Here is a 46,992-nt window from a genome sequence, read left to right as displayed (position 1 = left end):
GCAGGTATCGGCGCTCCAAGATCTCTTGAGGCATTCTCTAACCAGATTCCGGTAATTTCTTCTCCGCCTCCAGTGACCACCCCTCGTTCATCGCGAGCAGTCTTCCGGAAAACCAAATACAACGGCTCAATCCCGCTGTCCGCCGGAAAGCTCACGATCAGCTCAACCTGATCCTCAAAGGGCTGCTGGTAGCCGGGTGGCGAATGTTCCTGGCCATCCTCCTGGATGGGTGTCACCAGAATGCTGTAGGGATCAATACCGGAATCCGCCGGGTATTCGGTGCTCACTACCGGGCGGTGGCCGCTGTCATCCGGGTACCACACGAGGGTGAAGTCGTCATCAACCACCACTTCAAAATTCTCGCCCTTGAGCTCTGCGTGAGCAACCGGAACCCGGTCTTTGTATCCGGTGCTGTCGTTGACGTGATAGCCGGCCACCCGGAGGTTTCCGGTGGCATCCACGTGCAGATGAAAACGCACCCGAATGGCCGCCTCAGCCATCTCAAGCAGTTCTTCCTCGGTGTACAGGGTGCTGTCGCCCAATTTGGATGGCCAGAGTGCCAACAGCACTGCACTGCCGGCGGTGCTGAGTACTCCGGCACCAATGCGCGCGGCCATGGCCCAGCCTTTTGCCAGTCTCATTGCCGAACCAGAGATCAGGCCCAGCGGCCGCAAGCCGTTTGCCCCAGGGCTGGTGACCGTGGCGGGGGCAAGCATCGCAAGGGTGCCGAAATTGCTGGCCTTTTCCTCGCCCTCATTACTGTCGGTATCCCCGGAGGGCCGGGTGCAAGACTTGGCGAATACCTTGGGCCCCAGGGGCGGAAGCCCAAAGTTTTCCGAGATCACCACCGGCGGGGGTAGAGGCTCAGGTGGTGGCTCAATCACCGGGGGTTCCGGCGTGTAGTCGAGCTTGGGCGGTGGTGGCAGGCTATCGGAATGAGCGTAGGCGGTGCCTCTGGAAGGAAACGCTTGCCGGTCACCGAAGCGTTTTTCGAAGGCCGTGACGGCATTCTCTGCAATGGCTGCAGAGGTGCTTTCAGTGGGAACAATGCGCCCGGATACCAGACTGAAAACGGGAACCGCCGGGATCTCTTTCAGCAACACCAGTTCGCCACTGGCAAGCTGGTCTCGTAATCGGGCAGGGGTAAAACTGGAGCTCGAAAGGTAGCTGGCCAATTCCCTATCGGAGTATTGGTCCCAGCCACCCTCGATCATCAACGCTTCGTGAAGCGCAAGCGAGTGCGGGTCTGCTATTCTGGTCACGTCCGTGTTTCCACAAAGTATTAATCGGCACAATCCATGCCTGTAGTGTGGACAAATGTACCGGAAAGCTGGCGCCTATCCAAGATCAAACCAGAAAAAGCCGCAGAGCCCGGCCCACCCAGGCTCGGACTCTGCCATTTCTCCGACCCTAGCCAACCAACGCCGGCTCGCCACCCTGCTCCATCACCTCCGTAGCTTCACACACATACTGCTCGGCATCAAAACGCTTGGTCTGCTGCCGGAACTGCCAGGTGAAGCCCGGCCACAGGGTGGTGTTCTTGCCGTTCTCGTTCACGTACCAGCTCTTGCAGCCGGTCTGCCACACGGAATCGCCGAGTTTGGCGTGAATCGAGGCGTTGTATTGGCTGAAGGCATCTTCCTTCACTTCCACCGTCTTCCAGCCCCGGTGCTGCATTTTCTTCAGGGCATCCAGCACGTACTGCACCTGGGATTCGATCATGTACACCATGGAGCTGTGCCCAAGGCCGGTGTTCGGGCCCATCAGCATGAAGAAGTTGGGGAAGCCGGCCACGGTGGTGCCCTTGTAGGCTTCCGCGCCTTCGCGCCAGGCATCGAGCAGGTCCTGGCCGCCGCGGCCGTAGATCATGCCCCGGGGAATAGGTTCCTGGGCCTTGAAGCCGGTGCCGTATACGATGCAGTCCACCTGGCGCTCGGTGCCGTTGGTATCCACGATGGTATTGCCCTTCACCTCACGGATGCCATCGGTGAGCACGTCCACATGATCTTGATCCAGCGCCGGATAGTAGTTGTTGGAGATCAGCACCCGCTTGCAGCCGAAGTGGAAATCCGGCGTCACTTTTTTACGCAGTTCCTTGTCCTTGATCTGACTGCGAATATGACGACGCGCCTGCAGCTCACCGATTTTCAGGATGCGCGGGTTGCCAACAAAGCCCAGCACCCGGGCTTCCAGCATCCAGTAGATACTCTGGCGAAACGCATTCAGGGTTTGCGGCACCTTTTTGAACATCATTCGCTCCAGCGGGCGGATTTCACGGTCCGGCTTGGGCATGATCCACGGTGGTGTGCGCTGGTAGAGGTCCAGGTGGGCCGCATCCTTGGCGATCTCCGGCACAAACTGGATGGCCGAGGCACCGGTGCCGATCACCGCCACTCGCTTACCGCGGAAGTCGTAATCGTGGTCCCAGTTCTGGGAGTGGAAGCTGGTACCGGTGAAGGTATCCATGCCCTTGATATCCGGATAGGCGGGCGTGCTCAGGCCGCCCATGCCGGACACCAGAACCTCGGCGTGCAGCTTGCGGAACCTGGGCAGGGTTTTGTCGCTGCGATCCAGGACATCTCCGGGCTTCAGGTTGTTGGCTTCCATGTAGGCCCAAAGTTTGGGACTGTCGCAGGTTTCGATGGTCCAGGCGCCGGTTCTTTCATTCCAACGGGCACCGGCCACGTGGGTGTTGAGCTGGATGTGTTCAATCAGGCCGTACTTCTCCGCGCAGTGTCGCAGGTAGGCTTTGATTTCCGGCTGGGGCGCGAACATGCGTGTCCAGTTGGGGTTCTGTTCGAATGAGAAGGAGTACAGCGCAGATTGCACGTCACATGCGCAACCGGGGTAGTGGTTTTCGTGCCAGGTGCCGCCGATGTCGTCGCTCTGTTCGAGGATGACGAAGTTGTTGAAGCCGGCTTCTTTGAGTTTGATGGCCATGCCGAGGCCGGAGAAGCCGGTGCCGATGATGGCGATCTGTGCGGTTTGTGTCATTGCTGCACTCCTGTGTGGCCTGTTTGGCCTTGCCTGTTGTTGTCTAGATGGTCATCATTGACCGGTAGACACATGTATACCGCCATGGGTAGACACTTGTATACTCTGGTTCGGGTGTTTGGCCCTTGGTGACAGGTTGTTGGCCTGTGTGGCCTTTAGTTGGGTGCTCGGTTCGCCGCTTGCTTAGGTAGGTGGGATCGGCTGGCCTTCGGCTTATGGTGTTTGGTTGATTTGGGGATGGCTTTCCAAAACACGCTCCTTCGGCACATCCATGTGACGCTTGGGCTCCGCCATCCATGGCTCCGCACAGTTTTGGAAGCCCACCCCCAAACCAACCGTTAAACTATTGTGATAGCCGTCTCTCAAATTGAACTTTTGGGAAGGAATCCATATGCCAATGTTCGAGAGTCCGCTCTGGTGGAGCTTTCGAAAATGCTTGGAGCCATGGATGGCGGAAAGCAAGCGTACAGGGACGTATTTACAGCGGTTTTCGAAAGCTCCACCAGAGTGGACTAACTCCAGAAACGGAAGCGGGCACCGAACCAGCCTAACTCCCAAAGAACGAGGAACAAATGCAAACACTGGCCGGCGGAAAACTGAAACTGGTGCAGGCCGCATTGCGGTTGATTACCGAAACACGGAGCCTGACGTCGTTGGGGCTGCGGGAGCTGGCCCGCGAGGCGGGGTTGAATCCGAATACCTTTTACCGGCACTTCAAGAGTCTGGACGAGTTCGGGCTGCAGGTACTGGGGTATATCGCAGAGGACATGAAAACCGGCGTGCGACAACTGCGGCAGATGGCGGATTCATCCGAGCAGGCGTCACACGACACCGTCACCTTTGTGTATCACTACTTCCTCGCTAACCCCGCCGCCACCACCGTCGCCGTCCGCGAGCTGCACGGGCCCTCGCCGGTGTTGCGCAGAGCGCTGGAGGCGCAGTTGGATGCCAGTGCCCGAGAGATGGCGGAGGATATTCTGGAGCGGGGGTTGGTGCCGGGCGTGGGGGCCAATGTGGTGCATGAGATTTCCCACATGACCATCCGCTACATCCTGTTCCGGGCCATGGATTACATCGAGAAGCCCGAGCAGCGGGAAAACATTCAGCAGGAGACCGAACGGTTTATCAACCGGCAGTTCCGGGGGGCACTGATTGAAGAGCTGGACGTTGTGGATGTCCTGACGCTGAAAACGACACCGGGGCGAACCTGAAGCCCACCCCGGCACTGAACAGCCTTACTCGGTGGTGTTAAACACGTAGGATGACACCGTGCCATCGCTATTAAACCGCACCACCAGGTCCGTCGTTTCCGCATCCCCAAAGGCAGACCAGCGATACTTGCCGTAGGTCCAGGTGCGCTTGCCATCTTCCACCCCGGTACGCCAGGGTTCCCCGAACATGTCCTGAATGTCCGCCCGGGTGGTTTCACCAATGCGGATCTGGTCCACGTTATGGGTCGCAAAATCTCGGCCCACCGTCGCGCAGCCCACCAGGGTCGCCAACAGCAAGGCCATGCCAGCCAGTTTCAGATGTCGAGCCACTGCCATATCCAACTCCTTTTTCGATGGTTGAGTCATTACTGAACACAGCATAGCGGTTCTGTAAAACTGTGCGATTAACAACCGGATAACTTTCACCCACAGAAAAGCCGCGAGGCCTGAACAGGCGCCGCGGCAAGCAGGATCGAAGGGATAGATCGATCAGTAAAGCTTGGCCAGGGATTTCTTGGCGAAGGCTTCCACTTCACTCAGCCGGCCTTCTTTCACTTTCACCAGCCACTCCGGGTCTTGCAGCAAAGCACGACCTACCGCAATCAGCTCGAATTCGCCGTTGGTCATGCGCTCAACCAGCTCATCAATACCGGACTGCTCCACGGCTTCTTGCTTGCTGGCGAAGGTGCCGCTGATGAAGTCTTCGGTCAGGCCCACGCTGCCAACAGACATGGTCGGCTTGCCGGAAAGTTTCTGGGTCCAGCCGGCCAGGTTCAGGTTCGAGCCTTCGAATTCCGGCTCCCAGAAGCGGCGGGTGGAGGCGTGGAAAATGTCGACGCCGGCCTCAACCAGCGGCTTCAGGAAGCGTTCGAGCTCTTCCGGGCTGTTCACCAGTTTTGCTTCATACGCCTGCTGCTTCCACTGTGAGAACCGCAGCATGATCGGGTAATCCGGGCCCACGCGGTGGCGCACTTCTTCCACGATTTCCACCACAAAGCGCAGACGGTTTTCCAGGCTGCCGCCGTATTCATCGTCACGCTGGTTGGAGCCTTCCCACAGGAACTGGTCCAGCAGGTAGCCGTGGGCGCCGTGGATTTCCACGCCGTCAAAACCCAGCGCCTTGGCGTCCTGGGCGGCGTCGCCGAAGGCTTTGATCACGTCCTGGATGTCTTCCTTGGTCATGGCCTTGCCGTTGGGCTTGCCCGGGGCGAACAGGCCAGACGGGCTGTAACCGGGAACGGACGGGTCCGGCTCGGTGCCTTCTTTACGCACGGCACCCACGTGCCAAAGCTGCGGGAAAATGGCGCCGCCGGCTTCGTGCACGGCATCAACCACTTTCTTCCAACCGGCCAGGGCTTCGTCACCGTAGAAAGCCGGTACGTTCGGGTAGCCGTTGGCCGCCGCGTGGTTCACGATGGTGCCCTCGGTGATGATCAGGCCAACACCGGCTTCGGCGCGGCGGCGGTAGTAGTCCACCACGTTCTGGCCGGGTACGCCCTTGGGCGAGAAGTTACGGGTCATCGGAGCCATGGCTACGCGGTTACGCAGCTTGAGGTTGTGAAGTTCAAACGGCTCAAACATAGGACCAAGATTCATACTCATGTGATGTGCAACCTCATTAATTTGGTTTCGTTAAGCAACCCTATTAAATTCGGTTTCAAAATGCAACCCTATTCGGTACACTCCCTTACATGGCCAGAAAACGTTTTGATGACTCCAATTGCTCCGTCGCCCGCGCCCTGAATGAAGTCGGGGACTGGTGGTCCCTGCTGATTGTGCTGCACGCCATGTACGGTACCCGTCGGTTTGTGGATTTTCAGCAGCAGTTGGGCATTGCCAAGAACATTCTGTGCGACCGCCTGGCACGCCTGGTTGATAACGAAGTGCTTCGCAAAGTAGACGTGGGCGAGCACGGCTCCCGCTTTGAGTACCGCCTGACCGATAAAGGCCGGGATCTGTTCCCGGTGGTGGTGGCCCTGCGCCAGTGGGGCGACAAATGGAACCCGGCGCCTGACGGGCAGCCGCTGGACCTGCGCGATCGCGATACCGGTAAGCCGGTGCAACCGGTTACCGTGCGAAATGCCGAAGGCCAACCACTGTCAATCCGTGATGTGTTTGTTCCCGACAATGCTGAAAGCGACAGCAAAACGGCCTGACCATAAGGGCAAACCGCATTCTCCGGAAACACCTCGGTTTTTTTGAGCTGAATCAAGAGCCACACCAATCCAAATCCGCTGCCCGCCATTTCTTGCGCTAAATCAAGTTTCCCCGGCCCCGCTCCATTACATTGAGCCCATCGACTTTTAATGGATAAGGAGATGGCTATGTCTCGTGGTTTCAAATTGGGTGTTCTGGCAGCGGCTGTGATGGCAACTGCACCGGCGGTTCAGGCTTTCGAAGCAGGTGATTTCATTCTGCGTGCGGGTGTTGTGCATGTGGCGCCGGATGATTCCAGTGACTCTATCACTGTGGGTGGCGCGCCGCTGCTTTCCGGTGCGGATTCAAAAGTCACCGTCGATTCCAATACACAGCTGGGCCTGCGTGCCACCTATATGTTCACCAACAACCTCGGTGTCGGCCTGCTGGGTGCAACCCCATTCAAGCACAACATCAACGGTGGCGGCGATATTCCGAGTGACATCAAGCTGGGCGAAACCAAGCACCTGCCGCCAACTCTGACACTGCAGTACTTCCCGATGGCAAGCTCTTCAGCCTTCCAGCCGTTCGTGGGCGTGGGCGTCAACTACACCACTTTCTTTGAAGAGAAGACCACCGGAACTCTGGATAGCGTGGTTGCTGCAGAATACGGCATCCCCGGAGCCCGCACGTCACTGGACCTGGACGACAGTGTTGGCGTGGCCGTGGAAGTGGGTATGGACTACATGCTGAGTGAGAATTTTGGTCTTAACGCGGCAATCTGGTGGGCAGACATCAATACCGATGCCCGTGTGAAGGTTTACGATGCGAACGGTGACTTCGCCGCACAGACCGACAAGTTCGAAGTTGAAATCGACCCCATGGTCTACATGGTCGGTTTCACCTACAAGTTCTGATCCCACGTACCCCTGGCAGCCTTCTGGTCTGTGGGCTGCCAGCTGGTGCGTTCTCCTGTGCGGGGCTGTTTTGCAGCCCCGCTTTTTTATGTCTGGAGAACCGGGGTGATCAGGCGCTCTGGCGCTGAGCCGGGCGGCCACTTCTGCCCTGCCCCTGGCCACGGCCTTGGCCGTCGCCCTGACCACCACGGCCACGACCGCCGCTGCGACCGGCCGGTTTCGGGCCAAAGCTCTTGCCTGCGCCACCCTGAGGGCGACGATTACGAGCCTTGCTCGGGTCGGCCTTTGCTTTGGGCTTCAGCGGCAGGTTGTTCTTCGGTTCAAAGCCTTCGATTTCCTTGCGCGGCAGCTGCTTTTTGATCAACCGCTCAATGCCTGCCAGCATCTTGCCTTCATCGGCGCTCACCAGAGACAACGCATGGCCACTTTCGCCGGCGCGGCCAGTACGGCCGATGCGGTGCACGTAGTCTTCCGGCACATTCGGCAGTTCGAAGTTCACCACCTGGGGCAGCTGCTTGATATCCAGGCCACGGGCGGCGATATCGGTAGCAACCAGCACACGCACTTCGCCGGCCTTGAAATCCGCCAGCGCACGGGTGCGGGCACCCTGTGACTTGTTGCCGTGGATGGCAGCGGCGGTAATGCCGTCTTTTTCCAGCTTCTGGGTCAGGCGGTTGGCGCCGTGCTTGGTACGGGTGAATACCAGTACCTGCTCCCAGCCATTGTCACGCACCAGCTTGCTCAGCAGGGCGGTCTTCTGGCTCTGGTCGACCGGATAAACCGACTGAACAATGCTTTCAGCCGAGGTGTTACGGGCAGCCACTTCTACCTGCACCGGGTTATCCAGCAAGCCCTCAGCCAGACCACGAATCTCGTTGGAGAAGGTGGCGGAGAACAACAGGTTCTGGCGCTTGGCCGGCAACAGGGCAAGAATCTTGCGGATGTCGCGGATAAAGCCCATGTCGAGCATGCGGTCGGCTTCGTCCAGCACCAGGATTTCCACTTCGTTGAAGCGCACGGCGTTCTGCTGATAAAGATCCATCAGGCGGCCCGGTGTCGCCACCAGTACATCAACGCCTTTGCGCAGCTTCATCATCTGCGGATTGATTTTCACACCACCAAACACCACAGCGGCCTTGGTTGGAACGTATCTGCTGTAAAGGTTCACACTGTCGTGCACCTGTGCTGCCAGCTCCCGGGTGGGCGTCAGAATCAACGCACGGGGGCCTTTGCCATTGCGCGGGTTATCAGCCAGGCGCTGCAAAAGAGGCAGGGTAAAGCCGGCAGTTTTGCCGGTACCCGTCTGGGCCGCAGCCATCACGTCTCTACCAGACAACACGGCAGGAATCGCCTGAAGCTGAATGGGAGAAGGGGTGTCATAACCCTGATCGGAAGTGGCACGGACCAGCTGCTCGGACAAACCGAGGGAAGAAAAACTCATATAAAATATACTCTTGATTGATTCTGCCTCCACGAACACCGGATGCGGCGAATGCGGGCAGATGCCATGAACATTCATGGAATAAAAGACGACTACGGTCACGCGCCGAATTCGGGGTGACGTCCTCTGACAGGTCGTATGGATGGTTCGCAAAGCGGCTTTGGGCCAGAAACTGCGGAATCCCTAGAGGCAGGATGCAGGCACGGTAACAGAGGGCTGGAGAAATAGCTATAGGTGGTTTTGATTAGCAGGCTTTCATTTCCAGTCGAATAAATGGAACTCTGACCCGCCCTGCCGGTCACTAGACGCCGTACCTGTTCCAAACATCCTTTCATAACCCGGAGATACCATGCTCAGTGTTGGCGTTGGCCCTGTCAGTTTTTCTGTCGGGCATCTGCTTCTGGTCCTGGCTTTCATAGTTGCTCTGATCGTCGGGGGCATCACCGGCCGCAAACATGGAACACCCATCGCCGGCACATTGGCGGATATCTTCGTGGTCGCTATGCTCAGTGCCCGCATCGGGTTCGTGATTCGCTATTACGAGCACTACCAGGGCGACTGGCTGGGCATGATTGATATCCGGGACGGTGGCTTTGATATGGTCACAGGCCTGGTCGCCGCCCTCGTGTTTGCCGGCTTCCTGATGTGGCGCCGGGCCAGCAGCCGCCGGGCGCTGGGCACGGCCATGGCGGCCGGCCTGCTGACCTGGGGCCTGACTGGCGGCGCCATTCAGCTGATCAATCAGCAACTCAAAGGCCTGCCCGAAGTGGCCCTGACCGATCTCAACGAGCAACCGGTCGATTTGAGCGCCATCGCCAATGGCCAGCCCACGGTCGTGAACCTCTGGGCCACCTGGTGCCCGCCCTGTATCCGGGAAATGCCGGTGCTGGAGGAAGCCCAGAAGCGCTACCCCGGCATCAATTTCGTTTTCGCCAACCAGGGCGAGCACCCGGAAACCATCCAGCGATTCCTGTCTGAACAGAACCTGGATTTACACCATGTGCTGAGCGACCGGCAGGGCCAGTTCGGCCGGGTGACCGGCAGCCACGGCCTGCCGACCACCCTGTTCTATAACGCTGAAGGCAACCTGGTGGACAGCCACATGGGTGAACTGTCCCGTGCCAGCCTGGCTCGATCTCTGGAGCGTTTCGATCCGCAATTCCTGGTGGCATATGACGAAGCGGTCGGATACGCAGAATAAAGCCACGGATTGCGAAAACGGATCAGGCCAGCCAGACCGTCAGGCCAGCGGCAATAGCACTGGCGGCGGACAACGCGATTAACGACAACGCCAGGCTCCACCGCAAGGACGCATCCCGGGCGCGATAACCTGTCAGCCGCTCCATGATCAGGGCATTGGCCGCAAACGGGGTGCCGAACGCCGTGATACCCCAGCCGGTGACCATGGCAAAGCCCAACCCCAGCACGGCGCCAGGTGGCCACGCTGGCCCCAGGATACCGCCAATCAAGGTACCTGTGAGGATCGGGTTGGCACCGGCCAGTCCGGCCATAAAGAAACTCCAGGGCACCAGTGCCGCCAGTACCGGCCACGCCCAGCCCGGCAAGCCCATATCGCCGTTCACCTGCCCAAGCACCACCGCACTGATCACCGAACCAATAAAAGCGGAACCACCGACAATGGCCAGTTCATTACTGACATTGGCCATCGTGGGTGGGCGGGGCGTGTGGCCGCCAGCGAAGGATAGCCCCCAGCCGATGATGACCGCCGCCAGGCAGCTCAGGGTAACCGAACGAGCGTAACTGAATTCATAAACATGGCTGAACAGGAATACCCCGATACAGATGCCCAGGATAATCCCGCCAAACCGCAACCAGGCTGCAGCCCCGGCGGTGTCTGCGGCTGCACCCGTTTCAAGCTGCGGCTCCGGCTCGCGCCAGAGAAAACCCGCCAGAAGCACCAGCATGGCGAACGGCAGTGAAAGACCAATGAGCTGAGCACCGCCAAGGGTGGGCAGAAGCGTCAATGTCAGCGCTACGGAGATGGATAACGGAGACCAGATTGGTGATACACCAAAGCCTCGGAGCACCGCCCGGGTGCTGTTGCGGGTGGCCGCCGAATCGCCGGAACGGCGTATTCGCTCGGAGATCAGGCTGCCAACCACCGCCACGGAGCCGAAGTTGAGTGGTACCGACACCAGCGCCGTGCCGAACGCCAGGCTCGCATACCGGGTACCCGGCTTGCCACTGAACAGACTGCTGGAGATTCGCTGAAGATCCCGGGAACCGGCCAATACCGAAGACAGCAACATCACCGACAGAATCAGCCCGGCCAAACGGGTCATGTTCCCGGCCGCCCCTTCCACCAATCCGGGGTCACGGCCAAACGCAAAGGCCATCGCCAGTACCGCCACGGCGAAGACCCCTCGGGGTACCCGGCGCATATCCCGCCAGCCAAGACTGACCGCCATGCTTACGGCCACCGCGCCCAGAAATGCCATGCCCGGCAGGGTCGCCAGTACTGCAGCAATCAGGGCCACATAGGCCAGTACGGATCGGAGTGTGGACACAGCAAGGTTCCCGGCAGGTCAGTCGAGTAGCATGGTGACCCGCCATGTTAAGGAACCTATCTACACAGCGCTATCCGCAATTATGGGGATACCCTGCGCCAATGGCTGTCCGCTCAGGCCCCGAACAACGCCGAGCGCAGCGGCTTCAGGAAGCCCGACTTCTCCGGGCTGGCCTGCTGGCTGCGCCGGCCATCAAACTCCAGATACCCGTCTTCAATGGGCTCAAAGCGCAGAATTTTCACATCCTTCAGATAATTCTGGGACGCCTTCCAGGGCCCGTGAGTGCCCTGGCGCGGCAGGCGATCTTCGGCACGCTTGATGTAACCGGCGTCCAGCGAACCCAGAATGGTGTCGTTACCCAGGCTGTTTTCCGTGTCTCGCGGCACCACCACCTGATAACCCTTGCGATCCATATGGTTGATCAGCCGGCACAGGTATTCGCTGGCAATATCGGCCTTGAGGGTCCAGGAGATGTTGGTGTACCCGAAGATCATGGCGGCGTTGGGCATGCCTTCCACCATCACGTTCTTGTAGATCACCTTTTCCTTCAAGACTACGCCCTGGCCATCCACCGTGGGCTGGATACCACCCAGCATCTGAATATCCAGGCCGGTGGCCGGAATGATGATATCTGCTTCGAGCTCTTCACCGGATTTGAGGCGAATGCCGGTGTCGGTGAAACGTTCAATATGGTCGGTTTTGATCGAGGCGGTACCCGCCTTGATGGCATCAAACAGGTCGCCGTCTTTAACCACACACAGGCGCTGATCCCAAGGGTTGTAGTCGGGGGTAAAGTGGCGCATATCCGCCTTGCCCTTCAACTGGCGTTTGATCACCGACAGGAACAGCCGGCGCATGGCCTTCGGGCTCTTGCGGGAACGCTCGTAGAGCAGGCGCGAAATCGAGATATTCCGGGCACGGGTCAGCCGATAGGCGGCTTTCTCCGGCAGTACCTTCTGCAGCGCCAGGGTAACCTTATCGGTCGACGGCAAAGGCATCAGATAGGTGGGCGAGCGCTGCAACATGGTCACATGGGCGGCTTTTTCCGCCATGGTGGGGACCAGGGTAATCGCCGTCGCCCCACTGCCAATCACCACCACTTTCTTTCCGGAGTAATCCAGGTTCTCCGGCCAGTGCTGTGGGTGCACCACCTGGCCCTTGAAGTCCTGCTCGCCGGGGAAATCAGGCTTGTAGCCCTGATCGTAGTTGTAGTAACCGGTGCAGCCCACCAGGAAGCTGGCGGTGTAGGTCTCCGCTTCGCCGGTTTTTTCGTTCACCGCCGTCAGATTCCAGCACTTTTCTTCACTGGACCAATCGGCGGTTTTCACCGCCACGCCGTAACGGATGTTTCTTTCCACATCGTTTTCCCGGGCGGTGTCTGCCACATACTGTTTGATAGACGCACCATCCGCCAGCACCTTGCCACCGGTCCAGGGCCGGAAGTTGTAGCCAAAGGTGAACATGTCGGAATCGGAGCGAATGCCGGGGTAACGGAACAGGTCCCAGGTACCACCCAGAGACTGTCTGCGCTCCAGAATGGCGAAGCGTTTGCCGGGACATTCCCGTTTCAGATGGCAGGCCATGCCAATGCCGGAAACCCCAGCGCCAATGATCAGGACGTCGTAGTGCTGCTTACCCATAACCTGCTCCCTCGGATTCGAATCCGTTTGTTGTTGGTCACGTCAGTGCGATCACGATAGCCCAGCGCAGTGCACCCGGAAATTGGCCATCAAGGTCCGGAATCATGGTTGTTTAAGTCAGTCGTTGTTCAGACATCCTCCCCCAGCTTGAACTTCAGGGTTGAGGGGCCGGAATGAGGTAGGCCGGGAAACAGCCGCTTAAACTGGGTCGAAATCATCCACCGGGGCCCCCAAATGCCATCATCCATAATGATCCTTGGCGGAACGTCGCTCGATACCATCATCCACCTGAACCAACTTCCCGCACCAGTACCCCAGACCATCTGGCCTCGACGGGCATATCGAAGTGTGGGCAGCACCGGCGCCGGCAAAAGCCTGAATCTGGCGGCCCTGGGGCATCGGGTAACCCTGCATACGTTGCTGGGCCGGGATGCAGAAGCAGAGACGATCCGCCAGCAGTTGGCAAAGCCCGGAATACGCTTGCTGTTGGAGACCACCGACACCCCAACGGAACAACACGTCAACCTGATGACCGCCGCCGGCGAGCGCATCTCACTTTTCGTGCAGCCACCAGCAAAGCCAGAAACCGTAGACTGGCGGCCGGTGCAGGAGCGGTTGCCCGAAACTGACCTGGTCGTGGCCAACATCCTTGCTTACGTCAAGCCCGCTCTGGACTGGCTGCGCGGGTACGGTCGGCCGGTTTGGACAGATCTTCACGACTACGATGGTTCGGACTCATACCATCAACCGTTCATTGACGCCGCGGACGTCATCTTCCTGGCCAGTGACAACCTCCCGGACTACCGGCGCACCATGGAGCAGCTGATTCAAGGTGGTAAATCGTTTGTGGTTTGCACCCACGGTTCCGCCGGAGCCACTCTTCTGAGCAGCGACGGAAAATGGCTGGAGCAGGCGGCTATCAGGGTGTCTGAAGTGATTGATACCAACGGTGCCGGCGATGCCTTTTTCAGCGGCTTTCTACACCGTTATCTGCATGGCGGAGACCTGAAAACGTGCCTTCGGGCCGGGGCCATGGCCGGAGCCTTGTGCGTAACCAGCCAGGACCTTGTGAGCAACAAACTGACCCCGGAAGCACTGGCCTGAGCCAGGCTGCGCTCAATCTCAGGGCCTGAAATCCGGGTACTTCTTCTGCAACTGGTACAGCCGGATGATAGTGATGATGTTGGTGACCAGCACCATGCCCTCGGCCAAGATGCCTCCAACCGAACCAATCACAATGTTATTCAGCATCCAGCAGAACGCCGCCAGCCCCAGAACAATACGCAGCGGAATGCCCCGAAGCATGAACATACCGACAGTACCCAAAGTGGCCGCCGCCAGCGGAAACACATCGGTGGCCGACTTCCAGGTTGCCCAGGCTACCAGGAGATTAACCCCCAGCATCGCCAGCATGATCGTCCAGCTGCCCTGATACCTCCTGGCCAGGGCGATGCGCACAATCACCAAAACCGTCAATGCGGCTGCCGTCCAGCTCTCGAAAAAGGCAAACATCAGGGCGAAGGCGACGTTGGCAGAGATCAGTAGCACCATCAGCCGGTCGTCGTTCTTGTTGGCGAAGCCGGCAATGCAGAAGGCCAGCGCCACCAGACCAAACAACTGGCCGAGACTATCGGTAAGACTGAGAGAGGTCATAAATTCCGGCATAGGAATTCCGTGTAGCCCAGAAAAAGGAGGCGGGACCTTATTGGCTGACCAGCTGGTTACTGTTTCCCTGCTGGATAAGCCCAGACGAAAACTGATCCATTAATTGTTCAGCGCTGAAGTCCTGTTTTCTGAGTTGAGTATTGAACACACGACTGTATTGCCGGAAATCGAGGGCTTTCCAGTTTTCCGGCGCAAGAATTCGCTCAACCAGATGCACATTGTCGACTGTTGCCGCCTCAAACTGGTAGCGCAAGGCCGCAGATCGCCGGCTTTCGGCAAAGTCGTAACCGTGGTGGTAATCGTGAACCAGCAACAGGGCGAGGCCTCCCCCCATAAAATGGCGACCAAGACTAACCGTCAGATCGCCCCGACGAATGGCCTCTAACGCCCCGGGCTCCCAGTCCACACCGCCAACAATCACATCCTCACCGGGCGTCCGGCCAGCGTTTCTGGCGGCTTCAATGGCGCCAAGCGCCATCCCATCACTGGCATTCCAGATCGCGGTGGTTTGCGGGTAGCGCCGGAACAACACCGACATTTTTTCGCTGGCCTGCTGCTCACTCCACTCAGCGAGCACCAACTGCAAGAGCTGGCCATTACCGATACTGGTGGCGTTCAGCAGCCCCTGATTACGATCCCTGGCGGCCGAAGAATCCTGCGTCCCGGTCAACGCCACCATCGGCACCGGCTCCCCGGCCTCAACCAAACCACGTTTCACCGCTCGACGTTCCAACAGTTTGGCCAAGGTTCGGCCGGCCTCTACATTGTCAGGCACCACATGGCCAATCCAGCTGTCCAGCGTCTCCCTGGGCATACCCACCGCAACCCTTGTTGCCTCGGGCACATCGGTATTGAACGAGAAGACTTTCACACCCTGCCCGTGGGCCTGCTCCAGTATCTGAGTGGTTACCAGCTCTTTGCACATGATGATCAGGTAATCCGGCTTCTCCTCAGCGGTGATGATTTGCTGAGCCATGCGCAAGTAGCTGAACCGGTGCCTGTCAGTATCAAACTGAACCTCAAGGTCAACATCCAGATCAATCGCCACCTGCTCCATAAACCCCGCCACCATTTGCCAGAAACGCGAATCGTCTGGTGACAGGAACGCCACACTTGGCCGTGTGCCGGCATCGGCAACCCGCATAAAAGAGCAAACAATGAGACTGATCAGCAGGACTGCGCGTAGTGCCATGTAATTCCCTAACCATTGGCGTTTCTGGTCGTTCAGTATAACGAACATTCCAACATACGAGCCCCAGAGAACACCAACTCGGTCACAACCGGTACGGAAGGTCAGCCGAATTGGCGGATAAAGTCATTGCCCATAGCTTGCTAACCGAGAGATCATCGGTCAATCATGCGCCAATGCCGGAAGATCACCATGAAAAACTACCTCAAGCCCACCGAGTTCTTCGATTACGACAAGCCGGAAGTCAAAGCCTGGATTGACCAGCAACTTGAGGGCGTGCCCAATGAACCGGTAGAGCAGGTCAAGGCGTTGTACCTGGCGGTGCGCGACAGCGTCCAGTACAACCCTTATGTATTCCAGACCGACCCAAACACCCTGTCTGCCAGCTACGCGCTGGAATCCCGCGAGAGCTACTGCATTCCCAAAGCGGTGCTGCTCGGCGCCGCTGCACGCTATATCGGCATTCCCAGCCGGCTGGGCCTGGCCGATGTGCGCAATCACCTCTCCAGCCCCAAGCTCATCGAGTGGCTGCGCTCCGATATTTTCCGGATGCATGGCTTTATCGAGCTGTACCTGAACGGCCAATGGGTTAAGGCCACACCCGCCTTTAACAAGCAGCTTTGCGCGCTAATGAAGGTGGAGCCGCTGGAGTTTGATGGCGTGAACGATTCGGTGTTCCAGGAGTTCACCGAAGACGGCGAGGCCCATATGGAATACATCAACGACCACGGCGTGTTCGATGACGTGCCCTTTGACTTTATCGTTGACGGGGTGCGTGCCGCCTACGGGCACCTGTTTGAAACCGATGGCCAGCCGGCGGAAGTGACCGGTAGCCTGGAGCAAGACGTCACCAGCAACCCATAAAAAAACCGGCCACCCACTTCCCGTGGGCGCCGGCTACAGGGGTCAGCCTGAATTCAGGCTTGTGTGAACAACTTACTCGGCGGAGTTGCGAATCAGGAAATCGAAGGCACTCAAGGCGGCTTTGGAACCTTCACCCATCGAAATCACGATCTGCTTGTACGGCACCGTGGTGGCATCGCCAGCGGCGAACACACCCGGAATCGAGGTCTCGTTGCGATCATTTACGATGATCTCACCGTGCTGGCTCAGCTCAATATCACCTTTCAGCCACTCGGTGTTCGGCACAAGGCCGATCTGAACAAACACACCTTCCAGCTCAACGTGGTGCGCTTCACCGGTGGTGCGGTCGGTGTAGTTCAGGCCACTGACCTTACCGTCTTTGCCGACCACTTCGGTGGTCTGCCCGGAGGTAATGATCTTCACGTTATTCAGGCTGCGCAGTTTCTTCTGCAGCACTTCGTCGGCACGCATTTGCTCACCGAACTCAATCAGGGTTACGTGGCCAACAATACCGGCCAGGTCGATTGCCGCTTCCACGCCGGAGTTACCACCACCGATCACCGCCACGCGCTTGCCTTTGAACAGCGGGCCATCGCAGTGCGGGCAGTAGGCCACGCCCTTGTTGCGGTACTCTTCCTCACCCGGCACGCCCATCTGGCGCCAGCGGGCACCGGTAGACAGAATTACCGTACGGGCTTTCAGGGAACCGCCGTTCGCCAGCTTCACTTCATGCAGGCCACCGGTCTGCGCCGCCGGAATCAGCTTCTCGGCGCGCTGCATGTTCATGATGTCGACTTCGTATTCGTTAACGTGCTGTTCCATGGCCGCCACCAGCTTCGGGCCTTCGGTGTAAGGCACGGAGATCAGGTTTTCGATACCCATGGTGTCAGCTACCTGGCCACCAAAGCGCTCGGCCGCAATACCGGTTGAAATCCCCTTACGGGCGGCGTAGATGGCCGCTGCAGAACCCGCCGGGCCACCGCCGATCACCAGCACCTCAAAGGCGTCTTTCTGGTTGATCTTCTTGGCTTCTTTCTCCGCCGAGTTGGTGTCCAGCTTGGCCACAACCTCTTCCAGCGTCATCCGGCCCTGGCCCCAGGGCTGGCCATTCAGGTACACGCTCGGCACCGCCATCACTTCACGCTGCTCGACTTCGTCCTGGAACAGGGCGCCGTCGATGGAGGTGTGCTTGATGTTCGGGTTCAGCACACTCATCAGGTTAAAAGCCTGCACCACGTCCGGGCAGTTCTGGCAGGACAGGGAGAAATAGGTTTCAAACTCGAACTCACCGTCCAGTTCCTGGATTTGCTGAATCACTTCCTGGGAAGCTTTGGACGGGTGGCCGCCCACCTGCAACAGCGCCAGTACCAGGGAGGTAAACTCGTGGCCCATGGGAATACCGGCGAAACGAACGCCAATGTCAGTGCCCACACGGTTGATGGCAAACGACGGACGACGCACATCGGCGGAGTCTTCGGTCCGCAGGCTGATCTTTTCGGACATCGGCTCGATTTCTTCCAGCAGCTGCTTCAGCTCCTGGGATTTCTTGCTGTCGTCATAGGCTGCTACCAGCTCGATCGGCTGTTGCAGCTTTTCCATGTAGGCCTTCAACTGTCCTTTGATATTGGCGTCCAACATGTTTGGTATTCCCCTTTATGTCGTGAAACTAACTGTCTGAATTCAAAAATGAATCGTTATCTGAAGTTGCAGGTACGATAAGGGCAAGCCGGGGCCTTCTCAAATTGATTGACCCAACCCATCTGATAGCTCAGACCTATACGATTCCATAAAGTCGATTGATAGATACAAAAAAGGCCCGCTGTGCGGGCCTTCTTGCAAGTTTCACCCGTGCAGGGAAACTTAGATCTTGCCAACCAGGTCCAGAGACGGAGCCAGGGTTTCTTCGCCTTCTTTCCACTTGGCCGGGCAAACTTCGCCAGGATGGTTGCGAACGTACTGAGCAGCCTTCACCTTGCGCAGCAGATCGTCTGCGTCACGGCCGATGCCTTCAGCAGTGATTTCCATCGCCTGGATAACGCCATCCGGATCGATCAGGAAAGTAGCACGGTCTGCCAGGCCCTGGCCTTCACGCATCACACCGAAGTTGTTGGTGATGGTGCCAGTCTGGTCGCCTACCATGTAGTAGTTGATCTTGCCGATGGTGTCGGAAGTATCGTGCCACGCTTTGTGGGTGAAGTGAGTGTCGGTAGACACGGAGAACACTTCAACGCCCAGCTTCTGCAGCTCTTCGTACTTGTCAGCGACATCGCCCAGTTCGGTCGGGCAAACGAAGGTGAAGTCGGCCGGGTAGAAGAAGAAAATGGCCCACTTGCCTTTCACGTCTGCTTCAGAGATTTCAACAAACTCGCCCTGCTTGAATGCGGTGGCGTTGAACGGTTTGATTTCGCTGTTAATGATACCCATCTCAGAATAACTCCTGTTGGTTCATTTGGGTTTAGGCTTGAAAACGGTGCACAAGATACGGCTTTGGCCCACTGGGTGAAAATTGATTATTTCCAAACCCGGGATAGGCTTAACCTATCTATGGGGCCTTATCCCGCAAGTTCAATCTTTCGGAAATCCAGAATATTTTCTTTTGGTGACGATTTGATGGCCGCCACCTCGGCCCGCTTCTTCGCCAGAATGTAGGCAAAACAGGCGAAGTAAAGGCCAATCACCAACGCTCCAACCCATTGAATACGCAGAAAATCCAGCTGGAACAGCATGGTCAGAAGCACCATAACGCCAAAATTCACGATCACGTAGTTCATTCGGCCCATGCGCCGGGCGGTCAGGTTCAGGTTATCGGTGTACAGACGAATCAGCGAATCCAGTGAGTTCACCACCATCAGAACCCCCACCGAAATCATGGCCAGGTTGGTCATCGCCGCAATCTTCAGACCCTCAGCGTGGTAGTGGAACAGCACCGAGAACCACACACCGATGGCGATGGACGGCACCACCAGCATGGCGATCAGCAACTGCCAGGTTTTGATGCCACTGACAAAACGGGCGGTGAACTGGCCGATCATGATGCTCCAGGAGAACCACCAGAACAGGTAGAACTCATGGTAGTCGTTGATCGGCAGGGCAAATCGGTGAATGTTGGTAAAGTATTCCCCAAGCATGCCTGCGGTACCGAAGAAATCCGCCGGTGAGCCCTTGCCCAGGGCAAAGGCCCGCAGCCACATACCGGCAATCAGGGCAATAAACAACACGCTGGAGCCGATGCTCAGGATACGCACGTATTTGATCTTGGAGCTGGAGTACACCGCCAGAGCAATGGCCGCAAATACGATCACATAGAACGCCGGCATCACGGTTTCACCGTCGCCCAACTGGGGCAGATACCAGGGCAGGTTCACCAGCAACAGGTACGCCGTGAAGGCGCAGGTACCGATGATCACCACGTTATTGATGATTTTCACCACCGGGATTTCAAAAAACTTCACCCTCGGCTCGATGATGGCAAAGTAAAAACACGTCAGGAAGTAGAACCCCCAGATCAGAAAGGCCCAGAAGCCAAACTCAATGGCCAGGGGGTTGGCGAACCCGTATTCCGGGCTGGCAGAAAGATCGGCATAGCTGCCGAACTCGGTCAGCGGGAACATGATCAGCCCCACATCCAGGCCCGAGGTGAACAGAATGGCAATGAACGTCAGGGTGCGAACCGGTGTGACACCGATGCACTGTACGTCCCACCATTTGTACAGAATCAGGGCAATGGCAGCGAAGGTGAAGATCAGGCCTGTGGATAACCAGAGTGTCATGCGCAGAGCCTCCGGTTGGTTGTTTTCAGTTTAATGCACAGCATGGGTGTTCCTCCTCTACTTTTTAAGCGCTGCTTAATTCGAATCGGACACAAACCCCCGCGTTTTCTTCTCGTTACGGGCCAGGACTTGCCTATCTGACGCCCAGGAAACGGCCAGCACAGCCGTCGCGTTGATAGGGAAATCCTGATGGTTTGCTAACCCCGGAGGCCTTGCGCCCCCGGGGCCGGGGCTTCGGGCGCTAAATCAGCACCCGTTTTGCTTGCCCCGGTCGTTGGTGTGCCTGCCACTGGTCATCCATTTGGACCGGCACATCCTCAGGTTGCAGGGGCTCCCTGCCCCGGATCAGGTCGGCTGCCCGCTCGGCCACCATGATGGTGGGGGCGTTCAGGTTGCCGTTGGGTATGGTCGGGAAGATGGACGAATCCACCACCCGCAGGTTCTTGATGCCGTGTACCCGGGTGTCTGGCCCGACTACCGCCATTGCGTCGGTACCCATCTTGCAGGAACAGGACGGATGGTAGGCACTCTCCACCGCCTGGCGCACAAAGGCATCGATTTCGTCATCGCTCTGCACAGCCACGCCGGGCTGGATTTCCGCACCGCGGTACTGGTCCATGGCGGGCTGGTTGATGATCTCGCGGGTCAGGCGCACGCAATCCCGGAAACCTTCCCGGTCGGCTTCGTGCTCCAGATAATTAAAGCGAATGGCCGGTGCCTGTCTTGGATCGGCGGATTGAATCCGCACATGGCCCCGGCTTTTCGGCTTGTTGTGGCCGATGTGCAGCTGGAAGCCATCGCCATCAAAGGCTTCTTTGCCGTCATAGCGCATGGCCGCCGGCAGAAAGTGGTATTGCAGGTCTGGCCACTCAACACCCGCCTTGGAGCGGATAAAACCGCAGGACTCGAAGTGGTTGGTGGCGCCCAGCCCGTCTTTGCGCAGAATCCAGCGCACGCCGATCTTGAGCTTGTTCCACCAGTCCAGCTTGCCGTTGAGCGACACCGGCTGTTTGCAGCGGAACTGGAAGTAGAATTCCAGGTGGTCCTGCAGGTTCTCACCCACGCCGGGCAGCTCGTGCTTGACCTCAATACCGGCCTGTTCCAGCACCGCTCGCTTGCCGATGCCGGACAACTGCAGCAAATGGGGTGAGCCAATGGAACCGGCAGACAGAATCACTTCCTCGGCGGCATTGGCCTCGTGCATCTTGCCGCCCTGCTCATAACGCACACCGGTGGCGGTTTTGCCATCCGCGCCACCAAGCAGCACCTTGTGCACTAGGGCGTGGGTCACCACCGTCAGGTTCGGTCGCGCCATGGCCGGGCGCAGGTAGGCGTTGGCCGTGGACCAGCGACGACCGTTCTTCACGGTCATGTGCATGGCACCGAAGCCTTCCTGCTGGGCGCCGTTGTAATCGGCCGTTTCCAGGTAGCCGGCATCCACACCCGCCTTGATGAACGCCTTGTACAGCGGGTTACGCATGTTGTTGCCGTTGTTGACGCCCAGCGGGCCGGTGTCGCCCCGGTAGTCATCACCGCCAAAGGCCCAGGTCTCCGCCTTTTTGAAATACGGCAGTACGTTCTGGTAATGCCAGCCCGTGGCGCCCTCGGAATCCCATTCGTCGAAATCCCGGGCGTGGCCACGAACATAGACCATGCCGTTGATGGACGAGGAGCCGCCCAGCACCTTGCCCCGGGGACAGTGCATGCGGCGGTTGTCCAGGTACGGTTCTGGCTCGGTCTCGAACTGCCAGGCGTACTTCTTGGTGTTCATGGGGATGGACAGGGCGGTGGGCATCTGGATAAAGATGCTCTTGTCGCTGCCGCCGGTCTCCAGCAGCAGCACCTTGTGGCGGGCGTCTTCGGTGAGGCGGTTGGCCAGCACACAGCCGGCCGAGCCCGCGCCCACAATGATGTAGTCGTATCGGTTTTCTGTCATACGCGTTCTCCTCTGTGGCCGGCGGGATTAAAACGGGGCGTCCAGATCCTGCATTCCGATATAAACGGATTTGATCTGGGTATAGTGCGCAATGGTCTCGCGCCCGTTTTCCCGGCCAATACCGGAGAGTTTGTAACCGCCCACCGGCATTTCCGCCGGCGAGGCGCCGTAGCTGTTGATCCAGCAAATACCGGCCTGGATCTGGTGAATCACCCGGTGCGCGCGGCGGATGTCATTGGTGAACACCCCGGCGGCCAGACCGGTATCGGTACTGTTGGCCCGGGCAATCACCTCGTCCTCATCGCGGAAGGTGAGCACGGACATCACCGGCCCGAAGATTTCCTCCTTCACGATGGTCATGTCGTCGGTGCAGTCGGTGAAAATAGTGGGCTCGACAAAATACCCCCCTTTCGAGTCTTCCGGCTCGAACGCCCGGCCGCCGTGGCTCAGGGTGGCACCTTCGGCAATGCCCTTGCTGATGTAGCCCAAGACCAGCTCCTGGTGCTTTTTGGAGATCAATGCGCCGAAGTTGGTGGCCGGGTTCATCGGATCACCGGCTTTGATGTTCTTGCGGGTGCGTTCCAGCAGCCTTTCAATAAAGCGCGGGTAGATGTCTTCGTGTACAAACACCCGGGTGCCGTTGGTGCAGATTTCGCCCTGGGTGTAGAAGTTGCCCACCATGGCCGCAGAGATGGCGTTCTCCAGATCCGCATCGTCAAAGATGATCAGTGGGGATTTGCCACCCAGCTCCATGGTCACGTCTTTCAAAGACGACGCGGCCGCAGCCATCACCTTCTTGCCGGTGGCCACTTCGCCGGTGAACGACACCTTGGCAATCTCCGGGTGATGGGTCAGCCACTGGCCAACCTCGGCGGCGCCCTGCACCACGTTGAACACGCCCGCCGGCACGCCGGCCTCGATGAAGATTTCCGCCAGCTTCACCGCACCCATGGGGGTCTCTTCCGACGGCTTGAAGATCATGGCGTTGCCACAGGCCAGCGCCGGGGCGGACTTCCAGCAGGCGATCTGGATCGGATAATTCCAGGCGCCGATGCCAGCGCAGATACCCAGCGGCTCCCGGCGGGTGTAGTAGAAGTCACCGCCCAAATCCTGCTGGTTGCCCTCGATGGAGGGTGCCAGGCCGGCAAAAAACTCGATGGCATCAGCACCGGTCACCACATCCACGGCTTCGGCTTCCTGCCAGGGTTTGCCGGTGTCACGTACTTCCACCGCCGCCAGTTCGTCATTACGTTCTCTGAGCAGCGCCACCGCTTTGAGCAGAATCCGGCTGCGCTCAATGGCCGGAGTGGCCGCCCACTGGGCAAACCCGGCGCGGGCGCTTTCGATGGCGGCCTGCTGTATGGCTTCATCCGCCACTTCCACCTGGTAAATCACCTGGCCGGTGGCCGGATTCACCACCGGGAAGGTCTCACCGGAACGGTTGGCCAGAAAACGGCCGTGGACAAAGTTCTGAACAACAGGAGCAGATGCAGACATAAGCGGTTGGTAACCTCGATTCAGTGTCTTCAGGCCTTGTGGGCCATGGCATTCGTGTTGGCTCAGGCGCTTGCCCGGGCCAGTGTCGCGTGAACAAACTGCTTGCAAAGCCGCTCACCGGCTTCAAAGCTTTCGGCCGGGTCCAGGCTCAGGGCGCTGCGCAACCAGAAGCCGTCAATCATCGCTGCGGTTTGTCGGGCCGCTTCCGTGGCCTGCTCTGGTGGCAACACCTGGGCAAACGAGTAGCGCAGATTGCTATACAGCCGGGCGTTGTTGATCTGCTGCAGCCGCTTCAGCCCCGGCTCGTGCATGGAACGGGCCCAGAAGCTGAGCCAGGTTTTCGCCGCCAGCGCCGAGCGCTGGAACTCGGAAAAGTTGGACTCAATGATGCAATCCAGCCGCTGGGCCGGGGAGCGATCGGTTTTCGCCATGCGCTCCCGCAGCTCCTTGCCGAGCTGGTCCAGCAAATACCGCAAGGCCGCTTCGATCAGCCCCTGCTTGCCCCCGAAGTAATGGCTGATAATCCCGGACGACATGCCTGCCCGCTTGCTGATACTGACAATGGTGGTGTTCTGCATCCCCAGCTCGGCGATGGACTCCATGGTGGCGTCGATCAACTGTTGGCGACGGGTGTCTTTGATTCCGACTTTTGGCATGGCAGGTGAGCGCTTTCCCGTATTTTTTCGTTAATTGAACGTTCAATTAATAAAAAGGTTACAGAAATGTGAGGAAGGATTCAAATATTCCAATCCCGGCTACTGCTTCAGGCGGTAATCCGGGTCGGTCCAGCACTTGGGCAATGCCTCGCCCGAAGCGAATACCAGGTCACTTTTCTCATAGAATTCCGGATCCTGGGCTTCCTCCCCGTAGTGCATACTGCCCTTGATCCGGCTTTTATGAGGGTTGAACAACGCCTGGGTATCCAGCACTTCAATCAAGTGCCCGGTGGATCTCTCTGCCACAAACATAACGGCCTCCTTTGTCCTACCAAAAGCTTAGACCATTGGCAGAGCTCAGGGGCTGTCCCACCCATCTTGCAGCAGCTGTTGCTCATCTTGCGGGCTCAGTGCGGGGCCAACCATCAGTTGATCCAGGGTATCGTCCATGGCCTGACCACCACTGGCTGTCTGGTAGGTTTGGCCGGGCTGGTGCGGTTCAACCTCGGCGTGGGCCACGGCCTGCCAGGTGCCGCTAGCATCCCGGCAAGCAACGTTTTCAGAAGAGGCCGCCGGTTGATCAACTCGGAACTGACGGCACCAGTCGCCAGCCTGGCTCCGGAAGGTCAGTCTCGGCATGACGGTGGTATCGGAACCAACCTCATAGGCCTGGCCGCTGGGCTTCTGTTCCAGGGCCTGGGCGATGGACGGCCAAGCGGGATCGTCCACCGCCGGTGAACCCAGCCACTGAGTCATGGCGAAGCCGGCCACCACGGCGGCAGCTACCGCTTTACCGGAATGTTCCTTCAGCCGGCGCCACCAGGGAAAGGCCACCACGTTGTCCGGGCGGTTCTCGGGGGCGGCCTGCGCCAGCAATTGCGTTACCCCATCCGGCATGGGCTGTTTATCAATGGCCCCGTAATGCCGCTGCAACTCGGCATCCACCGAGGCCAGTTCCGCCAGCCGGTCCGCCAGGGCCGGGTCCAGGGCGATCTGATCGCGCACCGCGTTCATTTCCGGCTCGCTCAGTTCGTTATCGAGAAACGCGGACAGTACTTCGTCTGTGATGTTCATGATTCAGTCCTCATACCCGCCGCCGGCGCCAATGCCTCACTTAATGCGGCTCTTGCTCGAGCCAGGCGGCTCATTACGGTGCCCTTGGGGACTTCCAGAATATCGGCCACTACTTTGTAGGGCAGGCCCTGAATGGCCACCAGTGAGATAATCTGGCGCTGGTCCTGGGGCAGCTCCGCCATGGCCGCATCCACCCTGCTCCATTCGATCTGCTGGGTGGTGTGGTGCTCGCCGTTGATGACCTGGCCGTCCGACAACTCCGGCTTTTCGGCCGCTTTCCGGCGAACCTTTCTGGCCCGGCATTCGTCTATCCACACATTACGGCACACCCGGAACGCCCATTTGGTCAGGTCTGCATCATCCGGCCGGTCCCGTGCCAGCAACCGCTCCACCGTGCTCTGTAGCAGGTCGTCGGCATCCGGCATCGAGCCGGTCAGCGAATAGGCAAATCGCCGCAGCCCGGGTAACAGTTCTGTCAATTCCTGTTGCATGGCATTGTCTTTTCGTGAGTGTTATCAGTAGAACGGCTCAGGCCGAACGTTATTCCCGGCCCGAGGGAATTTTTTTCGCCCCCGGCCGTTAAATAACAAGAAAGCCCTACACCCTTTGCTCAACCGGAAAGCGTTTATGAAACTCGAGTCCACCCTTGGCCTGATCAGCGTGCTTACCCTGTGCTCGGTGTCTACCATGGCGCTTGCCATTGGCAGCCAGGCACTGGATCGGCAACTGGACTCTGTGTCCCGCCATGTGGAGCAGAAAACCGAGAAGGCCATCGAACGCTCCCTGGACCGAAGGCTGGACGCCGTGGAACAACGCGTTGAAGCCCGAATCGAACAGGCCAGGGGCCAGTTGCCCCGATTACCGCGCTCCCTCCCTATTCACACGCAGCAAGGCGGCAAAGCGTTCAATGATGTGATGCTGGATGACGGCTTCCGGGCCGTGGAGCGCCAGTGGCTGGCCACCGGCACCGCCGCTGAAGTCGCCGAACTGGACCGCCCTGGCATCACCATTCTGGAGCGCCGTGAACTGACCGGCCTGGGCATGATTCTGGTACGGTTTCGGGTAGCCCCGGCGCTGGATTCCCTGGAGGCCCTGCAAGCTGAGCTACCGGGGCTGGCAGATCAACTGGACCGGAACCACATCTATTCGCCGCAAAGTGACAACGCCCCTGAAAGCAGCGACGTGGCCCAACCCCAGTGGCAAAGCCTGTGCTCCGCGCCAGTGCGGGTAGGCATGGTGGACACCGCCATTGCGCTGGACCACCCGGTATTTGAAGGTGCACAGATTGTTCAGGAACGTTTTCTGAAACTGGCAGAGGCAAAGGGCGAACTTGCCGCGCCTACTGCCCACGGTACGGCAGTCGCCAGCCTGATGATCGGCCGCCGGGCACCGCAGTGGCCGGCCCGCTTACCCGGGGCCACGCTGTTTAATGCCTCGGTGTTCTACGGGCGGGATCTGGCGCTGTCCGGGGCGACGCTGGGGCATTTGCTGGATGGCCTGAGCTGGCTGGCGGCTCAGGAGGTTTCAGTGATCAATATCAGCCTGACCGGGCCAGACAACCGGCTGCTGAAAACAGCCATCGAACGCCTGGATGAGCGGGGAATCGGTTTAGTTGCCGCTGTCGGTAACGAAGGGCCGGCTGCGCCTCCGCTGTACCCGGCCGCTTATGGGCCGGTCATCGGTGTCACGGCGGTGAATGCCTCTGGTGAACTATACCGCTGGGCCAATCAGGGCGAGCAGGTGCTCTTTGCCGCCCCCGGTGTTGCTGTGCCGGTCGCCAAACCCGAGGGTGGCATGGCGCTGGACAGCGGCACCTCTCTGGCCGCTCCGGTGGTGACCTCTGCACTGGCCTGCGAGCTCAACCGGGTTGATTTGTCCGGGGCCATACAAGCATTGAAGAGCAATGCCCGGGATCTCGGCGAACCGGGCCGCGATACCCGGTTCGGCCATGGTTTGCTGGATTACTAGAAACCCGCCCGCAGAGACACACCTGCCACAAACCGGTCGTAATCCGCGGAATCGATGGTGGAGGTGTAGTGGCCGTAGGACAGCTTCGGTTCCAGGCTGAACACCTCGTTCAGGCCCAGCCGCCAGCTGGCCTCCACCACCCGCGCCTTGTCCAACCGCTGACTGGTTCGCTCGGCCAGATCCCGGGTCAGAAACTCATTCAACCCCCGGCCGGTCTCCTCCGTGATCACCACCTCATCGTATTCCTGGTCTTCATAACGCCAGCCCAACCGGAAACGGCTGTCCTGGCCACCGACGGTAAACCGGTGCACCAACGCCACCCGCAACCGGAGCAACTGGTTGTCGTAGGCATCCGAGCGGGCATCTTCGTCGTCCAGGTCAACCCCGAACACCAGGTTGCTGCGGGCCTGATTGAAAAAGAAGAACGCATCAAAACTGCCGCCGCGGATATCGGAATCCCGGGCCGTGCCCTCGTTAAAATCCTTCGATTTGTCCTGCACACTGGCCAGCAGATACACGTTCTCGCCAATCAGACTGCCCAGATACAGGCTGGTACGCCGGAAATCCAGGAACCGCTCGGAATCCAGGGTGGCGTAGGAATAGTGATAGCTGGCGCCCACCGTGACCGGATCAAAATCGTAGCTCAGGTCCGCCGAGAGCAGGTGAATGTCCTGATCAAACCGGTCCAGATTGTGATACCGGCGCCCGGACAGGTCGTATCCCAGGGTCAGGTTCAGCGCTTCGGTGGGTTTCAGAATGCCTTCCAGCCCGGCCCCAAACACCCAGGCTTCGTCGCTCTGGTCAGACGAGGCGTTCAGCTCATCTACCGTCACATTGCTGTCGTGTTCCAGGCCGCCGGCCAGGTAGCCGTTCACTTCGGAATCCGCTTGTACTGCCGGCACCGCAAGCCCCAGCGTTACAAACCAGATCGACATTCGTTGAATGTTACGCATGTCTGCTCCTTGTTCGCTCACAAACAAAGGCCGGGCGCAGGGCCCGGCCATGGTCGGTTGAGTGATTACTGACCACCGTTGCGGACAGAGCCTTGCACAGCACCACGCACAGTGCTTTGTACCTCGCCACGGACCGTGTCAGAAACAGACGTTCCAATCTGCTTGTTGGTTTCAGCGCGAATCTCGGCATTTCGGGCCTCATTCACCCGTTCGCGGGCCTGCTCACGGCGCTGGGCCGCGCTGTCTACGGCGGCTTCGCCCTGAGCCCGGGCCGTGCCGCTGACCCGTTCACCCACTTCAACGCCCATGGTGGCCGCCTGGCTGGCACTTTCACGAGCCTCCGCGCTCACCGTCTCACCGTGGTCGGCGGCTTCGTCACGGGCCGCATCGCCATCAACCTGCGCCTGCGCATTGGCTGAGCCGCTGCCCTGAGCCGACGCACCATCGCGGGCACTGGCCTGGGCGCTCATGTTGGCCTCAGCCTCCACGTTCGCATTGGCGGCACCTTGTTGGGCGAACACGCCGGTGGAAACCAGGGAACAGATTGCGAGTGTCAGTACATGCTTTTTCATGGAAACATCCTCCTGTGTTTTGCCCTTTCGGGTTGCTTTCATCAGGAAGACGGGTGGGCAGCCAATGTATTCCGAAAAAATTCACCATTAATGCATTAACATTGAGTAACCAACGGTTTTTACGTTGTTTTTCCGGGTTTTGTGCTACGTTTGAATTTGAATCGTTACCGCAGGACACTGTTTGAATGGCCTATTTCAGCAAGCACTACCATGCGCCCGGCACCGCCCCTGGCACCCTGGTATCCTCTGACTCCGACCATAAGATGTCCATTCACCTGATCGACTACTCGGGTGACCATGTCGAAGAACAACGGCTGGCCACGGCGGAGGAGTGCCAGGACTACCTGGAGCGAGACTCCAAAACCTGGATTCAGATCAACGGCCCCGTCGACGCCAACACCCTGCGCGCCCTGGGCGATATGTTCGACCTGCACGACCTGGCACTGGAAGACGTTCTTAATAGTGGCCAACGCCCCAAAATGGAACTGTATGACGACCAGGTGTTTCTCATCGCCGCCATGCCCATGTTCGATGGCGAGCGCCTGGAAGTGGTTCAGGTCAGCCTGTTCGCCGGTGCCGATTACCTGATCTGCCTGTGCCCGCTGGAAGAGGACCCGTTCGAGCCAGTCCGCAAGCGCATTCGCCAGCCCAACAACCGCCGGTTTACCTCTCGGGGCATCGACTACCTGCTTTACGCAATGCTGGACCTGATTACCGACTCCGCGTTCCCGGTGCTGGAAACCTTTGGCGATAAGCTGGAGGAAATGGAAATCGAACTGCTGGAGCACCCCCGCAAGCAAACCCTCACGTCCCTGCACCACCTGAAGCGGGAGCTGCTGATGCTCAGGCGGGTTCTCTGGCCCCAACGGGAAGCGCTCACCACCCTGATGCGCATGGAAAATTCATTGATACACCAGGACACCCTGATTTACTTCCGGGATTGCCAGGATCACAGCATCCAGATTATCGAACTGCTGGAAAGCTTCCGGGACATGGCCACCAGCATGCTGGATATCTACCTCTCCAGCATCAGCCAGAAAACCAACGACACCATGCGGGTACTGACCATCATTGCCACCATCTTCATCCCGCTGACGTTTATTGTGGGCGTGTATGGCATGAACTTTGAGCACCCGGACAGCCCCTGGGCCATGCCGGAGCTGGGCTGGTATTACGGCTACCCGATGGTGTGGGGGCTGATCATTGCCGTTACCGCCGGCCTGATCTGGTTCTTCAAACGACGGAACTGGATGTAAGCAGCCAGTCTTTTATCGACTCCAGCGGGGCTGGCCGGCACAGGCAGAAGCCTTGCAACATATCGGCGCCCATGGTTGCCAACAGCCTGGCGGAAGCCTCGTCCTCCACGCCTTCCGCCACTACTAGAAAGCCCAGGCTGCGGCCCATGGTGATGGCGGTTTCAGCGATGGTTCTTGAGCTGTCACTGGAACAGATATCCTGCAGTAGCGACCGGTCCAGCTTGATTTCATCGGCAGGCAGACGCTTGAGGTACGACAACGACGAGTAGCCGGCCCCGAAATCATCAATAGACACCTTCAGGCCAGCACTTGCGAGCCGCTCCAGCGCCTGCAAACCTTTTTCGGGGTCGTCCATCGCTGCCGTTTCCGTAAGCTCCACGATGACATCGCCGGCCTGCAAGCCATAGGTCTCCAAGGCCGTCGCAAACAGTTCATCCAGGCCTGGAGACAGAAGATCCCGGGCCGAAATGTTGACCGACATGGTCAGCCCGGGAGACACGCTCTGCAGCGACTTGAGGTCTGCCAGGGCCTGGTCAACAACCCACCGGGTGAGGTGTTTGATGACCCCGGTTTTCTCCGCCAGCGGTATAAACTCATCCGGCGACACCCAGCCACGCTCAGGATGAAACCAGCGCATCAGCGCCTCCACGCCCACCACCTCACCGGTGGAAAGACGGATTTTCGGTTGGTAATACAGTTCGGTTTGCCGATTCTGGATCGCCTCTCGCAGGTGCGAGATCAACGTCAGCCGGCTTTCATCATAGATGTCATACTTGTCGGAATAGAACCCGGTCTCGAATGAGCCCCGGGGCGTCATCTCCATCGCCACGTGGGCATTGCGGATCAGCACACTGGCCTTTTTACCATGATCGGGGAAGCTGGCAGCGCCGTATTTCAGGTGTGGATCAATCGCCAGATGATCCAGGGCTATCGGTTGCGCCAGTTGCTTGAGGGCACTGTCCAATGCCCCAAAATCATCACCCGCCTTGCGGGCATCCACAAGCAGGCCAAAGCTGTCTCCGGAAATCTGATACACGCGCTCAGTCCTGCCCAGGCTATCCTGAGTGGCATGCACCATCGGCAATTGCCCTGCCAGCATGGTCATCTGTTCTGCCAACCGCTTAAGCAGCCGCTCACTGCGCTCAAGGCCCAGGGTCCGGTTAATCTCCTCCAGGCCGGTTACCCGAGCCACACCCACCATATAGGAACCACCCGGGTTCAGTTGCAGCTGTTCATCTACCATCCATTCAAAGCGATTTCGGTTCGGCAGGCCGGTGGCCGGGTCATGGGTCATGGCGTAAGTCAGGCGATCCTGGGCATCACGGCGCGCCTTTTCCTGGCGCAGAATATCGGCCTGGGCCTGAATCTTCTGCTCCCTTTCCCGGTACAAGCGGTCCGCCAGGGCCAGGGTAAGAATAAACGCCTCCAACCCCGAACCAATCTGCATGGCGTAATTGGTAAAGAAGTTCTCAGGAAACACCCCCAAAGCCCGACCTGCCGTGGCCATGACACCCACGGTCAGCGGAGACCACGCCACGGTAAAAAAAATCCCGGCCCGAACCCCGGCGGCCCAGCTCACGGGCCCGGCAATCATCAACAGGGAAAAGAACACAAACGCCGAGACAGCCGCCAGCAGTATCCCCGTTTTGTAGTCCAGAAACGGGACCGCCAGAAAGTACAGAACCTCGAAAATCAGCATCGCGATCAAAGCTGCCCGGAGCCGGGGGCTGTGGGAACGCACCCGCAGAAATTCCATACAGAATAATATTGAGAACATCGCCAGGAACGGGATGGACAGCATCAACACCTGGGCATGGACTGCAGGCAACGCCGGGTAGACATGCTGAAAACTGAACCCGCGAATCGACGCGAAAAAGGCCAGGTATCCGAAAATCGCCAGGCAGTAATACAGGTAGAGTTTTTCCCGCAGCGTCAGGAATACTGCCAGGTTGATCAGGATGATCACGGTGAGGCTGCCAAAATAGAAAAACTGCAGCTTTTGCTCAGCCCCGGCGGATTCGTAGAACTGATTCTCACGCCAGAGACTGAACGGCAACACCATGGTGCCTTCGGTGGCAACCCGAATGTAGAGGGTCTTTGCCTCTTGCGGGGCAAGCTGGAAACGCAGCAGGCTGTTGGGGTGGTCGACGTCACGGGGGTAAAACGGCCGGCGATCCCCGGTCTGGAATGTTCGAACCAACTCACCTTCGGCGATCACATGGAAGGTTACGTCATCGAGTTGGGAGTATGCGAGTTCGGCAATGAGGCTGAGGCTGTCCGGGGTATGGTTAACAACCGGAACCCGCAACCAGTAGGCCGAGTCGGTAATGCCCAGGGTTGCCCGGCCGTTGGCCTGAACTTGCCATGCGGCATCTGGCAGTGCCCGGATTTCATCCAGCGTGGCACGGGCGCTGGTGTCTTCCCAGTATTGAAACTGATTACCAATGGCGGCCCCGGGCATGATGGTGACCGGCTCCATGGCAGCGGTACTGATCGGATAACCGATCAGAAAAAGCACCAACCCCAGTATCCGCAATGCCTTGCAAGGGATCACCGACAGCAAACTCCCCAATTGGACGACACGCCCTTTTAGTTGTTATTTGCATTCAAGTCTAGCAAGACAGCGCAGGAACGGAAGATATCTGGCGGTATTTTGTGTAGTAATTTGTGTCGCTTCACATAGCCAACCGAGGCGCGACTAGATGATGGCCGTCTCCCCCAAAAAATAACCCCGGCACCAGGCCGGGGTCTATGTCCACAGGTTTCCTGTTAGCGCCCTGCCTCCATAACTTCTGGCTCGGGAATCACAACCGACATAGCGTTAACCGCCACGGGGTTGGCGGTTCCACCAATCGGGCCAACCTGCTCGGCGGTACCAGCCAGAAGGTTGAGAGTATACAGCGTGGAGCCTGCGCCGGTTTCCGTTCTAAGGGCCGCGTAGGCGGTGCCGCTCTGGGCAATGTCCATGGTTTGCTGAATGGCGCCATCCATCGGCAATGCCAAACCTTCCAGCAAGCCGTCACCCACCGCCACCAGAGCGCCATCGTTAGGCACCGCAACCCGCGCCAGGCCGCTGTTTCTGGCATCAATCACGTACTGGAAATCCAGGCTGGGGGTTACACCCTCAAGCTGCAGGGGCGCTGCACGGTAAGCCACCGCCACGGGTACCGGCACCATGGTGTCACCCAGGCGAACGGTGCCATCGGCAAAGGCAAAACCGGCGGCGCGCGCTTCATCCGCCAGCACACGGCCTTCATCCAGGTTCACCCGCAGGTTCTGGCCGGCATCGCCGATGATTCGCAGCAAATCTGCACGGGGGTTGAAGTCGATGTCGAAGCGGGTGCCGGACAGAGCAGTGGCAAGCGTCGCGATCTCCGTTGCATCAGCTACTGACATCGGGTCCAAAAGTCCTTCCTCGGCTTCTTCCAAAAGATAGATTCGGCCACTTTGAGCAACCGCATACAGGCCATCATCCGCCCCCTCAGGACTGGTGGTGCGAAGATCAAAGCCAACAATGACGTCACCTTCCTCCAGCCCCCTCACGGGCAACGATTCTTCATAACCGGCCAGCGCCATCCCTGGCATCGATTCAGCCGGATTCAGCTCAACTATCCGAAGCACAAATTCATCGTCTGCGGACTGTTCGAACACAATGAACTCACGCAAGGCAGGCTCATCGGTAACATCATTCACCACCAGATCCATGTAGTTACCACCAGCCTCAGGGGCCGGCAATGGCTTGATCAGGGTGGTGGCTGCGGTCTCCGGGTTAATACCGTACAGGCCAACATTACCGTCCACCTCGAACACGGCGTAGTGCTCGTTCATACCGCCTTCGGTGGTAAACACGTTATAACCTTTAACATCCACCGATTCGGCATTCGGGAACAGGGCGCCAATGCGCGTTAGCAGGCCAACATTCGGGTTCTGCTGAAAGAAGGTGCGGGAGTCTGCGCTGATCACAAACATCTGCGTGCCTTCCTGCCCGGGATTCACATTGGTGTAGGCCGTAGCCACCACACCCTGGAGGTAGCCGAAAGTACCGTCTACCAGGGCTTGCTGCTGGGCGTTCTCAACCAGGGCCGGAGACCCCATGCGGAAATTCTGCCGGGCATCACTGATCAGGCGCAGGGCATTGGCGGCGGGATTGAAATCAATGTCGTAGCGGGCACCCGCCAGTTCACCAATACTGGCAGTGACAAGGGTGGTTTCTGCCGTCATGGGGTCAACCAGCACCAACTGCCCCATATCGGTCAGCGCATAGAGTTCACCGGAGGCCGGCCGGAAATCCAGCCCCACAACCGAGCCCGCCACATCCAGGGAGCCCACGGCCACAACCGTGGATGGATCAGACAGTGAGAAACGCACCAGGCAGGCGTTGTCTGCCGTCACTGCCAGCACATCGTTGGCTGTCAGCGCAGATAAATCCGCTTCGGCGTTGCACTGGAATGGCGTGTTTGCAGCACCGCCACCGGAGCTGCTGTTACAACCCGCCAGCGCCACAGCGGCGGATAAAACCGATACGGTCATGAGTTTGTTATTCATCGCTCTAATCCCTAAGTTGATCGTAGTTTCTTAACCGCAAGGGATCGAAGAGCCATCAAACACAACGATGACCGCGCTCCCGACGCCTGCTCATCAAGCTACGGGGGCGGGATATGGAAAGTTTCAGTTCAGGTATCCGAGTCACGCGACAGGTTGGCTAATACAAGCATGTACGCAAGTAGGTGCCCTATTTGTCCGGCTCAATCGAGATATGCCGGTCCGGCGGCGGCAGGTTCGGTAGCATGGTCTCCACATCAGCGGTGTAAGTAGAAAAGAACGCTTCCGCCGCTTCAATCAGAGCCGTCTCGGTTTTGAGGATACCGAGATAGACGGGCCATTCGGCGACGATCAGTTCGGTGCTGTACCGGTGCGGATCGATGTCCAGCAACTGTGCCATAAACCGGAATTCCAACTCGTTCATGACGATGTAATCGCACCGTTTGTGCAGAAACATGTCCAGCATCTGCTGGGCATTGTAAGCGTCATGGCGGCTCAGGTTGGTACCGACCCGCCGCTCGAGTTGATCGCTGTAAATAAACCATCGGCGCAGGCAGATGCTGCCCTGAAGGTCATCGAAGGAGCCCGGCTGTCGGCCAGGTTGCGCGAACACACGGTCACGCCAGGTTAATACCGGCCCGACAGCGTGCATCTGGTCCGGCAGTGGCATCCACCGCGGGGTGGCGAAAACTGCATTTGCTCGCCCTTCTTCCAGCGCCCAGACCTGGCGGTTACGCGGCATCGGGTGGAACGCGACGGCGATACCGGCCTCCAGGCCAAAATTATTGATCACCTCGACCAAAATGCCCTTGTCCAGATTGTCACCGTAGTAAAACGGCAGAAAACCCTCGTCTGACCCCATAACCTGGAGTGTCTGGGTCAAAGCTGGAAGGGACCAGAATAAGGCAATGATCAGCAGGCCTATTCTGATTGCATGCGCTTTCTGGCATTTCAGGATGCCAGCCATAGAGAAACCTCTTTGATGCGGCTTGTTAAATTTCAGGTTAGTCTAAAGCCACCTCTTGGCTTCAACTATTATAGTCTTCATTCTCGCCTGAATTGACCGATTCCGAAGGGTACAGAGATATAGCGTTTCGCTGACCGGGTTTGCAAGACGATGGACCTTGATGTGCTCAGACTTCTCAAAGGCTTCAACTGCGTGTGCAGGTAAGACAGTAAAACCCAAACCCATGCTCACCGGCTCCAGAATCAAACCTATCTGGTTTGAGAAACCCTTTTTAGGAAACAGGTTGCTGTGCTGAAACTCAGGGTAATTGGCACCAAGAAGCAAGCTGGCGTGATGATTCCCATCCGGGTGATCGATAAACCCGAGAGCCATCAGAGTATCCCAGTCCGGTTCCTCGACAGTAGCAGGTGTTACCAACAGCAGCGATTCTTGTGCGACGGGCGTGCAGCTCACCTCGGCCAGGGTAGATTTCGACGTCATAAATCCGAGATCAACAGTCGACTTCGCGATCGCGTTTTCCACATCCGGATTTGGCGCAAACCGGTAATCGATAACGAGCTTCGGGTGCTTGCTCTGCAGCGCTAACAGATGCGGATAAAGCTTCAGCCCGACACTTCCCGGCGACATGATGCGCACACTGCCTTCAAAGGGCGGATCCTCACCGACTGTCTGCTCCAGATTCGACAACGCAAAGAGAATGCCCTGGGCCTCGGTATAGAGCCTTTCGCCGGCGCCCGATAAAGAAAATTGCTTGCCCTGCCTCACAAGCAATTCGGTACCGAGCTGCTCTTCAAGCTTACGTAAATGCTGACTAACGCCCGACTGTGTCATGTGGAGGTGATCAGCTGTACGGGTGAAATGACCGACTTCCACCAGTGTGCAAAAGGTGCGCAACCAGGTCGTATTTATCATCACATTACGTAATCTTTTAGAGAACAAATGATAATTTTAACTAATTATCGGCCACATGTAACCTGCTCTCAGTCTTAACAGAGGAGGACAGCCAATGAGCAACGTGTACCCAAGAAATTTTTCACACATCGGCATATCCGTGCCGGATCTTGAGCAAGCCGTTAAGTTCTACACAGAGGTTATGGGTTGGTATCTGATTATGGAACCAACCGAGATCGAGGAGGACGACAGCGCCATCGGAGAGATGTGCACAGATGTATTTGGCGCGGGCTGGGGCAGCTTCCGTATCGCTCACTTATCGACAGGCGATCGGATTGGTGTGGAGCTTTTCCAGTTTAAAAACCAGACCAACCCGCAAGACAATTTCGAGTACTGGAAAACCGGGGTCTTTCATTTCTGCGTTCAAGACCCGGACGTAGAGGCACTGGCTGAACGTATCGTGGCTGCTGGAGGGAAAAAACGAATGGAGAAACCACGCTACTATTACCCCGGCGAAAAGCCGTACCGGATGATCTACATGGAAGACCCTTTTGGGAACATCCTGGAAATATACAGCCACAGCTACGAGTTGATATACAGCGAGGGTGCCTACTAATACTGGCCGAACCCATTCTTGGGGGCTTTCTGCCAAGGAAAGCCCCCGGAGTTCAATTCCGTGGTGCGGCCGCCCCGGTGGCTTTTCGGCACCGCGAACAATGACATTGATAGAGGTTCGGTATCTCCCCGTCGATTTCGAACTGCAAGCTTTCTCGCCTATTTTTTAGCGTCATCAAGCAAGGCTGTTTCCAATGTCTAAAACTCCATGACCGCTTCGAACGCTTAACGCCCGGCTCATGCGCCGGTTTGGAACCGCGAAACGGCGGAAAATCGATGCTGTGCAGCCGATTGTTAAACCCTCTGACGTACGGCATCCTGACCATGTTCAACATCCTGTACAGGAGCAACCTTATGGATGCCATCAGCTACACAGCCGCTAGAACCAATCTAGCAAAAACCATGGAGCAGGTCTGTGAAGACCATTCCCCTGTGATCATTACCCGGAGCAAGTCCCAGTCAGTGGTTATGATCTCTCTGGAGGACTACGAGGCGCTGCAAGAAACTGCATACCTTCTGCGCGCACCCAAAAACGCACGGCGTTTGCTGGAATCCGTTGCCGAGCTGGAGCAAAGCGGTGGTCAAGAAAAGGAACTTCTTGAATGAAACTCATCTTCTCTGAGAACGCCCGGGAAGACTATCTGTACTGGCAGAAAACCGACAAAAAGATTCTTAACCGAATCAACAAGCTGATCAAAGAGACCAAGCGAGAACCGTTCGAAAGTGTTGGCAAACCAGAGCCCCTCAAACACAGCCTCGCCGGGTACTGGTCTCGCCGAACCAACGAAGAACACCGAATAGTTTACAAAGTCACGGATGACGCTTTGCGTATCGCCCAACTCCGGTATCACTACTGATTTAACGCCTTGCCTTTGCGGCATGACGGAGCGCCAGCGCAGGCACGTCCGATAACAGCCATTGGTTAAATGCTTGCATGCGCATAGCTATGCGCATAAGATCAGATTTTGTATTCTATATCCTCTGGGAGGCCCCCATGGCCGAACTCTATAACTCAGCCGCCCCCAAAAAAGCAGCGAACCTCTCAATCAATAGCGATCTTCTGCGTAAAGCCCGGGAACTGAACATTAACTTGTCTGCCACCCTGGAACGAGCTCTGAAAGAAGAGCTCTCGAAACGCGAAGCCGCTCGATGGGTTGAAGAAAATCGCGCTGCGATAAAAAGTTACAACGACTTTGTCGAACAACATGGATGCTTCGGCGACGAATTCAGGGAGTTCTGATGGCACAGTTCGATGTGTACCCCAACCCAAGCAAGATCAGCAAGGCTCACTATCCTTACCTGATGGATATTCAAAGCAGCCTTCTGAACGATTTGGCAACTCGCATTGTTATCCCTCTGGGCAAACGTTCTGCCTTCGGTGGCGAAGCCATGCAAGGGCTCACTCCGGAAATCAGCTTCGCCGATCAGGAGCTGTTGCTGTTAACTCCACAAATTTCTTCCGTGCCTGAAAAACATCTCAAGAGCCCGATTGGCTCTCTCTCACATTTCAGAGACCAGATTGTTGGAGCTTTGGACCTGGCTATCACAGGCATTTAACGCAGAGCGCACCGGTGGCAAAACCATAGCGAAGCGAAGGTTATGGCATCCGGTGCATGGCCTGGTTACACCTCAATTTAGTCAGTAAAGCTGATTGAAAACTTCCGGGTGTTGCTCAGCAATGCGCAGAAGCGCAACTGCAGGCCCCTGCGGCTCACGACGACCCTGCTCCCAATCCTGAAGCGTTCGTACACTCACGCCCATAAGACCGGCAAATGCAGATTGCGACATGTTCAACTTCAGCCTGATCACTTTAGGCGGTGAGGGCTCTGATAGCTCATGGGTTCGTAGAGCCAATCTGCCCTTCTTGAACTGCTTGATTTCATTGATGCCATCAAGAATCTCTGCACCAAGGTTCCTGTCACCCATTTTTGATTGCCTCCGCTATCTGCTTGAGCGCATGGCCAGGAATGCTGGCCCGCTCTGATTTACTGTACAGCGTGAGCATCCATATCTCGTGGTCAGACTTCTTCCAGTAGTAGATAGCTCTGATACCACCGCTCTTTCCCGAACCCGCTGGTGCCCACCGAACTTTACGAACACCACCCGAGCCTTTGATTAGATCCCCGGCATCCGGCTTCTGCAAAAGGTAGGTTTGAAGCCCACGATATTCCTCGTCCGTGAGGTAGTTCGGCATTAGCTTGGTGAACGTTGAGGTTTCGATGAATAGCATTGCCAAAGAATACGGCATTGCCGTACGATCGTCAAGGCAAGATCAGTGAGGTGTAACGCCGCCAGCATGCGCGCCCACGAAATGTAGCCGAAGGCGCAATGTAGTGGGCGTCGCCGTGCCTGCATTGGCTAGCACTTGTTGACGCCTGCGTATATGCTGATAATATACTTTCATGATCAATTGGGCACAAGTTACTGGCTTTGACTGGGACGAAGGCAATTCCCGCAAGAACGCGGAGAAACATGGCGTAAACCAGTCCGAAGCGGAAGAGATTTTCTTTAATGAGCCGCTTCTGGTGCTGGAAGACTCCAAACACAGCCAGACTGAGGCCCGTTTTCATGCCCTTGGTGAAACCGATGATGAGAGATTACTCCACATCACGTTCACACTGAGGCAGAACGGTACGCTGATTCGGGTGATTTCCGCTCGCGACATGCACCGAAAAGAGAGGGCTGTTTATGAGCAAACCAAAAAAGATGCCTGAGTTCAAAACCGAAGCAGAAGAACGGGAATTTTGGGAGACTCACGATTCCACCGACTACCTGGACTGGAGCCAGGCCAAGCCGGCATCGTTCCCGAAGCTGAAACCCTCAACCAAGACCATCTCACTCCGGTTGCCGGAAACTCTGCTTGATCGGATCAAAATCGAAGCCAACAAGCGGGATATGCCCTACCAATCGCTGATCAAGGCTTGGCTTGCGGATGATGTGAACGACAGCCGTCGGACTTGAGGTGCTAACGCCCGGCTTTGCGGCGTGCCGGTCGAGTAGGCCCTGGGAACCACCCCCAAAGCCTCTCACAGAACCGTACGTGAACCTCTCGATTCATACGGCTCTTGTTATCCAACCACTGCCCTTGATCCTGCCCAGTGCGCAAATAGATCCGGCCGTCGCCGACGCAGTCCATTCACTCTCCGGGCAGCCTGTAACAGACCTCTGAGTTTCCGATACTTCCCTAATGCCCACCGGCTCAACCTCAGATCGAAATGAAACAGCACATTCCGAATGTAGCTGCGGCCAAACAGGCTATAGTACTGCATCCAGCCTCGGAGGCGGGACTGACAGAATCGAGCGAACTGCCCGAGTGCTTTCTGTCGCCACCATTTCCAGGGCCACTCGTTGATCTGCTTGCGGATCTCTTTCGCTGCACTCTGGCTGATGGCCGCCGTGAAGTAGACTTTCTTTTGTCCCAACCGGTTGCGGATCAGCCGCGGTCGGAAGGTGTAACCCAGAAAATCAAACGCGATCTCCGGGTAGTCCCGCCGGTTGTACTCGCTCTTACAATACACAATCTTTGTCTTGCGGGGATGGAGCGTCAAGCCACACGCTGTGAATCGTGCCTCAAGGACCGATTTCAGTGCTTGAGCTTCCCGTTCACTGGAACAATGGCATACGATATCGTCCGCATAGCGTTCGAACTGGATGCCACCCCAGCGCTTCTCCACCCAGCGATCAAAGACGTAGTGCAGGAACAGGTTTGCCAGTAAGGGACTGATCACACCGCCTTGCGGCGTGCCCCGATCGCGTTCCTCCACGGAACCATCCGCCAACTGAACCGGCGCGCTTAGCCAGCGCCGGATGTACAGCTTCTGCCAGTCCTCGGTCACATGACGATCCACGGCCTTCATTAATAGGTTGTGGTCGATGTTGTCGAAGAAGCCTTGAATGTCCATATCCAGCACCCAGGCTTTCTTCCAGCACCGGGCCTGAGTCTGTTTCAGCGCATCGTGCGCTGACTTTCCCGGGAGGTAGCCGTAAGAGTCCGGGTGGAAGTGTTGTTCCAGTTCCGGTTCAATCAGCAGCTTGACCACCATCTGCGCAATGCGGTCGGCAACCGTTGGGATGCCGAGACGACGGGTTGCCCCATCCGCCTTTTCGATCTCCACGCGCAAAACCGGTGGTGGATGATAGCTTCCTGAGGACAAACGGTTCCAAAGCTTGTAAAGGTTATTGCTGAGGTCACCATCAAAGTCTTCCAGACTCTGATGATCTACCCCGGCGCTACCTTTGTTGGCTCGAACCCGCTTGTAGGCCTGATAAACCAAGGCCTTCGGGATGGTAAATGGTTTTGCCTGACCCTGACGGCTCCTCCCGGAATTCGGTTGGCCATCTAGATCCGACGGGATAACTTGCCCCCTTCGCTCCACACCCATTACAGGTGTTTCCACACTACTATGGGCCAATCCGTCCCTGTGTCCTGCATCGGTACTCTCGCCTCGTGGGATCTCCACTTGTGCTTCTCCCTTAACATCAGGACGACAGGTTCTCATGTTCCATACTCAAGCCTGTACCCAGGTCATGCCGCCTCAAGACCGGCTGCCGCTGTGTCCGTTGTGCCAGCTCACGTCACAGCTCATCCCGGGGAGACGCTCGGTCCCCGGTTCTGACAACATCTGTCTACATTTCGACCCCTTATCGGCGGTTCACTTTCGTTCATCTCCTTGGGTGCGTACCTGACCGCTCTTGACGGTCTTTTCCCATGTCGCTCACGACCCGCACTCTTAATGCAAGCCGCACAGGGCGGTTTGATCCCGGTGTCTGGTCACCGAGACCGAGGGGCCTTCCCTCATCTTGAGTACAGCAAGAAAGACTGAAGTCTTTCGTCATGACACACGAGCGCAGCGTAGTACCGGTCAGCTTCACCCACTGGTTAGCCACTGGGATGCTGCCTCGAAGGAGCGTCCGCAGCATCTTTCGCAAGCTTTTCGAAGTTTTCTTTCATTGCCTTATCAGGTATGAGACGGAAATTTTCGGTTGTGGTACTGACTACCAGCTCTAGCTTGTCGGCCTTTCCTTGTGCGTATGTCTTGAGGTACGAAGCAATATCCTTCTCGAACCCCTCAGTGAAAAGGAATGTGGCCTTTTCGCCGTAACCAAGCACCTTGGGTATTGTGGCGCTACCTCGGAGAAAATGAACCACTAACATTTGCGTACCAGCTCCCGGGCTCACGAAAGAAATCGAGTGAATATTCGAAGGTCGATTTCCAACAGCTACAGCCGTAACGCACAGGACTGGATTGTCGATCCCTGGAACTATTGCGAGGGAGAAATCTAGGTTTAGAGATTCCTTCTCTCTCTGCCGCTGCTCCTCTGCCAGCCAAAGCGCGACAATCACGGCTCCAAGTGCGCCTATCCCCGCCAGCCAGCTACCGATAGTAGAGAGTATCGGAAGTATAAGTGTTTTAAATTCCTGAGTTTCCCATGCGGTACCGAACGCAACTCCAAACAGGAAAGCCAAAAGAAGAGCCAGAATGACTCCTGTGCCAATGAGAAACAGCTTTTGTCGATTCCATACCATTCGACCACAACTCTCCTGGCTAACGCCAGCCAGCATGCGCGGCTGCGGAATGGAGGCGAAGCCGCAATATAGTAGGCGTCGCCGTGACTGGCCTGGTTATGTGTGGCCAAATATTTCTTCCAGCTTAATAATTGAGTCCTGCCCTACCAGCCTTGTACTGCCGTCAGTTCTCTCAACACGATATGATTTCGGTGTCTCTTTTATGCATTTAACGCGGTTTTCGTACTCGATTTCATAGCGGCCCGTTGAGAAAACTACATTGTAAGTTTTGCCTACTTCCATTTGAAACCTCCGTAAACCTGGATCTTTTTTGACCATACCAGATTTTCTTAACGGAGAATTTTTTGCTGCTAACTGTGCCGACTGACACCGTTAATGAAATTTAACAAGACCTGTGTGGTGATCACATAACGCTTAGGTAACCGGCGCCAGAGCGCCAGCGCAGGGAACCAAAAGCGCCACGCTTTTGGCGTCCGGTTGACCGACTGGTTAGAGCCTGATGATCTCAACATCATTGCTGCCACCGCCCTCAACAACCCACATGCTCGCCATGTTCTGAACATCTTCCAGTGACTCATCCGAGTGGCTGGTTGTGGTGATATGATGCTCTTCCATACGATCAGGATTCGTTACAAACAGGTCCATTGCTGACTCCCACTGCTCGCAATGCGCTCCCCATGCGCAAAACAACTCTATGCGCCGGTTGAATAAATCTTCCAACAGTGGCTCGTACTGATCAGAGTATGGTCTGTTGGTGGCTAAAAGAACCTTTCTGGGCTTCATGGTTTGTCAGCTCTAACGCTGAGCTTAGCGGCGCCCTTGTAATGGAGGCGAAGCCGCAATGAAAAGGGTGTCCGGCGGCCATCGGCCGCGTACTACAGCGACTGGTTAGATGCCACTTTCTTCATTGGCCGCACTTGGTTAAACCTAAGCCGTTAATTATTGACTGCTTTGCACCAGCCAGATTGGCACTGAAGGTGTCGCGCTCTAGAGAGTTGGTTTGGTAGCGAACTTTGAGTTCTTGGCCTTGAAGTAACTGACCGACATATCCACACCCTTCTTCCTCTGAGCCATGCCAAAGCAAAAATCCAACAGTTGCGGGTTCCCATTGAAACGTTGGTTTACCCAAAAGTTCTGCGAGTCGTTTGCTTTTCTCAGGATCGACTACCATCGTTTCATTTTTGTCTACCCTCATTTCGATTAGTCCGTTCGGCTCAAAGGTTGGACTTCCCCCAATAAAATGGACACGCCCCATCAGTTAATTCCCTCGAACTCTATCGGAGTCCGGTAACCAAGGCTACTGTGCAGCCGTAGGCTGTTATAAAAGCATTCAATATAGTTACATATATGTTTCCGTAACTGCCGCATTGTCACGAAGCTGGTGGCATGCAGCAATTCTCCCTTCAACGTCTTGAAGAAGGACTCCACCTCCGCATTATCCGTGCACTGTCCAGGTCGGTTCATGCTGTGTCGTACCCGATGCTGATTCAGCAGCGCCTGGGTCTTGTGAGCGCGATATTCGATGCCACGATCCGTGTGGAACAACAGATCGGGGGCTGGCTTTCGCGATATAAAAGCTTCCCTTAGGGTTGCCTTAGTAAAGTCTGCACTCAGGTTTTCGCCCAATCGCCAACTGATGATGCGTCGTGAGTAGAGGTCCAGCACTACCGCCAGGAACACATACTTCTTTCCCAGCTTGATGTAGGTGACATCGCTGCTCCAGTGCTGATTTACAGCAACCGGCTTATCCGCATCTAGCCGATGATTTGGAAGGGCTTTTAAATCCTCTCTGAGCTTTGTCATACGGCGGTATACGCGCATGACTCGAGCTTTCATACCCCATTCCTGCATTAACCGGGCAACCCGATTCTCGCCAACCACTTCGCCTTCACGGCGCAGCGCCTGATACACCCTGGGACTGCCGTAGCGCCCCTTGCTGTCGTTGTAGACTCTACGGACCTTCAACAGCAAATCGGCATTCGCAGCGGCTCTCTGGCTGGGCTTCCGGCTTGCCCAGGCATAGTAACCAGAGCGGGAGATGCTCAGGTGGCGACACAGAGCCTTTACCCCATGTTCTCCCCGGTGTTTCCAGACGAATCTGAACGCTTCCGTCGTTCCTCGGCCTGAAAACGTTGAAACTTTTTTAGGATGTCGTTTTCCTCCTGAAGCTCCGATACTCGGCGTTTCAGGCGATTGATCTCATCCCGCTCCTTCATCAGCTCTTTGGCTCCCGCCGGAGCTTTCTTGACCCGTTTCATGGCGAACTTTCCCTCTCTGTATTCCTTTCGCCAGCGTGACAGCATGAAGGGGTGAATATCCAGCGCTTCCGCTACCCCTTTCACGCTCCGGTGCGCCTGGTAGCTCCATTCCACTGCTTTGACTTTGAACTCGACACTATAGCGTTGGGTCTTCTTCCCCGAGAGCATCTTTGGCATCGCTCTTCTCCTGTTGCGGAGTTATCGATGCGTGTCCACTGAACTGGGGGAAGTCCAGGTCCCAATTTTCTTTCTTGTTATAAACATCCAGACAGCCTTGCCTTCGTGACTCAATTGAATTCGATGGTCGGCATCGCTAAATGCAGCGTAACGAACCTGCTCATCTGTAAAGTCGTCAACTTTGTTTACAGATGTCCATTCAGCATGAGCCGCCTGAGCGAACAAGAGGATTATTATGGTGGTGAGCAGTTTGTACATGGGTACTCCCGAAATTTTGAACTTAAGTTATTGTGGCATCTAACGCTGAGGTAACCGGCGCCGGAGCGCCAGCGGAGGGAACCAAAAGCGGCACGCTTTTGGCGTCCGGTTGACCGCCTGGTTATGGGGTTTCATGTCCACCCCGCTGAAGCCGGAGATGAAGCTGAGACATCAAAGACTGGTACACAGCCATATTGAAGATTTGAAGATTTTCGACGCTAAAGTCCCCGCCAAGAATCGGATGAAGCTGCCAGCCGATACACTCACCTTCATTAGGAATAAGGCCGTTCTCCAGAGCTATGGGATACCAGCTTGCGATAAAGATCTCGTCACACCACTCAGCAGATTTATTTAACCGATTATATTCTTCTGAACTGCTCGCCACCTTTTCATAGGTGCCGTCGAGCACGGAAAGAACGGATAAAGACCCATCTGGATTCCCGAAAACCCAGTCACCGAAAGCGCTTAAGAAGAGTGGCGTGACGCCAAAGGGAACTAACCAAGACCATTGAGGCAGTAGTGTTTCGACTTCCTCCTCGCTGGGCTTCTTCAAAAACTCCATACTCGAATCATCCTGCCCTATAACGCCGCCAGCATGCGCGGCTACGGAATGGAGGCGAAGCCGCAATGCAGTAGACGTCGCCGTGCCTGGCCTTGTTACATGCTGAAGTTTGCCACAAGCTCCGTACATAAATCCTTGCCGTAGTTCGCTGCCACTCGGATGTTGAGCCAGTTGGTCGGCATATGAAAATAGCTACCGGTACGCTCGCCTTTTGTTTTGATGGCAAGCGGCAAAGAAATTTCTTTACCTTCCCCTGTGCCATTCATTGTCGCCGACAAGACCAATAGCTTCAGCTCCATACCTTTAAATTCTCGGGGCGCCCTGACGTGATACATACCGGAAGCCGAATCGGGATCTGCTGTGATCGTGACAGCCTCGCTCTCCTGGGAGGTAGGCTCTATGCATTCCTCCGCATAAGCGCCGCTGTACAGCACAGTTAAAAACACCAAAATTATCAGTTTCATAGGCATGTAACGCCGAAGCACAGCGGCGACCTTGGAATGGCGACGAAGGAGCCATGGAAAGGGCGTCCGGCGGCCATCGGCCGCGTACTGCTGCGCCTTGTTATGAGTTTTACGGGATTGGAGCATGCTTAATCCAATAAGGGGCCGTATAACCCAGTACACCCCCAATAAGCGCGCCCACGACAACGGACTCTCCGCTGCCAACAAAAATCAGCCCAATTAAGGCTCCGGCCATTGCTCCTGAAGAAAGCTCGTAGGCCCATGCATGCTTGAAAGCCTTTGGCTCAATAGAGGGTGCCGCTAATAATCCCAAAAAGATCCCCACTACAGCAACTGCAAGCAGTCGAGCCCAATCCCCAAAGAAGAACATTAGCGAGAGAACTGAGGCGAAACCCGCGAAGAGCAAGACGGAAATTGAAATCACTTTTAGCTTAGACATAGGACTCGTCTTTACTCATAACGCT

50 protein-coding genes are annotated in these 46,992 nt (G+C 57.0%); 15 read left to right on the top strand and 35 right to left on the bottom strand.

Annotation, left to right across the window (positions count from 1 at the left end; translation table 11 throughout):
• The coding region (locus C7H10_RS00635) for an S-type pyocin domain-containing protein (RefSeq protein ID WP_146136783.1) at positions 1-1,262 on the bottom strand (1,262 nt) is incomplete at its 3' end.
• Positions 1,263-1,410: 148 nt separating this feature from the next.
• Positions 1,411-2,994: a flavin-containing monooxygenase gene (locus tag C7H10_RS00630; protein ID WP_106693259.1), complete on the bottom strand. Its 1,584-nt coding sequence runs from the start codon at positions 2,992-2,994 to the stop codon at positions 1,411-1,413.
• A 572-nt stretch (positions 2,995-3,566) separates the two neighbouring features.
• Between C7H10_RS00630 and C7H10_RS00625 the strand changes: the two genes are divergently transcribed.
• A complete protein-coding gene (locus C7H10_RS00625) occupies positions 3,567-4,205 on the top strand; it encodes a TetR family transcriptional regulator (protein WP_106693258.1) in 639 nt (212 codons plus the stop codon).
• Positions 4,206-4,229: 24 nt separating this feature from the next.
• Here the strand turns inward: C7H10_RS00625 and bamE are convergent, their stop codons facing one another.
• Positions 4,230-4,541: an outer membrane protein assembly factor BamE domain-containing protein gene (gene bamE / locus C7H10_RS00620; protein WP_052009733.1), complete on the bottom strand. Its 312-nt coding sequence runs from the start codon at positions 4,539-4,541 to the stop codon at positions 4,230-4,232.
• A 153-nt stretch (positions 4,542-4,694) separates the two neighbouring features.
• Positions 4,695-5,807, bottom strand: coding sequence for an NADH:flavin oxidoreductase (locus C7H10_RS00615; RefSeq protein WP_106693257.1), 1,113 nt, complete (start codon positions 5,805-5,807; stop codon positions 4,695-4,697).
• An 89-nt stretch (positions 5,808-5,896) separates the two neighbouring features.
• On the opposite strand from C7H10_RS00615, the gene C7H10_RS00610 reads away from it, so the two are divergent.
• A complete protein-coding gene (locus tag C7H10_RS00610) occupies positions 5,897-6,361 on the top strand; it encodes a winged helix-turn-helix transcriptional regulator (RefSeq protein WP_061332016.1) in 465 nt (154 codons plus the stop codon).
• Between the two features lie 168 nt (positions 6,362-6,529).
• Positions 6,530-7,258: an OmpW/AlkL family protein gene (locus C7H10_RS00605; protein WP_106693256.1), complete on the top strand. Its 729-nt coding sequence runs from the start codon at positions 6,530-6,532 to the stop codon at positions 7,256-7,258.
• A 109-nt stretch (positions 7,259-7,367) separates the two neighbouring features.
• Here the strand turns inward: C7H10_RS00605 and C7H10_RS00600 are convergent, their stop codons facing one another.
• Entirely contained in the window at positions 7,368-8,699 is a 1,332-nt protein-coding gene (locus tag C7H10_RS00600) for a DEAD/DEAH box helicase (protein ID WP_106693255.1), read from the bottom strand.
• A 349-nt stretch (positions 8,700-9,048) separates the two neighbouring features.
• Here C7H10_RS00600 and C7H10_RS00595 point away from each other — a divergent pair, with 349 nt between their 5' ends.
• The gene (locus C7H10_RS00595; protein ID WP_106693254.1) at positions 9,049-9,900 is read left to right on the top strand and encodes a TlpA disulfide reductase family protein; all 852 of its coding nucleotides are present in this window, start codon (positions 9,049-9,051) and stop codon (positions 9,898-9,900) included.
• A 22-nt stretch (positions 9,901-9,922) separates the two neighbouring features.
• Here the strand turns inward: C7H10_RS00595 and C7H10_RS00590 are convergent, their stop codons facing one another.
• Positions 9,923-11,227, bottom strand: a complete 1,305-nt coding sequence (locus tag C7H10_RS00590; RefSeq protein WP_106693253.1) for a hypothetical protein — start codon at positions 11,225-11,227, stop codon at positions 9,923-9,925.
• Positions 11,228-11,340: 113 nt separating this feature from the next.
• Complete coding sequence (locus C7H10_RS00585) at positions 11,341-12,867, bottom strand: flavin-containing monooxygenase (RefSeq protein WP_106693252.1); 1,527 nt, start codon at positions 12,865-12,867, stop codon at positions 11,341-11,343.
• 234 nt (positions 12,868-13,101) lie between these two features.
• Here C7H10_RS00585 and C7H10_RS00580 point away from each other — a divergent pair, with 234 nt between their 5' ends.
• On the top strand, positions 13,102-13,971 hold the full coding sequence (locus C7H10_RS00580) for a carbohydrate kinase family protein (protein ID WP_106693251.1): 870 nt from the start codon (positions 13,102-13,104) through the stop codon (positions 13,969-13,971).
• A gap of 18 nt (positions 13,972-13,989) precedes the next feature.
• Here C7H10_RS00580 and C7H10_RS00575 read toward each other — a convergent pair whose 3' ends face one another.
• A complete protein-coding gene (locus tag C7H10_RS00575) occupies positions 13,990-14,532 on the bottom strand; it encodes a YgjV family protein (RefSeq protein ID WP_106693250.1) in 543 nt (180 codons plus the stop codon).
• A gap of 37 nt (positions 14,533-14,569) precedes the next feature.
• Positions 14,570-15,724 (bottom strand): ABC transporter substrate-binding protein, encoded by a 1,155-nt coding sequence (locus C7H10_RS00570; RefSeq protein WP_106693249.1) that lies wholly within the window; start codon positions 15,722-15,724, stop codon positions 14,570-14,572.
• 189 nt (positions 15,725-15,913) lie between these two features.
• Between C7H10_RS00570 and C7H10_RS00565 the strand changes: the two genes are divergently transcribed.
• Entirely contained in the window at positions 15,914-16,585 is a 672-nt protein-coding gene (locus tag C7H10_RS00565; protein ID WP_072675925.1) for a transglutaminase-like domain-containing protein, read from the top strand.
• A 72-nt stretch (positions 16,586-16,657) separates the two neighbouring features.
• On the opposite strand, the gene ahpF is transcribed toward C7H10_RS00565, so the two are convergent.
• The 9 genes from ahpF to C7H10_RS00520 all read right to left on the bottom strand — a co-directional run bounded on the left by ahpF (position 16,658) and on the right by C7H10_RS00520 (position 26,009).
• On the bottom strand, positions 16,658-18,223 hold the full coding sequence (gene ahpF, locus C7H10_RS00560; protein ID WP_061332040.1) for an alkyl hydroperoxide reductase subunit F: 1,566 nt from the start codon (positions 18,221-18,223) through the stop codon (positions 16,658-16,660).
• A gap of 222 nt (positions 18,224-18,445) precedes the next feature.
• Complete coding sequence (ahpC, locus tag C7H10_RS00555) at positions 18,446-19,009, bottom strand: alkyl hydroperoxide reductase subunit C (protein WP_106693248.1); 564 nt, start codon at positions 19,007-19,009, stop codon at positions 18,446-18,448.
• Positions 19,010-19,137: 128 nt separating this feature from the next.
• Positions 19,138-20,355, bottom strand: a complete 1,218-nt coding sequence (locus C7H10_RS00550) for a BCCT family transporter (protein WP_106693247.1) — start codon at positions 20,353-20,355, stop codon at positions 19,138-19,140.
• A gap of 241 nt (positions 20,356-20,596) precedes the next feature.
• Positions 20,597-22,291 (bottom strand): choline dehydrogenase, encoded by a 1,695-nt coding sequence (betA, locus tag C7H10_RS00545; protein WP_106693246.1) that lies wholly within the window; start codon positions 22,289-22,291, stop codon positions 20,597-20,599.
• Positions 22,292-22,318: 27 nt separating this feature from the next.
• Entirely contained in the window at positions 22,319-23,788 is a 1,470-nt protein-coding gene (gene betB / locus C7H10_RS00540; protein WP_106693245.1) for a betaine-aldehyde dehydrogenase, read from the bottom strand.
• Between the two features lie 62 nt (positions 23,789-23,850).
• Positions 23,851-24,444 (bottom strand): transcriptional regulator BetI, encoded by a 594-nt coding sequence (gene betI, locus C7H10_RS00535; protein ID WP_106693244.1) that lies wholly within the window; start codon positions 24,442-24,444, stop codon positions 23,851-23,853.
• Positions 24,445-24,543: 99 nt separating this feature from the next.
• Positions 24,544-24,756 (bottom strand): acetyltransferase, encoded by a 213-nt coding sequence (locus tag C7H10_RS00530; protein ID WP_106693243.1) that lies wholly within the window; start codon positions 24,754-24,756, stop codon positions 24,544-24,546.
• A gap of 45 nt (positions 24,757-24,801) precedes the next feature.
• Positions 24,802-25,518 (bottom strand): anti-sigma factor, encoded by a 717-nt coding sequence (locus C7H10_RS00525; RefSeq protein WP_106693242.1) that lies wholly within the window; start codon positions 25,516-25,518, stop codon positions 24,802-24,804.
• Positions 25,515-26,009 (bottom strand): RNA polymerase sigma factor, encoded by a 495-nt coding sequence (locus C7H10_RS00520; RefSeq protein ID WP_106693241.1) that lies wholly within the window; start codon positions 26,007-26,009, stop codon positions 25,515-25,517. The genes C7H10_RS00525 and C7H10_RS00520 overlap by 4 nt, the downstream gene beginning before the upstream one ends.
• A gap of 136 nt (positions 26,010-26,145) precedes the next feature.
• Between C7H10_RS00520 and C7H10_RS00515 the strand changes: the two genes are divergently transcribed.
• Positions 26,146-27,486 (top strand): S8 family serine peptidase, encoded by a 1,341-nt coding sequence (locus tag C7H10_RS00515; protein ID WP_106693240.1) that lies wholly within the window; start codon positions 26,146-26,148, stop codon positions 27,484-27,486.
• Here the strand turns inward: C7H10_RS00515 and C7H10_RS00510 are convergent.
• Positions 27,483-28,439 carry a hypothetical protein gene (locus C7H10_RS00510; RefSeq protein WP_106693239.1) on the bottom strand — a complete coding sequence of 319 codons (957 nt, stop codon included), beginning with the start codon at positions 28,437-28,439 and terminating at the stop codon, positions 27,483-27,485. The genes C7H10_RS00515 and C7H10_RS00510 overlap by 4 nt on opposite strands.
• 65 nt (positions 28,440-28,504) lie before the next feature.
• On the bottom strand, positions 28,505-29,011 hold the full coding sequence (locus C7H10_RS00505) for a hypothetical protein (RefSeq protein WP_061332058.1): 507 nt from the start codon (positions 29,009-29,011) through the stop codon (positions 28,505-28,507).
• A 185-nt stretch (positions 29,012-29,196) separates the two neighbouring features.
• Between C7H10_RS00505 and corA the strand changes: the two genes are divergently transcribed.
• Positions 29,197-30,267 (top strand): magnesium/cobalt transporter CorA, encoded by a 1,071-nt coding sequence (gene corA, locus C7H10_RS00500; protein ID WP_106693238.1) that lies wholly within the window; start codon positions 29,197-29,199, stop codon positions 30,265-30,267.
• On the opposite strand, the gene C7H10_RS00495 is transcribed toward corA, so the two are convergent.
• The 4 genes from C7H10_RS00495 to C7H10_RS00480 all read right to left on the bottom strand — a co-directional run bounded on the left by C7H10_RS00495 (position 30,245) and on the right by C7H10_RS00480 (position 36,688).
• Positions 30,245-32,821, bottom strand: a complete 2,577-nt coding sequence (locus tag C7H10_RS00495) for an EAL domain-containing protein (RefSeq protein WP_244178151.1) — start codon at positions 32,819-32,821, stop codon at positions 30,245-30,247. The two genes, corA and C7H10_RS00495, sit on opposite strands and share 23 nt — an antisense overlap.
• A 215-nt stretch (positions 32,822-33,036) precedes the next feature.
• Positions 33,037-34,812 (bottom strand): DUF4394 domain-containing protein, encoded by a 1,776-nt coding sequence (locus C7H10_RS00490; RefSeq protein ID WP_106693237.1) that lies wholly within the window; start codon positions 34,810-34,812, stop codon positions 33,037-33,039.
• A 187-nt stretch (positions 34,813-34,999) separates the two neighbouring features.
• Entirely contained in the window at positions 35,000-35,776 is a 777-nt protein-coding gene (locus tag C7H10_RS00485; RefSeq protein WP_244178150.1) for a substrate-binding periplasmic protein, read from the bottom strand.
• Between the two features lie 42 nt (positions 35,777-35,818).
• Positions 35,819-36,688, bottom strand: a complete 870-nt coding sequence (locus tag C7H10_RS00480; RefSeq protein ID WP_106693236.1) for a LysR family transcriptional regulator — start codon at positions 36,686-36,688, stop codon at positions 35,819-35,821.
• A gap of 94 nt (positions 36,689-36,782) precedes the next feature.
• Here C7H10_RS00480 and C7H10_RS00475 point away from each other — a divergent pair, with 94 nt between their 5' ends.
• From C7H10_RS00475 to C7H10_RS00450, 5 genes are all read left to right on the top strand, one after another.
• Positions 36,783-37,283 (top strand): lactoylglutathione lyase family protein, encoded by a 501-nt coding sequence (locus C7H10_RS00475; RefSeq protein ID WP_106693235.1) that lies wholly within the window; start codon positions 36,783-36,785, stop codon positions 37,281-37,283.
• A gap of 353 nt (positions 37,284-37,636) precedes the next feature.
• Positions 37,637-37,888, top strand: coding sequence for a type II toxin-antitoxin system Phd/YefM family antitoxin (locus C7H10_RS00465; protein WP_106693233.1), 252 nt, complete (start codon positions 37,637-37,639; stop codon positions 37,886-37,888).
• Entirely contained in the window at positions 37,885-38,139 is a 255-nt protein-coding gene (locus C7H10_RS00460; protein WP_106693232.1) for a Txe/YoeB family addiction module toxin, read from the top strand. Before C7H10_RS00465 ends, C7H10_RS00460 begins: the two co-directional genes overlap by 4 nt.
• 137 nt (positions 38,140-38,276) lie before the next feature.
• On the top strand, positions 38,277-38,522 hold the full coding sequence (locus C7H10_RS00455) for a type II toxin-antitoxin system CcdA family antitoxin (RefSeq protein WP_106693261.1): 246 nt from the start codon (positions 38,277-38,279) through the stop codon (positions 38,520-38,522).
• Positions 38,522-38,839, top strand: coding sequence for a CcdB family protein (locus C7H10_RS00450; RefSeq protein ID WP_106693231.1), 318 nt, complete (start codon positions 38,522-38,524; stop codon positions 38,837-38,839). Before C7H10_RS00455 ends, C7H10_RS00450 begins: the two co-directional genes overlap by 1 nt.
• An 81-nt stretch (positions 38,840-38,920) precedes the next feature.
• Here the strand turns inward: C7H10_RS00450 and C7H10_RS00445 are convergent, their stop codons facing one another.
• Together C7H10_RS00445 and C7H10_RS00440 are read right to left on the bottom strand one after the other, a co-directional pair.
• A complete protein-coding gene (locus tag C7H10_RS00445) occupies positions 38,921-39,208 on the bottom strand; it encodes a helix-turn-helix domain-containing protein (RefSeq protein ID WP_106693230.1) in 288 nt (95 codons plus the stop codon).
• Entirely contained in the window at positions 39,201-39,530 is a 330-nt protein-coding gene (locus C7H10_RS00440) for a type II toxin-antitoxin system RelE/ParE family toxin (RefSeq protein WP_244178149.1), read from the bottom strand. The genes C7H10_RS00445 and C7H10_RS00440 overlap by 8 nt, the downstream gene beginning before the upstream one ends.
• A 154-nt stretch (positions 39,531-39,684) precedes the next feature.
• Between C7H10_RS00440 and C7H10_RS00435 the strand changes: the two genes are divergently transcribed.
• Both C7H10_RS00435 and C7H10_RS00430 read left to right on the top strand, forming a co-directional pair.
• Entirely contained in the window at positions 39,685-39,996 is a 312-nt protein-coding gene (locus tag C7H10_RS00435) for a BrnT family toxin (protein WP_106693228.1), read from the top strand.
• Positions 39,971-40,243, top strand: a complete 273-nt coding sequence (locus C7H10_RS00430; RefSeq protein ID WP_054641814.1) for a BrnA antitoxin family protein — start codon at positions 39,971-39,973, stop codon at positions 40,241-40,243. Before C7H10_RS00435 ends, C7H10_RS00430 begins: the two co-directional genes overlap by 26 nt.
• A 107-nt stretch (positions 40,244-40,350) precedes the next feature.
• On the opposite strand, the gene ltrA is transcribed toward C7H10_RS00430, so the two are convergent.
• From ltrA to C7H10_RS00380, 9 genes are all read right to left on the bottom strand, one after another.
• Positions 40,351-41,679, bottom strand: coding sequence for a group II intron reverse transcriptase/maturase (gene ltrA, locus C7H10_RS00425; RefSeq protein WP_244178148.1), 1,329 nt, complete (start codon positions 41,677-41,679; stop codon positions 40,351-40,353).
• Between the two features lie 482 nt (positions 41,680-42,161).
• Entirely contained in the window at positions 42,162-42,809 is a 648-nt protein-coding gene (locus C7H10_RS00415; RefSeq protein ID WP_106693225.1) for a hypothetical protein, read from the bottom strand.
• Positions 42,810-43,298: 489 nt separating this feature from the next.
• Positions 43,299-43,592: a DUF7684 family protein gene (locus C7H10_RS19455; protein WP_425269098.1), complete on the bottom strand. Its 294-nt coding sequence runs from the start codon at positions 43,590-43,592 to the stop codon at positions 43,299-43,301.
• 121 nt (positions 43,593-43,713) lie between these two features.
• Positions 43,714-44,064 (bottom strand): hypothetical protein, encoded by a 351-nt coding sequence (locus C7H10_RS00405; RefSeq protein WP_106693223.1) that lies wholly within the window; start codon positions 44,062-44,064, stop codon positions 43,714-43,716.
• Positions 44,064-45,244, bottom strand: a protein-coding gene (locus C7H10_RS00400) for an IS3 family transposase (protein ID WP_106693222.1) whose coding sequence is annotated in 2 segments (ribosomal slippage) — positions 44,064-44,945 and positions 44,948-45,244 — 1,179 coding nt in all. Because the reading frame shifts where the segments join, the coding sequence is not laid out codon by codon here. The genes C7H10_RS00405 and C7H10_RS00400 overlap by 1 nt, the downstream gene beginning before the upstream one ends.
• A gap of 21 nt (positions 45,245-45,265) precedes the next feature.
• On the bottom strand, positions 45,266-45,502 hold the full coding sequence (locus C7H10_RS00395; protein WP_106693221.1) for a hypothetical protein: 237 nt from the start codon (positions 45,500-45,502) through the stop codon (positions 45,266-45,268).
• A 121-nt stretch (positions 45,503-45,623) separates the two neighbouring features.
• The gene (locus tag C7H10_RS00390) at positions 45,624-46,064 is read right to left on the bottom strand and encodes a T6SS immunity protein Tdi1 domain-containing protein (RefSeq protein WP_106693220.1); all 441 of its coding nucleotides are present in this window, start codon (positions 46,062-46,064) and stop codon (positions 45,624-45,626) included.
• 95 nt (positions 46,065-46,159) lie between these two features.
• A complete protein-coding gene (locus tag C7H10_RS00385; protein ID WP_106693219.1) occupies positions 46,160-46,654 on the bottom strand; it encodes a hypothetical protein in 495 nt (164 codons plus the stop codon).
• Positions 46,638-46,967, bottom strand: a complete 330-nt coding sequence (locus C7H10_RS00380) for a hypothetical protein (RefSeq protein WP_106693218.1) — start codon at positions 46,965-46,967, stop codon at positions 46,638-46,640. The genes C7H10_RS00385 and C7H10_RS00380 overlap by 17 nt, the downstream gene beginning before the upstream one ends.
• Positions 46,968-46,992: the final 25 nt, after the last annotated feature.

This window comes from Marinobacter shengliensis, assembly GCF_003007715.1.
Classification (GTDB): domain Bacteria; phylum Pseudomonadota; class Gammaproteobacteria; order Pseudomonadales; family Oleiphilaceae; genus Marinobacter; species Marinobacter shengliensis.
Note: the sequence above shows the minus strand (reverse complement) of the source record. Positions and strands in the feature narration are given on the sequence as shown.

Coding starts and splice junctions, on each gene's coding strand:
- C7H10_RS00440 (WP_244178149.1), bottom strand. CDS start 39,530: ATGCCGTATTCTTTGGCAATGCTATTCATCGAAACCTCAACGTTCACC.
- C7H10_RS00520 (WP_106693241.1), bottom strand. CDS start 26,009: ATGCAACAGGAATTGACAGAACTGTTACCCGGGCTGCGGCGATTTGCC.
- C7H10_RS00435 (WP_106693228.1), top strand. CDS start 39,685: ATGATCAATTGGGCACAAGTTACTGGCTTTGACTGGGACGAAGGCAAT.
- C7H10_RS00525 (WP_106693242.1), bottom strand. CDS start 25,518: ATGAACATCACAGACGAAGTACTGTCCGCGTTTCTCGATAACGAACTG.
- C7H10_RS00605 (WP_106693256.1), top strand. CDS start 6,530: ATGTCTCGTGGTTTCAAATTGGGTGTTCTGGCAGCGGCTGTGATGGCA.
- ahpF (WP_061332040.1), bottom strand. CDS start 18,223: ATGTTGGACGCCAATATCAAAGGACAGTTGAAGGCCTACATGGAAAAG.
- betB (WP_106693245.1), bottom strand. CDS start 23,788: ATGTCTGCATCTGCTCCTGTTGTTCAGAACTTTGTCCACGGCCGTTTT.
- bamE (WP_052009733.1), bottom strand. CDS start 4,541: ATGGCAGTGGCTCGACATCTGAAACTGGCTGGCATGGCCTTGCTGTTG.
- C7H10_RS00465 (WP_106693233.1), top strand. CDS start 37,637: ATGGATGCCATCAGCTACACAGCCGCTAGAACCAATCTAGCAAAAACC.
- betI (WP_106693244.1), bottom strand. CDS start 24,444: ATGCCAAAAGTCGGAATCAAAGACACCCGTCGCCAACAGTTGATCGAC.
- C7H10_RS00530 (WP_106693243.1), bottom strand. CDS start 24,756: ATGTTTGTGGCAGAGAGATCCACCGGGCACTTGATTGAAGTGCTGGAT.
- C7H10_RS00480 (WP_106693236.1), bottom strand. CDS start 36,688: ATGATAAATACGACCTGGTTGCGCACCTTTTGCACACTGGTGGAAGTC.
- C7H10_RS00405 (WP_106693223.1), bottom strand. CDS start 44,064: ATGGGGCGTGTCCATTTTATTGGGGGAAGTCCAACCTTTGAGCCGAAC.
- C7H10_RS00595 (WP_106693254.1), top strand. CDS start 9,049: ATGCTCAGTGTTGGCGTTGGCCCTGTCAGTTTTTCTGTCGGGCATCTG.
- C7H10_RS00505 (WP_061332058.1), bottom strand. CDS start 29,011: ATGAAAAAGCATGTACTGACACTCGCAATCTGTTCCCTGGTTTCCACC.
- C7H10_RS00475 (WP_106693235.1), top strand. CDS start 36,783: ATGAGCAACGTGTACCCAAGAAATTTTTCACACATCGGCATATCCGTG.
- betA (WP_106693246.1), bottom strand. CDS start 22,291: ATGACAGAAAACCGATACGACTACATCATTGTGGGCGCGGGCTCGGCC.
- C7H10_RS00445 (WP_106693230.1), bottom strand. CDS start 39,208: ATGGGTGACAGGAACCTTGGTGCAGAGATTCTTGATGGCATCAATGAA.
- C7H10_RS00610 (WP_061332016.1), top strand. CDS start 5,897: ATGGCCAGAAAACGTTTTGATGACTCCAATTGCTCCGTCGCCCGCGCC.
- C7H10_RS00630 (WP_106693259.1), bottom strand. CDS start 2,994: ATGACACAAACCGCACAGATCGCCATCATCGGCACCGGCTTCTCCGGC.
- ahpC (WP_106693248.1), bottom strand. CDS start 19,009: ATGGGTATCATTAACAGCGAAATCAAACCGTTCAACGCCACCGCATTC.
- C7H10_RS00600 (WP_106693255.1), bottom strand. CDS start 8,699: ATGAGTTTTTCTTCCCTCGGTTTGTCCGAGCAGCTGGTCCGTGCCACT.
- C7H10_RS00510 (WP_106693239.1), bottom strand. CDS start 28,439: ATGCGTAACATTCAACGAATGTCGATCTGGTTTGTAACGCTGGGGCTT.
- C7H10_RS00460 (WP_106693232.1), top strand. CDS start 37,885: ATGAAACTCATCTTCTCTGAGAACGCCCGGGAAGACTATCTGTACTGG.
- C7H10_RS00575 (WP_106693250.1), bottom strand. CDS start 14,532: ATGCCGGAATTTATGACCTCTCTCAGTCTTACCGATAGTCTCGGCCAG.
- C7H10_RS00580 (WP_106693251.1), top strand. CDS start 13,102: ATGCCATCATCCATAATGATCCTTGGCGGAACGTCGCTCGATACCATC.
- C7H10_RS00625 (WP_106693258.1), top strand. CDS start 3,567: ATGCAAACACTGGCCGGCGGAAAACTGAAACTGGTGCAGGCCGCATTG.
- C7H10_RS00485 (WP_244178150.1), bottom strand. CDS start 35,776: ATGGCTGGCATCCTGAAATGCCAGAAAGCGCATGCAATCAGAATAGGC.
- C7H10_RS00570 (WP_106693249.1), bottom strand. CDS start 15,724: ATGGCACTACGCGCAGTCCTGCTGATCAGTCTCATTGTTTGCTCTTTT.
- C7H10_RS00550 (WP_106693247.1), bottom strand. CDS start 20,355: ATGACACTCTGGTTATCCACAGGCCTGATCTTCACCTTCGCTGCCATT.
- C7H10_RS00380 (WP_106693218.1), bottom strand. CDS start 46,967: ATGTCTAAGCTAAAAGTGATTTCAATTTCCGTCTTGCTCTTCGCGGGT.
- C7H10_RS00395 (WP_106693221.1), bottom strand. CDS start 45,502: ATGTACAAACTGCTCACCACCATAATAATCCTCTTGTTCGCTCAGGCG.
- C7H10_RS00615 (WP_106693257.1), bottom strand. CDS start 5,807: ATGAGTATGAATCTTGGTCCTATGTTTGAGCCGTTTGAACTTCACAAC.
- C7H10_RS19455 (WP_425269098.1), bottom strand. CDS start 43,592: ATGAAGCCCAGAAAGGTTCTTTTAGCCACCAACAGACCATACTCTGAT.
- C7H10_RS00450 (WP_106693231.1), top strand. CDS start 38,522: ATGGCACAGTTCGATGTGTACCCCAACCCAAGCAAGATCAGCAAGGCT.
- C7H10_RS00490 (WP_106693237.1), bottom strand. CDS start 34,812: ATGAATAACAAACTCATGACCGTATCGGTTTTATCCGCCGCTGTGGCG.
- C7H10_RS00515 (WP_106693240.1), top strand. CDS start 26,146: ATGAAACTCGAGTCCACCCTTGGCCTGATCAGCGTGCTTACCCTGTGC.
- C7H10_RS00585 (WP_106693252.1), bottom strand. CDS start 12,867: ATGGGTAAGCAGCACTACGACGTCCTGATCATTGGCGCTGGGGTTTCC.
- C7H10_RS00455 (WP_106693261.1), top strand. CDS start 38,277: ATGGCCGAACTCTATAACTCAGCCGCCCCCAAAAAAGCAGCGAACCTC.
- C7H10_RS00430 (WP_054641814.1), top strand. CDS start 39,971: ATGAGCAAACCAAAAAAGATGCCTGAGTTCAAAACCGAAGCAGAAGAA.
- corA (WP_106693238.1), top strand. CDS start 29,197: ATGGCCTATTTCAGCAAGCACTACCATGCGCCCGGCACCGCCCCTGGC.
- C7H10_RS00565 (WP_072675925.1), top strand. CDS start 15,914: ATGAAAAACTACCTCAAGCCCACCGAGTTCTTCGATTACGACAAGCCG.
- C7H10_RS00385 (WP_106693219.1), bottom strand. CDS start 46,654: ATGCTCCAATCCCGTAAAACTCATAACAAGGCGCAGCAGTACGCGGCC.
- C7H10_RS00415 (WP_106693225.1), bottom strand. CDS start 42,809: ATGGTATGGAATCGACAAAAGCTGTTTCTCATTGGCACAGGAGTCATT.
- C7H10_RS00390 (WP_106693220.1), bottom strand. CDS start 46,064: ATGGAGTTTTTGAAGAAGCCCAGCGAGGAGGAAGTCGAAACACTACTG.